Source organism: Enterobacter sp. P82 (assembly GCF_037053385.1).
Classification (GTDB): Bacteria; Pseudomonadota; Gammaproteobacteria; order Enterobacterales; family Enterobacteriaceae; genus Enterobacter.
Window position 1 is genome coordinate 115,344 of sequence record NZ_JBALHX010000003.1, and the last position, 56,186, is coordinate 171,529.

A 56,186-nucleotide genomic window follows, 5' to 3' on the forward strand; every position below is an offset into this window, starting at 1 on the left:
GCATGCTGGCGGGCGGGAATTTCTACCCGTACTCCTGCAAGCCAGAAGACGTGTGGATGGCGCTGGAGAAAGATCGCGAGAACCTGTTCTTTATCGACGTGCAGGCGCGCGGCAGCTATCCGGCCTACTCCGCCCGCGTGTTCCGCGAGAAAGGCGTGGTGATTGTGAAAGATCCTGGCGACGACGAACTGCTGAAAAACACCGTCGATTTTGTCTCGTTCAGCTATTACGCTTCGCGCTGCGCGTCGGCAGATATGAACGCGGGCAACACCAGCGCCGCGAACATCGTTAAATCCCTGCGCAACCCGCATATTCAGGTGAGCGAATGGGGCTGGGGCATCGACCCGCTCGGCCTGCGCATCACCATGAACATGATGTACGACCGCTACCAGAAGCCGCTGTTCCTGGTGGAAAACGGTCTCGGGGCGAAAGACGTTATTGATGAAAACGGCGAGATTAACGACGACTACCGCATCAGCTATCTGCGCGAGCATATCCGCGCGATGGGTGACGCAATTGAGGACGGCGTGCCGCTGATGGGCTACACCACCTGGGGCTGCATCGACCTGGTGGCCGCCTCAACGGGCGAGATGAGCAAGCGCTACGGGTTTGTGTACGTTGACCGCGATGACGTCGGAAACGGCACGCTGGACAGGAAACGCAAGAAATCGTTCTGGTGGTATAAAAAGGTGATTGCGAGTAACGGGGCGGATCTGGAGTAGACTGTTGCCCTCACCCCGACCCTCTCCCACAGGGAGAGGGAGATCGGTTTGGCACAGCTCAGAGCCGGGAAAATCCCCCGTCCCTAACCCACTCCGCAAGCCGTGAATAGACCACTTCCACCGCCGCTTTCACCGGCGGCGTCATCGGGTAATAAAACCCAACAATGTCCGGCTGAATCCCCAAAAACAGCACCTCGCCCACGTCGTCTTTAATCTGATCGACCAGGTAGTTCAGCGGCATATTGTGGGTGGTCATCATAAACATCTCGGCGATGTCATCCGGGTCAATCAGGCGGATCTCGCCGGGGTTGAGCCCCATATCCGTGGCATCAACGATCAGCAGCCTGTCCGGGTGCAGCTCACGAATAGCAACCACGTCGTTTTCCGGCGCGCTGCCACCGTCGATGACCACCCAGTTACCCTGAGAATTTGCCGCGCACATTTCTGCCAACAAGGGGCCTGCGCCGTCATCGCCCATCATGCTGTTGCCAACACACAGTAAAACGTCAGTCACGTAATCTCCTCACCATCAGGTAGATGGCGCTCTCCTGATGAATATCGTGCAGCATGCTAAGCAGCGTTTTGCTCCACGCCTGCTGCTCAGGGGTTTGCCTGTTCAGCGCCGCGTCAAACGCATTCGCCAGCATCGCAATGTGGTTGGCGTCGATGACGATCTCTCCGTACTTCGGCACGCCTTCCATCTTGCGCCGCGCCGTGCTGTCCGCCTCCAGCGTGGCGATCCACGCCAGATACTCGGGCCACGGGCAGCTTAACGCCGTTTCCAGGCAGTCAATCACCCCGAGGTGATGCCCAATCGCCAGGCTGTAATAGACCACCTGCTGCGCCGCATCCGGCGTGGCATCGTTCTCATCAATAAACTTACGGCTCAGCTGACTGAACACCACCGTTTCACTCATCGGATACGCGCCTCTTCCACGATGTTGTTCAGGTTTGCCACAATCTCATTCAAACGCGGATCGTTCTCCGCCTCCAGCCAGCGTGCCACCTGATGCTCACCCTGGCTCAGCAGACGCAGGTAATCGTCGGCAATCTGGCGACCATAGCGATAGCCCGCCAGTTTGCGTGCCGTGCGGTCGACCTTCACCCGCAGTGGCTGCACCATGTCCGGGTGCAGGATGGTCGCAGGCTGGTTATCAAGCTCCCCAGGTTCACGAGCATGAATTTTCTGCTCCAGCAGGCCAAGCGCCATGGCAAAACCGTACAGCGTTGCGGCAGGTGTCGGTGGGCAGCCAGGAATGTAAACATCCACCGGTACGATTTTGTCAGTGCCACCCCAGACGCAATACAGATCGTGGAAAATGCCGCCGCTGTTGCCACAGGCTCCATACGAGATACAGATTTTCGGGTCAGGCGCAGATTGCCAGGCGCGCAGCGCAGGCGAGCGCATGGCGCGGGTGACGGCGCCGGTAAACAGCAAAATGTCGGCATGGCGCGGAGACGGTACAACTTTGATGCCGAAACGCTCGGCGTCAAACAACGGCGACAGGGTGGCGAAGATCTCAATCTCGCAGCCGTTGCAGCCGCCGCAGTCCACGCGGTAGACATAGGCCGAGCGTTTGATTTTTTTCAGCAGCGACGCCTTCATGCTGGCGATGGATTCATCCACCGTCATCGGCACCGGAATGCCGTTATCGTCGCGCGGGCCCAGTAGGTTTTCCATCAGCTGGCCTCTCTCATATGGCGGGTAATATCAATGCGGTCGGACGGTAGCAGGCATTTCTGGCGCTTACACTCCGGGCAGGTTTCAAAGCTTTCACGATGATGTTCTGCGCGAGCGTCTCCGTTGTGCTGCAACAGCGCGATGGCATAGTCGATCTCTTTTTGCACGGCGAATGGACGCTTGCAGACGCGACAGTTACACAGTTCAAAGCGCGACTGCTGGAGGAAATCTTCTTTCTTCCATACCGCCAGCTCATATTCCTGTGACAAGCGGATTGCGACAGTCGGGCAGACCTCTTCGCAGCGGCCACAGAAGATGCAGCGCCCGAGGTTAAACTGCCAGGCCAGTTCACCGGTTTTGAGGTCCGTTTCCACCGTCAGGGCATTCGACGGACAGGCGTTTACACAGGCCGCGCAGCCGATGCACTGCTGCGGATTGTGCTCCGGCTTACCGCGAAAGTTTTTATTCACCGGCATCGGCTCCAGTGGATAACTGCTGGTTACCGCGCCGGTTTTGATGACTTTTTTAATAAAGGTAAACATGACGAGTCCTTATTTCAGCGGCGAGTTCTTACGCTCAATGCTGTAGCGCTCAAGTTCTTTGTACGGCACCACCTGGCTTTTCTTCTTGCGCACATCCACCACCGTCATACGGTCGGTACAGGAGTAGCACGGATCAAGGCTGCCGATGATCAGCGGCGCGTCGGAAACCGTGTTTCCACGCAGCATATAGCGCAGGGTTGGCCAGTTGGCGTAGGTCGCCGCACGGCAGCGCCAGCGGTAGAGCTTCTGGTTGTCGCCGGTCATGCTCCAGTGGATGTCATCCCCACGTGGCGCTTCGGCGAACCCCAGCGCGAAGCGGTTTGGAATGTAGGTGAAACCTTCAACCATCAGCGGGCCGCCCGGCAGGTTATCCAGACCGAAGTCGATCATGTTCAGGGCGGTGAACACCTCATTGATGCGCACTTTGAGGCGAGAAATCACGTCGCAGCCCTGCTCGCTGTGCACGGTCATCGGCAACAGACCATAACCAACGAACGGGTGATCGGCGCGGGTATCGCGGGCGTGGCCACTGGCGCGCACCATCGGACCCACGTTGCTGAAATCGCGGGCAATTTCCGGGTCAAGACGACCAATCCCGACGGTACGCTGTTCGATGTTTGGCGTGCTGAGCAGCATATCCACCAGCTCCTGCACATCGCGACGCATCTGCTGCGCCAGCTGGCGGGTCTGGATCATGTCGTCTTTCAGCAGGTCACGGCGGATCCCGCCGATCAGGTTCAGACCGTAGGTTTTACGTGCGCCGGTGAGGATCTCCGCCATCTTCATCGACGCTTCACGCACGCGGAAGAACTGCATAAACCCGGAGTCAAAACCGACGAAGTGGCAGGCCAGGCCGAGGTTCAGCAGATGCGAGTGCAGGCGCTCCACCTCCAGCAGGATGGCGCGGATCATCTGCGCGCGCTCTGGCACCACAATTCCCATGCCATTCTCCACCGAGGTGGTGTAGGCGGTGCTGTGGGCAAAGCCGCAGATGCCGCACACGCGGTCAGAGAGGAACGTGACTTCGTTGTAGCCCATGCGGGTCTCCGCCAGCTTCTCCATGCCGCGGTGGACGTAGAACAGGCGGTAGTCGGCGTCGATAATGTTCTCGCCGTCGACAAACAGGCGGAAGTGGCCCGGTTCATCGGAAGTCACGTGCAGCGGACCAATCGGCACCACGTTGTTCTTTTTACTGCCCAGCTCGTTAATAAACTCGTAGGTTTCGCTGTCGGTGGTCGGGGCCGGGCGCTGGCGGTAGTCCATGCTGTCTTTACGCAGCGGATAGAGTTCGTCCGGCCAGTCGTCCGGCAGCACCAGGCGACGTTCATCCGGCAGGCCTACAGGCACCAGTCCGTACATGTCGCGCACTTCGCGCTCGCCCCAGACGGCGGCGGGCACGCGCGGCGTGACGGACGGATACTCCGGTTTGTTTGGGTTCACTTCAACGCGTACGGTGAGCCAGCACTTCTCGAACTGCTCCATCGACATCACGTAATACACCGCGTAATTGCCGCACAGCTGGCGTTCGTCGTTGCCGAACAGCACAGAGAGCCAGCCGCCCTGCTGGTAATAGAGAAACTCCACCACTTCCGGCAAATAGTTCACCTTAACGGTGACGGTGATCTGGTCTTTGGTTTGCCAGGACTCCTCCAGCACGACGCCAGGGAAAGCCTGATGCAACGCGGCGAGATACTGCTGACCTTTCTTTTCTTCAGACATAAAAACTCTCTTTAATCACGCCACCAGCAAGGAGACGAACGCTAAAAATGCGAAACCAAAACCGGCCCAGGTGATGCGCGATGTCGCGACAAAGCGCAGACGCGCCATGCTGTTTTCAAACAGGGCAATCACCAACACGCCGACCAGAAGTTTGAGCGCCGCAACGACCACGGCCAGCACCAGACCACTCACCGAGAAATGCGTCATCTGTCCCCACGGGAAGAAGACACCGACAAACATCTGCAGCACCACCAGCTGTTTGAGGCTGATGCCCCACTTCAGTACCGCAAAGCCATAGCCGCTGTACTCCGTCAGCGGCCCTTCCTGCAGCTCCTGCTCCGCTTCCGCGAGGTCGAACGGTAGTTTGCCCATCTCAATAAAGGTGGCAAACGCGCAGGCACACAGTGCCAGAACCAGCGGAATAGAACGGGCCAACGGCCAGTGATAAACCGTGTTAGTGATAAAACTGATGTGGGTAGAGCCTGCGACCTGCGCCGCCACCCAGAGCCCCAGCAGCAGGATCGGCTCGACGAGCACGCCGAGCATCGCCTCACGACTGGCGCCAAGACCGGTAAACGGACTCCCCGTGTCCAGGCCCGCAATTGCAAAGAAGAAACGGGCGATGGCGAAGAGATAGATAAGCGTGATCAAATCACCCAGTACCGGCAACGGTGAACCCACCGTCACCACCGGCAGCGCGGTGGCGATGGTGAGCATCACGCCCACCATCACAAACGGTGTCTGGCGGAAAACCCAGCCTGCGGCATACGGGGCCACGCTCTGGCGAGTGAGCAATTTGAAGAGATCGCGGTACTCCTGCAACACGCCAGGCCCGCGACGGTTATGCATCCGGGCGCGCGCCACGCGGCTCACCCCGGAAAGCAGCGGCGCAACGGCGAATAACACCAGCGCCTGAAGTAGTGCCAGTAACAAACTCATGTCAGGCTCCTCGTGAAATCACAATCACTACCAGCACCGCCAGCTCGATAACGGCCAGACGGCGGAACAGCGCAGGTACGGCAGCACTCTGCCAGCCAGGGATCCAGGCTACCGGGTTCAGCCAGTGGCGCAGCTTCAGCACGGCGGCAAAGTTCTCTTTCACCGGCATGGCAAAGCCGTGGGCAGTGATCACCATTGATTGCTCATGTTCATAACCGCATGCCCACGCCGCACCGCGCGAACGGGACGCGAGTCGGTCGCGTTTGAAGAACAGCATCAGAATGAATGGCAGCAGCGGCGCGGCAATCAGCAACAGCGCAATCATCGGCTGAGACACAGTGGTGTGCGCCGTGGTGAGCGGCAGCGGTATCGCGCTACCCAGCAACGGCAGCAGCCACGGTGCAGCCACACCGCCGATAAAGCAGCACAGCGCCAGCGCGACAATGCTCGCGCCCATCAACACCGGTGCGCAGCAGGCGTTTTCCGCTTCACGCGTGCGCGGTGCGCCGAGGAAGGTGACGCCGTAAACTTTCGCCATACACATCACCGCCAGCGCCCCGGTCATCGCCAGCCCGACCGCCAGAAGCGGCCCCAGCAGACGGGCGATAAACACATCGCTCTGGCCGAGCGCGAAGAAGGACTGATAGATCACCCACTCCCCGGCAAAGCCGTTGAGCGGCGGCAGCGCCGCCATCGCCATCAGACCGACCAGCATCGCCAGTGAAATCACGGGCATCTTTTTGCCAATGCCGCCAAGCTTTTCGATATCGCGATGGCCAGTGCGGAACCAGACGCTCCCCGCGCCCAGGAACAGCGTGCTTTTAAACAGGCTATGGTTAATCAGGTGATAGAGACCGCCGATAAAACCGGCCGCAATCAGCGCCGGTTGATTGAGCGCTAACCCGGTCACGCCCGCGCCAATACCGAGCAGGATGATGCCGATATTTTCCAGCGTGTGGTACGCCAGCAGGCGCTGGATATTGTGCTCCATCAGCGCGTACAGACCGCCGACGAACGCGGTGATCATCCCGGCGATCAGCAGCACGACGCCCCACCACAGCGGCGGTTGTCCGCCGGTCAGCGTAATCGCCAGAATGCCGAACAGACCCACTTTCATCACCACCACAGAAAACAGCGCGGCAGCAGGTGCGGAGGCATTCGCATGCGCCTGCGGCACCCAGCCGTGCAGCGGGATGATCCCGGCGAGCAGGCCGAAACCGAGCACACCCAGCAGCCAGACGTCATTTCCCAACGGATGACCGTTGAGTGCGGAGAAGTCCAGCGTGCCGAAGCGCTGCCACACCAGCCAGCAGGCCAGCGCCAGCAGCAGCGTCCCGAGGCGGCCCAGCGCAAACCATAGTTTGCCGGAGGCGCTACAGCCCGTCAGGAACACGCCGCAGAGCGCCATGATTTCCGCCATCACCACCAGCGCCCCGAGGTTACTGGCAATAACGGTACAGACCGCCGTTGCCAGCAGCAGGTTGACCAGCAGGCCGTTGGCTTTAGTATTCTGATGGCGGTGCCAGTCAATATTGAACAGACTGATAAACAGACCACACAGGCCAAACGTCACCAGCCAGATGGCATTTAGCGGCGTAATCTCCACGGTGTGGCGAATCAGCGGCATCACGGCCTCTACGGATTGGCCGCCGAGCAGGACGACACCGCCCGCCGCCAGCGTCATCAGGCTACCGACCGCCCCGCCGATTCCGGCAATCCAGCCGCTCAGGGTTTTATGCAAAGAGAAGATCAGCGCCAGTACTGCGGCGGCGGTAAAGTACGCCACGGCGCTGTTTATCATGGTTATGGCGTTCATTTCGCCTCCTCATTAAGCGCCTGCAGAAGCGAAAGATCGCCAAAATCGCTATTGATGGTCAGCTCACGTTTACGCTTGCTGGTACGGGCGATATCGCGGATGTTAACCAGAATCAGCGCTTTGGTCGGGCAGGTGCGTACGCACGCTGGACCTTGCTCATCAAAGCTGCACAGGTCGCATTTCACCGCTACGGCACGAATGCCGGGGACCCAGTCAAGCAGCGTACTAACCTTCGCGGGGGCCGGAGGCGCAGGAGGCGCTTTCGGCGTATTGGCATTGGCCGGAATATGCAGTGGGCGGCTGCCGGAAAATTCAATCGCGCCGAACGGGCAGGCAATGCCGCACAGCTTGCAGCTCACGCACAGGCTTTCGTTCAACTGGACAGCGCCATCAACGCGAGTGATGGCATTCACAGGGCAAACACCCGCACAAGGGGCATCTTCACAGTGATGACAGAGCTGCGGGGCAGACTCTTTTTCATTACGCATGATGTGCAGGCGCGGCATGGACTGCAACCCATGCAGGCGATGCGTTTCCGAACACGCCGCCTCACAGGTTCGACAGCCAATACAGACCGTCGAGTCAGCAATTACAAAACGGTTCACCGGGTTATCCTCTGGTGATAGTCATTTTTGACGAAAAACTGTCTTGTCGACACTTCTCGACACGTAAGAGTCAGGCCACATTCGCTGAGGCATGTGCATCCATTAACTGCGCCAGATTGACCGGAAGATCGTGTTCAACGGCGGCGTATAAACCGTCATAAACTGGCGCGATTTTTTCCAGATAGTGCTCCAGCACCTGCTGGCGATCGCGGTTACTGACGTGACCATCCACCATGCCGTCTGCCATCAACTGTGCCTTCGCAATACACTGTTTTTCACCGTCTTTTGTCTCGAGGTAGTACTCGATGGTGTGGCTGTTGAAGTTATCCGCCAGGGTAACGTTGATGGTGAAATGGCCGAAGAGGACAAAGCGCATATCACCTTGTGCCGCGCAGCTCATTGCGTGGTGAAGACGTGCTTTCGACAGGGTGATGCCCTGTACCAGAGAGTTGCAGTACAGGTGCCACTGGTCCTGTAATTGCTGATGGCGCTGCGCGATGTAATCCGCTTTTTCGCTGATTTCCCAAATAGTCATAAAAGGTATCCGGTTAATGGAGATAGCGGCTGTTAAGCAGATTCCATGCCAGTTTTTATTTTATTGATTTTAAAGAAATTAAAATAAGAGACACCTGTCAACTCCGCGGTGTCGACGTGTCATTTCGACAGCGTTGACATCGTCACCCCTTAACAAAAATCAAGCTGGCATTGTTATTGCATTACCGGGGCAATTCATTGAGGAGGCGTCATGCACGAAATCACCCTCTGCCAGCGGGCTCTGGAACTTATCGAACAGCAGGCAGTGCAAAACCACGCGAAACGCGTCACCGGTGTCTGGCTGAAAGTCGGGGCATTTTCCTGTGTCGAGACCAGCGCCCTGACCTTCTGTTTTGAGCTGGTATGCCGCGGCACGCTGGCGGAAGGCTGCGAACTCCATATTGAAGAGCAGCAGGCAGAGTGCTGGTGTGAACAGTGTCAGCAGTACGTCACCCTGCTTTCATCGAAGGTTCAGCGCTGTCCGCAATGCCAGAGTGCCGGGCTGCGCATCGTGGCGGATGACGGCATGCAGATCCAACGACTCGAAATCGAGAAGGAGTAAATTATGTGTAGCACCTGCGGTTGCGGTGAAGGCAACCTGTATATAGAAGGGGATGAACACCGTCCTCACTCCGCGTTTCGCTCCGCGCCCTTTTCACCCGCCCCGCGCCCTGCATCGGCATTAACCGGTATCACTTTCGCTCCTCAACAATCTGACGCGGGTGATCTGCATTACGGTCACGGCGAAGCGGGGACACATGCGCCGGGCATCAGCCAGCGCCAGATGCTGGAAGTCGAAATCAACGTGCTGGACAAAAATAACCAGATCGCCGCCCGCAACCGCGCACGCTTTGCTACCCGCAAACAGCTGGTGCTGAATCTGGTCTCCAGCCCCGGGTCCGGCAAAACCACGCTGTTGACTGAGACCCTCAAACGCCTGAACGGGCGCGTCTCCTGCGCGGTGATCGAAGGCGATCAGCAGACGGTCAACGACGCCGCCCGTATTCGTGAAACCGGCACGCCTGCCATTCAGGTCAATACAGGCAAAGGCTGCCACCTGGATGCGCAGATGATTGCCGACGCTACCCCGCGTCTGCCACTGGCAGATAACGGCATCCTGTTTATTGAAAACGTCGGCAACCTGGTTTGCCCGGCGAGCTTTGACCTCGGTGAACGGCATAAAGTGGCCGTGCTTTCGGTGACCGAAGGCGAAGACAAGCCGCTGAAATACCCCCACATGTTCGCCGCCGCGTCCATCATGCTGCTGAACAAGGTCGACTTGCTGCCATACCTGAATTTTGATGTGGATAAGTGCCTGGCGTATGCCCGTGAAGTCAACCCGGACATTAACATCCTGCTGGTGTCCGCCACACGCGGCGACGGTATGGAAAGCTGGTTGAACTGGCTGGAGAGCGAACGATGTGCATAGGCGTACCGGGACAAATTCACGCCATTGACGGGAATCAGGCCAGAGTGGATGTGTGTGGATTATTACGCGATGTAGACCTGACGCTGGTCGGCAGTGTTGATGAAACTGGCGCTTCACGCCTCGGCCAGTGGGTGCTGGTGCATGTGGGCTTTGCCATGAGTGTGATTAACGAAGCGGAAGCGCGCGACACGCTCGATGCGCTGCAAAATATGTTTGATGTGGAGCCTGACGTGGGTGCTCTGCTGTACGGTGAGGAGCGATAGCTGATGCGTTACGTTGATGAATACCGCGCGCCAGAACAAGTGATGCAACTTATCGAACACCTGAAAACGCGAGCAACCCTGCTGGACTACAGCGCAGCAAAACCGCTGCGCATTATGGAAGTGTGCGGTGGGCATACCCATGCCATCTTCAAATTTGGTCTCGACCAGCTTCTGCCAGAGAACATCGAGTTTATTCACGGCCCTGGCTGTCCGGTGTGTGTTCTGCCGATGGGACGTATCGACAGCTGTATCGAAATCGCCAGCCAGCCCGACGTCATTTTTTGCACCTTTGGCGACGCAATGCGTGTGCCAGGGAAAAATGGCTCACTATTGCAGGCTAAAGCGCGTGGAGCGGACATCCGGATCGTCTACTCGCCGATGGATGCCCTGACGCTGGCAGCGGATAATCCCACCCGTAAAATCGTGTTTTTCGGTCTGGGTTTTGAAACCACCATGCCGGCCACGGCAATCACGCTACAGCAGGCCAGAGCCCGCAACATCAAGAACTTTTTCTTTTTCTGCCAGCACATTACGCTCATCCCCACGCTGCGTAGCCTGCTGGAAGAACCGGGTAACGGCATTGACGCTTTTCTGGCACCAGGCCATGTCAGCATGGTCATCGGTACAGATGCCTACGGTTTTATTGCTGAACAGTACAATCGTCCATTAGTGGTGGCTGGTTTCGAACCTCTTGATCTACTGCAAGGCGTGACCATGCTGGTTGAGCAGAAAATAGCAGCCCTGAGTACGGTGGAAAATCAGTACCGCCGCGTCGTACCTGACGCAGGCAATACACGCGCTCAGCAAGCCATTGCGGAGGTGTTTAGCGTCGAAGGCGACAGTGAATGGCGCGGCCTGGGACTGATTGCCGAATCCGGCGTGCGTCTGACGCCTGCGTATCAATCATTCGATGCTGAAGCGCATTTCCATCCGCAACCACAACAGGTTTGCGACGATCCCCGGTCTCGCTGCGGCGAGGTCCTCACGGGCAAATGCAAACCTCATCAATGCCCGTTATTTGGCAACACCTGTAACCCGCAAACGGCGTTTGGCGCGCTGATGGTCTCCTCAGAAGGAGCGTGTGCCGCGTGGTATCAGTATCGCAATCAGGAGTGTGAAGCATGAGCACGGTTGAAATGGCGCATGGCAGCGGTGGACAGGCAATGCAGCAGCTGATTAGCCGGCTGTTTATGGAGGCTTTTAACAACCCCTGGCTCGCTGAGCAGGAAGACCAGGCGCGTATTGATCTGGCAACCCTCACCGCGCAAGGCGACAGGCTGGCGTTCTCCACCGACAGCTATGTGATTGACCCGCTGTTCTTCCCGGGCGGCGATATCGGCAAGCTCGCCATCTGCGGCACGGCAAACGACGTCGCTGTCAGCGGTGCCGTTCCACGCTACCTCTCCTGCGGATTTATCCTTGAAGAAGGTTTAGCGCTGGAGACGCTCACGACAGTGGTTAACAGTATGGCGAAGACCGCGCGGGAGGCGGGGATTGCCATCGTCACAGGTGATACCAAAGTGGTGCAGCGCGGCGCAGCCGACAAGCTGTTCATCAACACCGCCGGCATGGGGGCTATCCCTGCCGATATTCTCTGGGGGGCACAACAGCTTAACGTCGGCGACGTGCTTCTCGTGACAGGAACGCTGGGCTGTCATGGAGCGACTATCCTTAACCTGCGCGAAGGTTTAGGGCTGGATGGTGAACTGCGCAGCGACTGCGCGGTGCTCACCCCACTTATTCAGACACTGCGTACCATTCCGGGCGTAAAAGCCCTTCGTGACGCCACCCGTGGCGGCGTGAATGCCGTGGTACATGAGTTCGCGGCAAGCTGCGGGTGGGGTATTGAACTAAGCGAGCGTAGTCTGCCCGTTAAGCCTGCCGTTCGCGGCCTGTGTGAATTATTGGGCCTTGATCCACTCAATTTTGCCAACGAAGGCAAGCTGGTGATCGGCGTTGAACGCCACGTCGCTGACGTGGTACTGGACATGCTGCGTGCGCATCCTTTAGGGAAAGAGGCCGCCATTATTGGTGAAGTGGTTGAGCGCAAAGGGGTGCGCCTGACCGGGATTTTCGGCGTGAAACGTACGCTGGATCTGCCGCACGCTGAACCATTACCCCGTATTTGCTAGGCCGCGCCAAAAGCGGTCAGCGCTGAATTTCTTTTATTTGCCAGTTTCTATTGGAAAGCAATATGCCGTATACACCGATGAGCGATCTTGGACAGCAGGGCCTGTTTGATATCACGCGCACACTTTTACAGCAGCCCGATCTCGGTGCGCTGAGCGATGCCCTGACGCGCATGGTCAGGCAATCTGCACTGGCAGACAGCGCCGCCATTGTGCTCTGGCATAGCGGAACGCATCGCGCGAGCTACTACTCCACGCGTGGTAATGACAAAACGTTTGAATACGAAGATGAAACCTATCTCGCTCATGGCCCGGTGCGCCGTATTCTCTCCCGGCCTGAAATCCTGCACTGTAATTTTGAGGAGTTCCGGCAGGCCTGGCCGAGGCTGGCGGAAAGTTCTCTCTATCACTCTTTCGGTCATTACTGCATGTTACCGCTGGCCGCGGAAGGTCATATTTTTGGTGGCTGCGAGTTTATCCGCACAACCGACCAGCCCTGGAGCGAGGCGGAATACGAGCGTCTGCACACCTTTACCCAGATTGTGGCCGTCGTCGCGGAGCAGATCCAAAGCCGTGTCACCAATAACGTCGATTACGACCTGCTGAGCCGCGAGCGCGACAACTTCCGCATTCTGGTCGCTATTACCAACGCCGTGCTTTCCCGGCTTGATATGGATGAACTGGTCAGCGAAGTCTCGAAAGAGATCCACCACTATTTCAAAATTGATGCCATCAGCATTGCGCTGCGGGGGTATCGTAAGGGCAAGCTGAATATCTACTCCACACATTACCTCGATGAAGCCAACCCGGCACACGAGCAAAGCGAAGTGGATGAAGCGGGTACGCTGTCTGAGCGAGTCTTCAAAAGCAAAGAGATCCTGCTGCTTAACCTTGATGAGCAGGATCCGGTAGCTCCCTATGAGCGGATGCTGTTTAACACCTGGGGCAACAAAATTCAGACCCTGTGCCTGCTGCCGCTGATGTCTGGCAATACCATGCTCGGCGTGCTGAAGCTGGCGCAATGTGAGGAAGGGGTGTTTACCACGGCCAACCTGAAGCTGCTGCGCCAGATCGCCGAGCGAATCTCCATCGCGCTGGATAATGCCCTCGCCTATCAGGAGATCCACCGTCTGAAAGAGCGGCTGGTGGATGAAAACCTGGCCCTGACCGAACAGCTCAACAACGTTGACAGCGAGTTTGGTGAAATCATCGGGCGCAGCGACGCGATGTACAGCGTGCTCAAGCAGGTGGAGATGGTGGCTCAAAGCGACAGTACAGTTCTGATCCTGGGCGAAACTGGCACGGGTAAAGAGTTGATTGCCCGCGCCATCCACAACCTGAGCAACCGCAATGGTCGCCGGATGGTGAAAATGAACTGCGCGGCTATGCCTGCCGGTCTGCTGGAAAGCGATCTGTTCGGCCACGAACGCGGGGCGTTTACCGGTGCCAGTAGCCAGCGCCTGGGTCGTTTTGAGCTGGCGGACAAGAGCTCGCTGTTCCTCGACGAAGTTGGCGATATGCCGCTGGAACTACAGCCTAAACTACTGCGGGTATTACAGGAGCAAGAGTTTGAGCGTCTTGGCAGTAACAAGCTGATCCAGACCGATGTACGGCTCATTGCCGCCACCAACCGTGACCTGAAAAAAATGGTCGCTAACCGCGAGTTTCGCAGCGATCTCTACTATCGCCTGAACGTCTTCCCGATCTTTCTGCCGCCCCTGCGCGAGCGCCCGGAAGATATCCCCCTGCTGGTCAAAGCCTTTACTGCCAAGATTGCGCGCCGAATGGGTCGCAATATCGATAGTATTCCTGCCGAAACGTTACGCACACTCTCTTCTATGGAGTGGCCCGGCAACGTGCGTGAGCTGGAAAACGTTATTGAACGCGCGGTGTTACTGACGCGAGGTAGCGTGCTGCAACTGTCCCTGCCTGAGGTTACCCTGCCTGACGTGACCGTTCCCGCCGCCGAGATAGCGAAAGAGGGAGAAGATGAATTCCAGCTCATTATGCGCGTGCTGAAAGAGACCAACGGTGTGGTAGCCGGGCCGAAAGGTGCGGCCCAGCGTTTAGGGTTAAAACGGACCACCCTGCTGTCGCGTATGAAGCGGCTGGGAATTGATAAAGAGAGTCTGGTTTAAGCTGTCATTCCGGCGGTGTTTTCCTGACACCGCCTTTTATTACCCTGCGCAATTGTCCCTCATTGACACAAAATCGTTTCCTCTGTATAAAATTCCGCCTTAATAATGAGTTTCATTTGCATCAAAAAATAATGTTAATGATGGGTAGCATTTCATGAAAAAGATCTTCTGCGCGTTAGGCCTGGCGGTTGCGTCGGTCAGTTCTGCTCTGGCAACCACGTATCCTCTGACAATTGAAAACTGTGGCTATAAAGAGACGTTCACCAAAGCACCGGAACGCGTCGTGGCCCTGGGTCAGAACACCGTCGAAATTTTGCTTCTGCTGGGTCTGGAAGATAAGGTGAAGGCCAGCGCCTTCTGGCCGACCAAAGTGCTACCGCAGCTGGCGGAACAGAACGCGAAAATCAAAACCCTGACAGTTGAAATCCCTACCCTTGAATCCGTGCTTGCGCAAAATCCTGACTTTGTCCCAGCCCAGACGCCGCTGCTGCTGGGGCCGGAAAGTAAGGTCGCAAAACGCGAAGACCTGATGACCCTCGGCGTGAACAGCTATGTGTCACCGGGCATGTGCGCGACCAAAAAAGCCACCGGCGATATGTATGGCAGCCGTCAGAAGCTGTGGGATATGACGTATCTCTATCAAGAGATTGAGGATTTCGCCAAAATCTTTAACGTTGAAGATCGCGGCCAGGCGGTGATTGCCGATTTCAAAAAACGCGAGGCCGAGCTGCGTAAGGAATTCGGCAAGAATAAAAAAGACCTTTCGTTTGTCTTCTGGTTCTCCAGCTCATCCCCTTCTGCAGATGCTTACGTCGGTGGTAAAAATAGCCCCTCCGGGTTTATCGCCAGCCTGATGGGTGGTCATAACGCTATTACGTCCGAGACCGAATGGCCAACCGTAGGTTGGGAAAGCATTATTGCCGCAAATCCGGATGTCATTGTGGTGTCCAGCCTGGACCGCAACCGCTGGGCGCTGGATAACGCGGAAGAAAAAATCAAATTCCTGAAGAACGATCCGGCGGTCAGCCAGCTGGATGCGGTGAAAAAAGGTCATATCGTAGTGATGGACGGCCAGGCGATGAACCCGACGATTCGCACGATTTACGGGGCTGAGCAGGTCGGCGAACAGCTCAGAAAGCTGGGGCTGAACTGATGACCGTCGCTGTTCTTCAGGCCCGACAGGGCCTGGTTCTGACAACGTCATGTTTGCTCGCGTTTGTACTGTTATTTCTGGTCATCGCGCTTGGCGTCAGCGTCGGCGAGCTGTCCATCCCACTGCAAAATGTCTTTTATGCTATCAGCAATAAAATGGGGCTTACCCAGGTTCCGCTCAATCGCATCTATGAGAGTGTTATCTGGGACTTTCGCCTGAGCCGCGCGCTGGTGGCAGCCTGCTGTGGCGCGGGGCTGGCCATCTGCGGCGCAGTATTACAGAGCCTGCTGAAGAACGCGTTGGCGGAACCTTACGTGCTGGGCGTATCTGCAGGTGCGTCTACCGGCGCGGTTTCCGTCGTGGTATTGGGTATCGGCACCGGTGCGGTGTCGCTCTCTGCGGGCGCGTTTGCCGGGGCGTTTGCCGCCTTTGCCTTCGTCGCCTTCCTGACGAACGGTGCGCGTGGCGGTAATGAACGGACCATTCTGGCAGGCGTAGCCGCCTCTCAGTTGTTCAACGCCATTACCGCCTACACCATCAGCACCTCCGCCAGTGCCCAGCAAGCGCGTGATGTCATGTTCTGGCTGTTGGGCAGCTTCAGCGGCGTTCGCTGGCCTGAATTCCAGCTTGTGCTGGTGGTGGTACTGATTGGGTTAGCCGTTTGCCTCTACTATTCCCGGGCGCTGGATGCCTTTACCTTCGGTGATGATGCCGCCGCGTCCCTGGGCATTGCCGTCCCCTGGGTGCGCCTGGCACTCTTTACCACTACCGCGCTGATTACTGCCACAATCGTCAGCATGGCGGGCTCCATCGGCTTTGTAGGGCTGGTGGTACCACATGTGATGCGTTTCCTGTTTGGGCCGCTGCACCGCACATTGCTGATTGCCAGCGCGCTGGCAGGGGCGATCCTGATGGTGCTGGCAGATATCGCCTCACGCATGCTGATTGCCCCGCAAAGCCTGCCCGTAGGCGTGGTGACCGCGCTGGTGGGTGTACCTTTCTTTGCCGTGATTATCTACCGCTCAAGGAATAAGTGATGAGCATCTGCGCTAAAAATATTACCTGGAAGGTAGGCAAAAAAGTCATCGTTAATGACGTCTCTCTGAAGGTCTCCCGGGGTGAAACCGTCGGGCTGCTAGGACCAAATGGCTGCGGTAAATCCTCGCTTTTGCGTATCCTTGCGGGCCTTCGTCGCCCGGACATCGGCAGCGTAACCCTGGACGGGGAAGATATTTCCCGGATAGCCAAAAAGCAACTCGCCCGCCGGGTCGCTTTCGTTGAGCAACACGGGATGACCGATGCGAATATGCGCGTACGTGACGTGGTAAAGCTCGGTCGTATTCCGCACCACTCCCCTTTTTCAAACTGGAGCACGCACGATGACGAGACCGTCACCGCAGCCCTGCAACGCGTGGACATGCAGGATAAAAGCGACCAGGGCTGGCTGAGCCTGTCTGGCGGTGAACGCCAGCGGGTGCACATTGCCCGTGCGCTGGCCCAGACTCCCACTGAAATCCTGCTGGATGAACCGACCAACCACCTGGACATTCACCATCAGATGCAGTTAATGCATTTGATCAGTGAGCTGCCTGTCACCAGTATTGTCGCTATCCACGATCTCAATCATGCTTCGATGTTCTGTGATTCACTGATTGTGATGCAAAAAGGGCAAATTGTGGCCACGGGAACACCGCAGGAGATCTTATCCGAAGAGCTGCTCTGGGACGTCTTCCGGGTAAAAACCAAAATTGAGATCTCGCCGTTCCATGGCAAAAAGCACATTCACTTTATCGTTTAGGGGCAAGTGAACAACGATGTCCCTTCGCCCTGCCACCACACTCTGGCCGCCCGTTTTACTGGGTAGCCAGTTTGTTTTTAACATTGGTTTTTATGCCGTTGTCCCCTTCCTGGCGATATTCCTGCGCGACGATATGCTGCTCTCCGGCGGGCTGATCGGGCTGATCCTGGGGCTACGCACGTTCTCCCAGCAGGGGATGTTTATCGTCGGGGGGGCGCTCTCGGATCGCTTTGGCGCGAAAATCGTCATCCTGAGCGGGTGCGTTATCCGCGTCGCGGGTTATCTGCTGCTGGCCTTCGGGCAATCTCTGTGGCCCATTATTCTCGGCGCATGTCTGACCGGCATCGGCGGAGCATTATTTTCCCCCTCCATTGAGGCTCTGCTGGCGAAAGCGGGCACCCACAGCGAGGCGAAAGGAAAACGTAGCCGGGCGGAATGGTTTGCTCTCTTTGCTGTCTGTGGTGAGCTCGGTGCAGTGCTGGGCCCGGTTGCGGGAGCTCTGCTGACGGGGCTTGGCTTCCGCCAGGTGGCACTGGCGGGTGCGGGAGTCTTTATCATTGCGCTAGTGGTGCTCTACTTCTGCCTTCCAGCTTCACATCACCGTTCACAGACGCTAAACATACAGCCCTGGTGGACAACGTTCCGCCAGCCGCGCTTTGTCGCCTTTATCATTGCCTACAGCTCGTGGCTGTTAAGCTATAACCAGCTTTATCTGGCGCTGCCAGTGGAGATCCAGCGTTCTGGCGGTAACGAGAAAGATCTCGGCCCACTTTTTATGCTGGCCTCCATTCTGATCATTACATTACAGCTACCGCTGGCGCATTTTGCCCGACGCGCGGGCGCGGTGAGAATTCTGCCGGTGGGATTTGTGCTGCTTTCTGCCGCCTTTGCGAGCGTGGCGATGTTTGCCCCGATGACGCCGCCGGAAGGCTGGCTTCGCTTACTGCCCTCAGTCTGTTTTGTGACGCTGTTGACGCTGGGACAGATGCTGCTGGTACCATCGGCTAAAGATCTGATCCCTCGGTTTGCGGAGGAATCAACGCTTGGCGCGCACTACGGCGCACTCGCCACCGCCGGAGGCATTGCGGTACTGGCAGGAAACTTGTTGTTTGGCAGCCTGCTGGATCGCGCGCTGGTGCCCTCAACGCAGGCAATGTATCCATGGCTGCTGCTGGCAATCTTCCCACTCTGTAGCGCATTAGCCCTTCACGTGATTTGCCGCCCACTGAGAAGCTAAACCAGTCACTTTTTCGGGCGATACTTCACCGGTAGCTCCGGTACGGGACGACGGTCATCCATCAGATGACGGATGGTCAGAATAGGGTGACGCCATAACATACGCGGGCCAGCCCAGCGCATGACCTGCTTCATCTCTTCACGTCTGGCAGGCTGATAGCAGTGCACCGGACACTGTTTGCAGGCGGGTTTTTCTTCACCAAACACGCACTTATCCAGGCGTTTATCGGCATAAGCCTTAAGCGCCTGATAATAATTCTCTTCCTGAGAAGCCTGTGGACACTGCTTTTCATACAACGCGATCATTTTCGCGATTGTCTCTTTTTCTCGTGATATGCGTTTACCAGACATAACGACTTACCCAGCAATAAAGTGCATTAATAATACACCTTTAAACGCCAAATTTCAGTTGTTGCATTCCGTTTTCTGAAGCCTGATTCCAGTATTAAGCCTCCACCTCAAAAAAATCACTGGTATTTTATACAGGCATCAGAAATGACTATTGTCCGTACTGCCAGGGGGCCCTATGCAAGAGATCGTGATAACCAAACCCTACCGCCATTTGAAAGTGGGGTATTTCAGAAAGCGTCATGAAGACCGTAAAACCAAGATACCAAAGCGTTACAGCGTGCATGCGGCGCTGAGCTTAAAAGGTGACTGGCTTGAACAAGCAGGGTTTACCACCAATTCCCAGGTCAGAGTGGGCGTAGAGCATGGAAAAATTGTCATTGAGTTAATGCCGGAAGGCGCCTCGTAAAGCCACGACATTTTTCTGCGCCGTACCTTTTTTTCATGCGACAATAGAAGGAACAAACGGCCACTGAGCCGATCAAAACGGTTTATTTTCAAAGAAATGGACATCATAACTCCATGAGCACAATCGACAATTTCGACGCACATACGCCGATGATGCAGCAGTATCTGAAGCTGAAGGCACAGCATCCGGAAATTCTGCTGTTTTACCGCATGGGCGATTTTTACGAGCTGTTTTATGACGATGCTAAGCGTGCATCGCAGTTGCTCGACATCTCGCTGACCAAACGTGGTGCCTCGGCAGGTGAGCCAATCCCAATGGCAGGTATCCCGCATCACGCGGTAGAAAACTACCTGGCGAAACTGGTGAATCAGGGCGAGTCCGTCGCCATCTGCGAACAGATCGGCGACCCGGCGACCTCGAAAGGTCCGGTTGAGCGCAAAGTCGTGCGCATCGTCACGCCAGGTACCATCAGTGATGAAGCCCTGCTGCAGGAGCGTCAGGATAACCTGCTGGCGGCACTCTGGCAGGACAGCAAAGGGTTTGGCTACGCGACGCTCGACATCAGCTCCGGACGTTTTCGTCTGAGTGAACCGGCTGACCGTGAAACGATGGCTGCCGAATTGCAGCGCACCAACCCGGCAGAATTACTCTATGCCGAGGATTTCGCCGAAATGGCGCTTATCGAAGGCCGTCGTGGATTGCGCCGCCGTCCGCTTTGGGAGTTCGAAATTGATACCGCGCGTCAGCAACTGAATCTCCAGTTTGGCACCCGCGATCTGATTGGCTTTGGCGTGGAAAACGCCCCGCGCGGACTGTGCGCAGCAGGTTGTCTTCTGCAGTACGTGAAAGACACCCAGCGCACCGCCCTGCCGCATATCCGCTCTATCACGATGGAGCGCCAGCAGGACAGCATCATCATGGATGCCGCTACGCGCCGTAACCTGGAGATCACCCAAAACCTGGCGGGTGGCGTCGAAAATACGCTCGCCTCGGTCCTCGACAGTACCGTGACGCCGATGGGCAGCCGTATGCTTAAACGTTGGCTGCATATGCCGATTCGCGATACCGATACGTTGGTTTGCCGTCAGCAGACGATTGCTGCGTTGCAGGATCGTTATACCGAGCTGCAGCCGGTTCTGCGCCAAGTAGGCGATCTGGAACGTATCCTGGCCCGTCTGGCTCTGCGGACAGCGCGCCCGCGCGATCTTGCCCGGATGCGTCATGCTTTTCAGCAACTGCCGGAACTGCGTGCGCAGTTAAGCGACGTAGACAGCGCCCCTGTTCAAAAACTCCGTGAAACCATGGGCGAATTTACCGAGCTTCGCGAGCTGCTGGAGCGAGCCATTATTGATGCGCCTCCGGTTCTGGTGCGTGATGGCGGCGTGATTGCTCCTGGCTACAACGAAGAGCTGGACGAATGGCGTGCGCTGGCCGACGGCGCAACGGACTACCTTGATAAGCTGGAAATCCGCGAGCGCGAACGCCTTGGGCTCGACACCCTGAAAGTGGGCTATAACGCGGTACACGGTTACTATATTCAGATCAGCCGCGGGCAGAGCCACCTGGCACCGATTCACTACGTGCGTCGCCAGACATTGAAAAATGCAGAACGCTACATTATTCCTGAGCTGAAAGAGTACGAGGACAAAGTTCTCACCTCGAAAGGTAAAGCGCTGGCTCTGGAAAAACAGCTGTATGACGAGCTGTTTGACATGCTGATGCCACACCTGGCCGACCTGCAGTTAAGCGCCAGTTCGCTGGCGGAACTGGACGTGCTGGTGAATCTGGCGGAACGCGCTGAAACGTTGAACTATACCTGCCCGACCTTTACCGACAAACCCGGCATTCGCATTACCGAAGGTCGTCACCCGGTGGTAGAGCAGGTGCTGAACGAACCGTTCATCGCTAACCCCCTGAACCTGTCACCGCAGAGAAGGATGCTGATCATTACCGGTCCGAACATGGGCGGTAAAAGTACCTATATGCGCCAGACAGCGCTGATCGCGCTTCTCGCCTACATCGGCAGCTACGTCCCGGCTCAAAACGTGGAGATTGGCCCCATCGACCGCATCTTTACCCGCGTGGGCGCAGCGGACGATCTGGCTAGCGGCCGCTCAACCTTCATGGTCGAGATGACCGAAACGGCTAACATTCTGCATAACGCGACGGAACACAGCCTGGTGCTGATGGACGAAGTCGGACGCGGAACATCAACCTATGATGGTCTGTCACTGGCATGGGCCTGTGCTGAAAGCCTGGCGAATAAGATCAAGGCAATGACCCTGTTCGCAACCCACTATTTCGAACTGACACAGTTGCCGGAGAAAATGGAAGGGGTTGCTAACGTCCACCTTGATGCGCTGGAACACGGCGACACTATCGCCTTTATGCACACGGTGCAGGATGGCGCGGCGAGCAAGAGCTATGGCCTGGCCGTCGCAGCGCTGGCGGGTGTTCCTAAAGAGGTGATTAAACGCGCGCGTCAGAAACTGCGTGAGCTGGAAAGCCTCTCACCGAATGCGGCTGCAACGCAGATTGATGGCACACAGATGTCGTTGTTAGCACCCGCGGAAGAGACGTCGCCAGCAGTAGAAGCCCTGGAAAACCTCGATCCGGATTCCCTGACGCCGCGTCAGGCGCTGGAGTGGATTTATCGGCTGAAGAGTTTAGTGTAATTTTTTGCCGGGTGGCGGCTTCGCCTTACCCGGCCTACACAACCCGTAAGCCCGGTAAGCGCAGCGCCACCGGGCTTTTTTTTACAGCAAAGGCGGAATGGTCGGCACCTGTGGTGCCTCGTCAATATCCTTCTGCGTCATACGAAATGCTTCCGGATAGTGATCCCGGCTGGTACGGCGCAGCGGTTCAGTATCACGCCAGGTATACAGGCAATGCTGGCACTGATACACAGTCCAGACCCCTTTCACGGGAGATGTCGCCATTACTTCAATGTGTTCATCGGCACAACGTGGACAAATCATCTTTTCCTCCTTATTGACGTGCAGCCAGCATCGCGGTCAGTTTTTCCGCCCAGGCTTTAGTTTCAGGTAAATCCTGTACCGGCTGGCTGTAGTGGCCACGGGTGTCCGGTGCAACTGGCGTCGTAGCATCAATAATCAGCTTGTCGGTAATACCCGCCGGGCTCGAACCTGGGTCAAGTTCAAGCACTGACATGTTCGGCAACTGCACCAGATCACCTGCCGGGTTCACTTTCGATGACAGCGCCCACATCACCTGTGGCAGGTTGAACGGATCGACATCCTCATCCACCATAATGACCATTTTCACGTAGCCCAGACCGTGCGGCGTGGTCATAGCACGTAAACCAACCGCACGAGCAAAACCGCCGTAGCGTTTTTTAGTAGAGATAATCGCCAACAGACCGTGGGTGTACATCGCGTTAACCGCCTGCACTTCCGGGAATTCCGCTTTTAGCTGCTGGTAGAGCGGCACGCAGGTGGCTGGCCCCATCAGATAGTCAATCTCGGTCCACGGCATGCCGAGGTAGAGGGATTCGAAAATCGGTTTGGTGCGGTACGAAACTTTATCAATACGTACGACCGTCATATTACGTCCCCCCGAATAGTGGCCAGTAAACTCACCAAACGGCCCTTCAATTTCACGTTTGCGGCCTTCGATCACCCCTTCGAGGATCACTTCTGACCCCCACGGCACGTCGAAACCGGTCAGTGGTGCGGTAGCAATGGGATACGGGCTTTCACGCAACGCGCCAGCCATCTCATACTCAGACTGATCGTATTTAAGCGGTGTAGCGCCCATGAGCGTGATGATTGGATCGTTGCCAAGCGTTATCGCAATCGGCAGATCTTCCCCGCGCTCTTCCGCTTTGTGCAGATGCAGGGCAATGTCGTGCATCGGTACCGGCTGCAGGCCGAGCTTGCGCTTGCCCTTCACTTCCATGCGGTAAATACCGACGTTTTGCTTGCCAAAATGATCGGGGTCCTGCGGATCGCGCGAGACAACGCACGCTTTATCAAGATAAAAACCACCGTCACCATCATTCAGGCGAAACAGCGGCAGGATGTCGAACAGGTTAATGTTTTCCCCATCTACCGTGTTTTGTGCCCATGCCGGATTAGCACGGCGCTCTGGTGCAATTGGGAATTTATCCCAGCGGCGGATAAACTCGTCGATCTGTTTTTTGACCGGGGTGTTCGCAGGCAGCCCCATCGAAATGGCGTGATTCTGCCAGGAGCCAATCGTATTCATCACGACACGGGCATCGGTAAACCCGCGAATGTTGTCGAACCACAGCGCGGGGGCACCGTCGCCAATGCGTCCTGTTGCGTTGGCTGCCGCCGCCAGATCGGGCTCGGCGTTTACCTCTTCCTCAATTTTCAACAGTTGCCCTTGCTCATCGAGCGCCTGCAGGAAGCTTCTCAAATCATCAAATGCCATCTTTATTCTCCTGTGAAAAATGTTTCGCCTCCTGCAACCCGTTCCAGCGGCGTGCCTTTTTATGCTCCAGACCAAACTGGTCAAGCACGCGGGTCACAATATGCTGGGTAATGTCATCGGCGGTTTGCGGGTGGTTGTAATACGCAGGCATGGGCGGCACCATCGCCACGCCCATGCGGGAAAGCGCAAGCATATTCTCCAGATGAACGGTGCTGAGCGGCGTTTCACGGGGAACCAGCACCAGCTTACGCCCCTCTTTCAGCACCACATCCGCCGCGCGTCCCACCAGCCCTTCGGCGTAGCCTGCGCGGATCCCCGCCAGCGTTTTCATGCTGCAGGGAATGACGATCATGCCGTCGGTGCGAAATGAGCCGGATGAGATGGTGGCGGCCTGGTCAGCCGGACTGTGGACAACGTCAGCCAGAGCAGCAACGTCCTGCGCGGTGTAAGGCGTTTCCAGCTCAATGGTGGTTTTTGCCCACTTCGACATAACCAGGTGGGTCTCCACCTCCGGAATCTCCCGCAAGGCCTGGAGTAGCGCCACGCCCAGCGGAGCGCCCGTTGCCCCCGTCATTCCCACGATCAATCTCATTCAGCACCTCAACTGTTTTGTTCGTACACGAACATTAAAACTAAGCTACTCCCGAACCATTTTCCTGACAAGATCGTTCGCACACGATCACACGAATCGCTAAAAAATGCCGCGTTAAAATCCGGAGCAATAGCGGCTATCATAGTGGGAGATTTTTCCGTCGGAGTGTTCATGGAACTAAGACAAGAGGCGTTCCACCTGTTACGTCAGCTTTTTCAACAGCATACCGCGCAGTGGCAGCACGCCTTGCCGGAACTGACCAAGCCGCAGTATGCGGTCATGCGCTCAATTGCCGAGAATCCTGGCATTGAACAGGTGGCATTGACCGAAGTCGCGGTTAGCACAAAAGCGACGCTGGCAGAAATGCTAAGCCGCATGGAGGCTCGCGGGCTGGTCAAACGTGAACTCGATCCTGCGGATAAGCGCCGCCGGTTTGTCTTCCTGACGCCAGAAGGAGAAGCCCTGCTTGCAGTCTGTAAACCGGTTGGTAATGAGGTGGATGAGGCGTTTTTAGGACGTCTAAACAAGGCCGAGCGGGAGCAGTTCTCTGCACTCATCAAAAAGATGATGCACGATTAATTCACGCTGGTGCGCATAAAATCGATAAAGGTACGCACTTTCGCGGATACATGCCGGGCATCAGGATAAACCGCGTAGATGCCCTGCCTCGCAAAGGTGTATCCCGGTAAAACCGACACCAGATTTCGCGCATCCAGTGCCTCACGCACCAGCCATTCCGGTAGTAACGCCACACCACTTCCTGCAAGTGCAAAGGCCATTAGCGCCTGCGCACTGTCCGCAAACAAACGCGGTGCTTTTTTAATCTCCAGCGTCTCTGATGCACCGCTGGCATCTTTTACCTGCCAGTGCAATGGCGAGGCCAGACGCTCGTGAACGAGCCAGTCAGCTTGTGCCAAATGTTCCAGCGATTCAATTGGATTTTTCGCCAGCCACCCGGGCGTCGCGACGGGCAGGATGGAGAAGTGCGAGATCGCAGCTGCGTGATAGCGTGAATCGGCGAGCGTTCCCAGCCGGATGGCGACATCAAAGCGCTCTGAAATTAGGTCGGCATGCAGCGACGACGAAACATGTCTTACGCGAAGATCAGGATGCTGCTGGCTAAACCTGGCCAGCAAAGGAACCACGACCCTTGAACCATACTCCGGTGTGGTCGTGATCCGCAATTCCCCCGTGAGCCCCCCATGATTCGCGCGTACATCGTCCTGCAATTGCTCTGCATCCTTCAGAAGCGCGACGCTGCGTTGATGAAAAAGCGCACCGGCCTCGGTTAAGGTCAGACGTCGGGTGGAACGCAGCAACAGGGTGACGCCCAGCTCAGCTTCGAGCTGGCGGACATTGAAGCTGACCACGGCTTTTGTCAGCCCCATCGCGTCGGCCGCCGCAGTGAAACTGCCGGTATCCGCTACCGCTACAAACATTGCCGTCCGCTGTAAATTAATCATCGTCACTCTTTTTTACTGTCAAAATGTATTTGACAGTATATCTCGCTTTGTCGCATTTATCCGTACCTCCCGGGCCGCTACGATACGCCACCTCACGGGAGGAACAGTCATGACGTATCGCACTAAAGTCGCCGTAGTTTATCTGCTGGGCTTTTTTCTTGATTTGATCAACATGTTTATTGCCAGTGTCGCCTTTCCGGCAATAGCACACACGTTTAACGCTACGCCTTCAGCGCTTGCCTGGGTCAGTAACGGGTATATTGCCGGGTTGACGCTGGTGATCCCTTTTAGCACCGAGCTGACACGCCGCATCGGGCCAAAGCGCGTCATCCTGATGTCGCTTTTACTGTTCAGCGCAACCTCAGTTGCAGCAGGCTTGTCTTCCTCACTGGAAAGCCTGATTGCCTGGCGAGTACTGCAGGGAATGGGAGGTGGCTTATTGATCCCTGTAGGACAGGCACTGACCTGGCAACAGTTTAAGCCCCACGAGCGTGCCAGACTTTCTTCAGCGGTCATGCTGGTGGCGTTGCTTGCTCCCGCTTGCTCACCTGCTATCGGGGGAGTTCTGGTGCAGATGTTAAGCTGGCGGTGGATATTTTTTGCCACCCTTCCCGTTGCGGTGGTGACGTTTATTTTGGCTTGTCTATGGCTGAAACACGAAATGCCATCGATGAAAGCGACCAGGCTGTTAAATCTGCCTTTGCTGATGAACCCACTTCTGCGTTTTTCCATGCTGGTCTATTTATGTGTACCTGGCATGTTTATTGGGGTGAACGTAACGGGTATGTTTTATCTTCAGAACGAAGCAAACATGACGCCTGCCGAAACGGGAATGCTCATGCTGCCATGGTCTCTGGCATCATTCATGGCGATCACAGCGACGGGCCGCTACTTTAACCGCGTCGGTCCCCGGCCACTGATTGTCACGGGTTGCCTGCTGCAGGCGCTGGGCATTTTGCTGTTGCTCAACGTCAACTCAGCCACAACAGCGCTTTTACCCACTGTTGCGTTTGTATTGATGGGAGCAGGAGGCAGTCTTTGCAGCAGCACGGCTCAGAGTAGTGCTTTTTTGACGACGCGCCGGGAAGAGATGCCGGATGCCAGCGCCCTGTGGAATCTTAACCGCCAGCTGAGCTTTTTTGCCGGAGCCCTGCTATTGGCACAGATGCTGAACCTGGCCCAGGTATATCTGACACCTCTCGCCGCGTGGCACGGGATGTTTATTTTTGCCGCAGGCATCACCTTATTGCCTGTACTGTATGCTTTTCGTCTTAACAATAAGCAGGTGCTAACACAACTGCGACAGGAGAATTCATGACGCTTTTCGAACAAGAGATTATCGACCTCCACATTGCGCTCGAAAGCTGGTTAGGCAATGGCGAAGGTGATGTCGACGCGCTACTCGCCCGTTTCCGGCCTGATTTTCTGATGATCCCGCCAGGGGGTACCCATATTGACTATGACGGTCTTGTCAGTTTTCTGGAAAAACAGCGCGGGAGTCGTCCCGGGCTGAAGATCGTCATTGATGACTTAACAACGCGACAGGCGTGGAGCCACGGTGCGGTGCTTCACTACCGGGAAACACAAACTCGCCCCGATCACCCGGTCAACGTGCGCTGGTCAACCGCCCTGCTTAATCTGGAAGGTGAGTTGATCACATGGCGTTTGCTGCACGAAACGGCACAGCCGTAGAAAAAAAGAAAAAGGCCCGTCTCACGACGGGCCTTTTTTGACGAAAGGTTGCTTATTCGCGGAACAGCGCTTCGATATTCAGACCTTGCCCCTGCAGGATTTCACGCAGGCGGCGCAGACCTTCAACCTGAATCTGACGAACACGTTCACGAGTCAGGCCAATTTCGCGGCCGACGTCTTCCAGTGTTGCAGCTTCATACCCCAGTAAACCGAAACGACGCGCCAGCACTTCACGCTGTTTGGCGTTCAGTTCGAACAGCCATTTGACGATGCTCTGTTTCATGTCATCGTCCTGCGTGGTGTCTTCCGGGCCGTTGTCTTTTTCATCGGCCAGGATGTCCAGCAGCGCTTTTTCGGAGTCGCCACCCAGCGGGGTGTCAACCGAGGTAATGCGCTCGTTGAGACGCAGCATACGGCTTACGTCATCAACCGGTTTGTCGAGTTGTTCGGCAATTTCTTCTGCACTTGGCTCGTGGTCCAGTTTATGGGACAACTCGCGCGCGGTGCGCAGATAAACGTTCAACTCTTTGACGATGTGAATCGGCAGGCGGATCGTACGGGTCTGGTTCATAATAGCCCGTTCGATGGTCTGACGAATCCACCAGGTCGCGTAGGTTGAGAAACGGAACCCGCGTTCCGGGTCAAACTTCTCAACTGCGCGGATGAGGCCTAAGTTGCCCTCTTCAATCAGATCCAGCAGAGCCAGACCACGATTACCGTAACGACGGGCAATTTTCACGACCAGGCGCAAGTTACTTTCAATCATGCGACGGCGCGAGGCAACATCACCACGCAAAGCACGACGTGCGAAATAGACTTCTTCTTCGGCCGTTAGCAGTGGGGAGTAACCAATCTCCCCAAGGTAAAGCTGAGTCGCGTCCAGTACACGCTGTGTGGCACCCTGCGATAACAGCTCTTCTTCAGCCAAATCGTTATCACTGGGTTCCTCTTCTACTAAGGCTTTTTCGTCAAAAGCCTCTACTCCGTTCTCATCAAATTCCGCGTCTTCATTTAAATCATGAACTTTCAGCGTATTCTGACTCATAAGGTGGCTCCTACCCGTGATCCCTGAACGAGACACCCTGGCTGGCATGCCCCGTCAAATTATCGCTGCGGCAAGTACTGCAGCGGGTTTACGGATTTCCCCTTGTAACGAATTTCAAAATGCAAGCGTGTAGAACTGGTTCCGGTGCTACCCATAGTAGCGATTTTTTGCCCCGCCTTAACTTCTTGTTGTTCCCGGACCAGCATTGTGTCGTTATGGGCGTAGGCACTCAGGTAATCATCGTTATGTTTGATGATAATAAGATTACCGTAACCACGCAGAGCGTTACCGGCATATACAACACGTCCATCTGCGGTCGCGATGATAGCCTGTCCCTTACTCCCTGCGATATCGATCCCTTTATTTCCACCTTCGGAGGAAGAGAAGTTTTCGATAACCTTACCGTCAGTTGGCCAGCGCCATGTAGAAATAGGCGAACTGGACGTCATACTGCTGGCAGTCGGTTCAGTAGAGCTAACCACAGGTGCCGTCACCGGTGCTGTGACAGCAGTCGCAGTCCCTTTATTATTCGGCAACATTTTGTTAGCAGTCTGATCACCTGAATCTTCAGAATACGTAATTACAGGTTGTGAAGCAACCACCGTGGTGGATTTTTGCGCAGGTTTAACGCTGTTATTTTGTGCCGTCACATCGGCCGCAGAAACGGTGTTGCCAGGCGTGAGTGGTGTGCCTGTAGCGTTGCCAACCTGAAGCGTTTGACCCACTTCCAGCCCATAAGGTGCCTGAACGTTGTTACGTTGGGCGAGATCACGGAAATCGTTCCCGGTGATCCACGCAATGTAGAACAGCGTATCGCCGCGCTTCACGGTATAGGTGCTGCCACCGGTATAACTGCCTTTCGGAATGTTCCCATACTGACGGTTATAGACAATGCGTCCATTTTGGGTCTGAACAGGCTGTTCCACTGGCTGAATCTGAGTCGGCTGCGTCATCGGACGCTGAACGGGCTGAATTGCCGGAGTTTGTTGTGCCGAAGTCGTACCCATTTTAGGCGGAGGTGTAATCAACATTCCGCTGGACGTGTTACCCGACCCGCTGTTTCCGCCGACGGAACTGACGGGCGCAGGTGCATTGTTAGAACTTGTACAGCCTGCCAGCCAGAGCGAAACCAGTGATAATGCCGCAACACGGCTGATGGTGAATTTAGGGCTTCCCGCGCTCATTTATCCCCCAGGAATGTGTTAACTACCAGTGACTTAAAATTTACCGTGATGACACGAATCTTTCGCGCCACACCATACGCTGAATTTGCCTTAATAACCCTGGATAATTCCGAGTCTCAGGCTAACTCCCCCTTTACCAGAGGCACAAAGCGCACGGCTTCCACGGTGTCGATAATAAACTCGCCGCCACGACGACGAACACGCTTCAAAAGCTGCTGCTCGTCCCCGACAGGCAAAACAAGAATGCCCCCCTCATCCAGCTGCGACAACAGGGCTGCAGGAATTTCAGGCGGGGCCGCCGTCACGATGATAGCGTCGAACGGGGCCCGAGCCTTCCAACCCTGCCATCCATCACCGTGTCGTGTCGAAACATTATGTAAATCAAGTTGTTTCAGGCGACGACGCGCCTGCCACTGCAAACCCTTAATACGCTCAACGGAGCACACATGATGAACCAGATGCGCCAGGATGGCGGTCTGATACCCCGAGCCGGTGCCAATTTCCAGCACACGGGAATCGGGTGTCAGCTCCAGAAGCTCCGTCATGCGCGCCACCATGTAGGGCTGCGAAATCGTCTGGCCCTGCCCGATAGGCAGCGCCACGTTTTCCCACGCTTTGTGTTCAAACGCCTCGTCTACAAATTTCTCACGCGGAACCTGAGCGAGCGCCTCAAGCACGTGCTCGTCGCGGATCCCCTGCGCGCGTAGTTGTTCCAGAAGAGTTTGTACACGTTTGTTTACCATTGCGCGTTCACTCCTGCGCGATCCAGCCAGCCCGACACCACATCATGCGCGCTATACGCGGTTAAATCTACGTGCAACGGGGTAACCGAAACATAGCCTTCATCCACGGCGGCAAAGTCGGTATCTGGACCCGCATCGCACTTATCACCGGGAGGACCGATCCAGTAAAGCGTATTACCGCGAGGATCCTGCTGCGGGATCACCTGATCGGCCGGATGTCGGCTTCCACATCGCGTGACACGTATGCCTTTAATTTCATTCAGAGGGAGGTCCGGCACGTTGATATTGAGGATGCGCCCGGTGCGCAGTGGCTCACGGCTGAGCGCGCGCAGGATCGAGCAGGTCACCACGGCTGCGGTGTCGTAATGTGTGTGACCGTTTAACGAGACCGCCAGGGCAGGGAACCCCAGATGTCGTCCTTCCATTGCGGCTGCCACGGTACCGGAGTAAATCACGTCATCGCCGAGATTTGGCCCGGCGTTAATACCGGAGACGACGATATCCGGGCGCGGGCGCATTAGCGCGTTCACGCCCAGAAATACGCAGTCTGTCGGCGTGCCCATCTGCACAGCAATATCGCCATTTTCAAAGGTAAAAGTGCGAAGCGATGACTCCAGCGTCAATGAGTTAGACGCTCCACTGCGGTTACGATCGGGGGCCACAACCTGCACATCCGCAAATTCGCGAAGGTGTTTCGCCAGGGTCTGAATGCCCGGCGCGTGGATCCCGTCATCGTTACTCAGCAATATTCGCATAATCACCCGAGGTGTTGATAAGTTCCCTGACCACACTGGTGGCAAAGCTACCTGCCGGCAGCCAGAAGCGTAACTCGACGGTTACGTCATCCCACCAGTTCCAGCTTAACTGCTGCGGATAGAGCAGCATCGCACGGCGTGCTGCTTCGACTTTTTCCCGCACCAGCAATGATTGTAATTCTTGTGCATTCGCCACGGCAGACTGCTCCGCAGCCTGCGCATCGCCCTGCGTTCCCCACTCGCCCGTACCGGGCAACGCGGCGGTAATCATCAGCGTTTTGGCATCCACGCGCGACTGAACATCGGCCATTTCTTCGGCCGTTGCCACAAACCAGCTTCCGCGTCCCGCTAATTGTAGCGCATCGCCAACAACAACTTGATTCGCGTCCGGTTTTTTCAGCCTTTCGCTCACAATCTGATTAAACAACGCACTACGCGCCGCAGACAACCAAAAACTGCGTTTATTCCTGTCACGGACGGGCGCATCACTTTGTGCCCAGCGCAACGCGCCTTGCAGGTTGCTGCCGCCAATACCAAAGCGCTGGGCGCCAAAGTAGTTCGGTACGCCATGGGCGTTGATAGCAGCCAAACGCTTCTCGACGTCGTCACGGTTTGTGATTTCGCGTAGCACCAGCGTAAAGTCGTTACCTTTCAATGCACCCAGACGCAATTTGCGTTTATGCCGGGCGTACTCCAGTACCTTACAACCTTCAAGCTCAAATTTGCTTAAATCAGGCATCGTATTGCCGGGAACGCGTGCGCAGAGCCACTGTTCAGTGACGGCGTGTTTATCTTTCTGCCCGGCAAAGCTCACTTCACGAGCATGAATTTTGAGGAATTTTGCCAGCGCATCGGCCACAAAGCGGGTATTGCAGCCATTTTTCAGAATGCGCACGAGGATATGCTCACCTTCGCCATCGGGGGCGAACCCCAGATCCTCGACCACGAGAAAGTCTTCAGGGCTGGCTTTCAGCACTCCGTTCCCCTGCGGTTTACCGTGCAGGTATGTCAGGTTATCGAAGTCTGTCATGCGTTCGCCTTCACCAGCAGCGCCACGGCTTCACAGGCAATCCCTTCGCCACGGCCGGTAAAACCCAGTTTCTCCGTGGTGGTTGCTTTGACATTCACGTCATCCATATGGCAACCCAGATCTTCAGCAATAAACACGCGCATCTGAGGAATGTGCGGCAACATTTTTGGTGCCTGAGCGATGATCGTCACATCGACGTTGCCCAGGGTGTAACCTTTGGCCTGAATTCGACGCCAGGCTTCACGCAGCAACGCACGGCTATCCGCACCTTTGAAGGCCGGATCCGTGTCAGGAAAGAGCTTACCGATATCACCCAGCGCAGCAGCACCGAGCAATGCATCGGTTAAAGCATGTAATGCCACGTCGCCATCAGAATGCGCCAGCAGCCCTTTTTCATAAGGAATACGTACGCCGCCAATGATAATTGGGCCTTCTCCGCCAAAGGCGTGTACATCAAAACCGTGTCCAATTCGCATTATGCCTTCTCCTGATGGGTCGAACGGGTAAGATAAAATTCCGCGAGCTGTAAATCTTCAGGGCGCGTCACTTTTATATTATCAGCGCGTCCTTCAACAAGCTCAGGGTGAAAACCGCAATACTCCAGCGCTGAGGCTTCGTCCGTGATGGTCGCACCTTCTTTAAGCGCACGCGTTAAGCAGTCATGGAGTAATTCGCGGGGGAAAAACTGTGGCGTCAGCGCGTGCCATAAATCGACGCGATCAACGGTGTGAGCGATAGCCTGTTTACCCGTCTCAGCGCGTTTCATGGTGTCACGCACCGGTGCGGCCAAAATGCCGCCTGTGTGGCTGGTTTCACTCAACGCCAGCAGGCGCGCGAGATCGTCCTGATGCAGGCATGGACGCGCGGCATCATGCACCAGCACCCACCGGGCATCCCCGGCAGCCCGAATGCCCGCCAGCACAGAATCGGCGCGCTCGGCACCGCCATCGACAACGGTAATCTGCGGATGATTTGCCAGTGGTAACTGCGCGAAGCGCGCATCGCCCGGGCTGATAGCGATGATCACCCGCGTTACCCGTGGATGCGCCAGCAGCGTGGCCACAGCATGCTCGAGGATCGTTTTATCGCCAATTGAGAGGTATTGCTTGGGACATTCTGTCTGCATGCGCCGGCCAAAACCTGCGGCCGGCACCACGGCGCATACGTCCGAAAAAGTTACTGCCATGTCGTAATCCTGGGCCTGATTATCGATTGTTTTGTGCTGAGCCCTGATTGCGTTTAGACGCATCCGGAACCAGACGATAAAAAGTTTCGCCCGGCTTAGTCATACTGAGTTCATTGCGTGCGCGTTCCTCAATCGCCTCTTGCCCGCCATTGAGGTCATCAATTTCAGCAAAGAGTTGATCGTTTCGCGCCTTAAGTTTGGCGTTTGTTGCCTGCTGAGCCGCAACGTCATCGCTCACCCGGCTATAGTCGTGCAGCCCGTTTTTACCGAACCACAGCGAGTATTGCAGCCAGATCAGCAAAGCCAGCAACAGCAGCGTTAGTTTACCCATCCTGCCCCCTGAAAAACGGCATCATCATCCCAAAACGCCCCAGGGCACTACGCCGGGGGTACAGAGATGCCGCAACATCGCGGGCAAATGTACCACATTTTTTCCGCAGAATCGCCCTGCACAATATCGTCACACAGTTGGTTACGGTTTGAATTATGGCTGAAGTTAGCCCATGAGCCACAAAAATAACAGTCCAAACATCAGGACCACCGTCACAATCGTGACCGCGGCACTGTAAAGGAGTTTGCCATTGAGTAGCGAATGCAGCGCAATGCCGACGACAACCGCCACGGGCATCAGCGCCAGGAAGAATGGCCAGGTATAGAGGAAGAAGAACAGCGTATTACCGCCGTAAATGAGAAACGGAATACCCAGCGCCAGCAACCACGAGACGAAGCCGACGATGGCCCCAGGAAATGACCAGGTCGTCTCGTCGTCGGTTGCTATCGGCTCCGACCCGGCGGTAATAATGTAGTTTTCACTGTTGCGCATAGCTAATCCTGTGACCATGACTCATCGCTCGGGTGAAAAACGTCCGAACGATACCGTCTCAGGATCTGATAATATCGTCCCGTCTGAGGAGGTCTAATAATTGGCTTACTAAATTTGTTACCAATTGTTGGCCTTCCAGGTGAATTTCAGGCGATTCAGGCGCTTCGTATACCGAGTCTATTCCGGTGAAATTTCGCAGTTCACCCGCACGCGCTTTTTTATACAGCCCTTTCGGATCGCGTGCTTCGCAAATCTCCAGCGGAGTATCGACAAACACTTCGATAAAGCGATTGTGGCCAACGCGTTCACGCACCATCTGGCGCTCTGCCCGGTGCGGAGAGATAAACGCAGTAAGAACCACCAGCCCGGCATCCGCCATCAGGCTCGCCACTTCCCCTACCCGACGGATATTCTCTTTACGATCTTCATCGCTGAAGCCTAAATCGCTGCACAGACCGTGACGCACGTTGTCGCCATCCAGCAGGTACGTGCTTACGCCCTGCTGATACAGCGCCTCTTCCAGCGCGCCCGCTACTGTGGATTTACCGGAGCCCGACAGACCGGTAAACCACAGCACAACCCCACGGTGACCGTGGAGTTGCTCACGCTGAGCGACAGTGACCGGATGAGGATGCCAGACGACGTTCTCATCATGGGCGGCCATTACTTGCCTCCCAGCAGATCGCGCGCACCCCAGTGCGGGAAGTGTTTACGCACCAGCGCGTTCAGTTCAAGTTCGAAGGCGCTGAACTCAGACGCCACGGCGGCCTGTTCGTTAGGCTCGCGCACCATCCCGGCACCCACGGTGACGTTAGTCAGACGGTCGATAAAGATCAGCCCACCCGTGACCGGGTTTTGCTGATACGGATCCAGCACCAGTGGCTCGTCGAAGGTCAGATCGACCAGGCCGATGCCGTTCAGCGGCAACTCAGCGACCTCACGCTGGGTCAGGTTGTTGATATCGACCTGGAACTGAATACCGTCCACGCGAGCACGGGTTTTCTTGCCCGCAATTTTAATGTCGTAGCTCTGTCCAGCCGTCAGCGGCTGTTCGGCCATCCACACCACATCCACGGACGCGCCCTGTACCGCCGTCAGCGTTTCGTGCGCATCCACCAGCAGGTCACCGCGGCTGATATCAATCTCATCTTTCAGCACCAGCGTCACCGCTTCACCGGCTCCCGCCTCCGGCAAGTCACCGTCAAAAGTGACAATACGGGCAATAGACGATTCCACGCCAGATGGCAGCACTTTGACGCGCTGACCCACTTTCACAAAACCAGATGCGATAGTGCCGGAGAAACCGCGGAAATCGAGATTCGGACGATTCACGTACTGCACCGGGAAGCGCATCGGTTGGGTATCAACCACGCGCTGAATTTCGACAGTTTCCAGTACTTCCAGTAGCGTCGGGCCGCTGTACCACGGCATGTTCGTGCTCTGGGACGCGACGTTGTCGCCTTCCAGCGCCGAGAGCGGCACAAAGCGAATGTCCAGGTTACCTGGCAGTTGTTCGGCAAAGGTCAGGTAGCTCTGGCGGATCTCATCGAATTTTTCTTCGCTGAAATTCAACAGATCCATTTTATTGATCGCCACGACCAGGTGCTTGATCCCCAGCAGCGTGGAAATAAAGCTGTGGCGACGGGTTTGATCGAGCACGCCTTTACGGGCGTCGATCAACAGGATCGCCAGATCGCAGGTGGAGGCGCCTGTCGCCATGTTACGGGTGTACTGCTCGTGCCCCGGGGTGTCGGCGATAATAAATTTGCGCTTCTCGGTGGAGAAATAACGATAAGCCACATCAATGGTGATGCCCTGCTCGCGCTCCGCCTGCAGGCCATCCACCAGCAGCGCCAGATCGAGTTTTTCACCCTGGGTGCCGTGACGTTTGCTGTCGTTATGCAGGGAAGAGAGCTGATCTTCATAAATCTGACGCGTGTCATGCAGCAGGCGGCCAATCAGAGTACTTTTCCCGTCATCCACACTGCCGCAGGTCAGGAAGCGCAGCAGGCTTTTGTGTTGTTGCGCGTGCAGATAAGCTTCTACGCCGCCTTCTTTGGCAATTTGTTGAGCAATGGTCGTGTTCATGGCGGCTCCTTAGAAATAACCCTGACGTTTCTTCAGCTCCATGGAGCCTGCCTGGTCGCGGTCAATCACGCGCCCCTGTCGCTCACTGGTGGTCGACACCAGCATCTCTTCGATGATCTCCGGCAGCGTCTGCGCACTGGATTCCACCGCACCGGTCAATGGCCAGCAACCGAGGGTACGGAAACGCACCATCTGTTTTTTGATCACTTCACCGGGCTGCAAGTCGATGCGATCGTCGTCGATCATCATCAGCATCCCGTCGCGCTCCAGTACCGGACGCTCAGCAGCCAGATACAGCGGAACGATCTCGATATTTTCCAGATAGATGTACTGCCAGATATCCAGCTCGGTCCAGTTGGAGAGCGGGAAGACGCGAATGCTTTCGCCTTTGTTGATCTGGCCGTTGTAGTTGTGCCACAGCTCCGGGCGCTGGTTTTTTGGGTCCCAGCGGTGGAAGCGGTCACGGAAAGAGTAGATACGCTCTTTCGCACGGGATTTTTCCTCATCACGACGCGCACCACCGAAGGCCGCATCAAAACCGTATTTATTCAGCGCCTGCTTCAGTCCTTCGGTTTTCATGATGTCAGTGTGTTTGGCGCTGCCGTGCACGAACGGGTTAATGCCCATCGCTACGCCTTCCGGGTTTTTATGCACCAGTAGCTCGCAGCCGTAGGCTTTGGCGGTACGGTCGCGGAATTCGTACATTTCGCGGAATTTCCAGCCGGTATCCACATGCAGCAACGGGAACGGCAGCGTACCCGGATAAAACGCTTTACGCGCCAGATGCAGCATGACGCTGGAATCTTTACCGATGGAGTACATCATCACCGGGTTAGAAAACTCGGCGGCCACTTCGCGGATAATATGGATACTTTCCGCTTCGAGCTGCCGCAGGTGAGTAAGACGTTTTTGGTCCATAACCGTTCCTTAAGACAAATTTATAACAGAAGAACCAAAGCCTTCTGTGTCGGTTGTGTGCTGAAACCAGGCGAGTGTGCTGTGCAGCTGCACCACTTCCCCCACCACGATCAGGGCGGGCATAGGGGCGTCTTTCGCCAGGGTTGCAAGATGTTCCAGCGTGCCCGTCACAACGTGCTGATCGATGCGCGTGCCGCGAGAAATGACGGCAACGGGCGTTGTCGCCTCGCGACCGTGCTGAATGAGTTGTTCGCTGATGTCCGCCGCCTTCATCGTGCCCATATAGATAGCCAACGTCTGTCGGCTTTGAGCGAGGTGAGACCAATCGAACGGCGTGCTGTCCGCCTTGTAATGCCCCGTCACAAAGGTGACGCTCTGGGCGTAATCGCGGTGGGTCAGCGGGATACCGGCATAAGCCGTTACCGCAGAAGCCGCCGTGATGCCGGGAACCACCTGGAACGGCACCCCCGCTTCGGCTGCTGCCTGCAATTCTTCGCCGCCACGACCGAATATGAACGGGTCGCCCCCTTTCAGGCGAACCACGGTTTTGCCCGCTTTGGCGGCCGCAACCAACATTTGGTTGGTGTCGTGCTGCGGAACAGAGTGCTCCCCTGCTCGTTTTCCAACGCAGATTTGTTCTGCATCGCGGCGAATCAGTTCGCGCACGCCGTCGGTCACCAGATGGTCATAGAACACCACGTCCGCATCCTGGAGTACCTGTAAACCACGCAGGGTCAGCAGCCCCGCATCACCCGGTCCGGCCCCTACCAGAATGATCTCCCCGCTCGTACTGCCAGGGTTATCCAGTTCGTCTTCGAGGATTTTCTGTGCCGCCCTCTCATTACCAGCCTGCATCAGGCTGGCAAAGCGGCCGCGAAACACGCGTTCCCAGAAGCGACGACGTTCCGTCACGCTGGTCAGTCGGGTTTTCAGATGATTGCGCCAGTAGCTCGCTTTCTCCGCCATCCGGCCGAGGCTGGTCGGCAACAGCGCTTCGATTTTTTCCCGCAATACACGCGCCAGTACCGGTGCGGTACCGCCGGAGGAGATAGCGACCAGCAGCGGCGAGCGATCAACAATCGACGGGAAGATAAAGGAACATAAAGGCTGATCGTCCACCACGTTCACCAGACGATAACGCGCCTGGGCTGCGTCAGAGATCCGCTGGTTAAGTTCGCGATCTTCGGTCGCCGCAATCACCAGCACCACGCTGTCGATTTGTGCTTCGTCGAAATCCGCCTCTGCAACGACCTGCACCAGCGCCCCTGCGCGCTGCAGAAATACGATTTTGCGATCGGCAATCTCACCCGTGCCAACAACCAGCACCGGCTTATCTTTAATCGCGGCAAATAAGGGCAGATAGTCCACAGCAGCAACTCACTAACAACGAGGAATAAAGGGACTATAGGGGGCGGCTTAGACCGAATGAAATTACGAATTGGAATGAGTAGTTACTCAATGGAATAACGCCATGAAAAAGCAAATATCAAAAAGTGCTTAACACGCGAAATTTCGGGCATTTAAGAGCAATTCAAATTGTGTATGGACGATCACAGTTTCATACTAGGCGGGTTAAAATTTTGCTCTGTTTTTTAAGGACTCACTATGTTTTCCGCAACGCGCCACCGTATCGCTGCCCTGGCGCTCGGCGTTTGCTTCATCCTTCCGGCTCAGGCAAAAAATCAACCGTATGGTGAAATCGCGAATACGCAGGCGCGACATATTGCCACCGTATTTCCTGGCCGCATGACGGGTTCCCCCGCGGAAATGCTCTCCGCCGACTATATACGTCAGCAGTTTGCCGAAATGGGTTACCAGAGCGATATCCGCACGTTTCACAGCCGCTATATCTATACCTCACGCAATAAAACCAAAAACTGGCATAACGTGACGGGCAGTACGGTTATTGCGGCTCACGAAGGTAGCGCGGATGAGCAGATCATTATTATGGCGCACCTCGATACCTACGCCCCAATGAGCGACACCGATACCGATAACAATCTCGGGGGTCTGACGCTACAGGGTATGGATGATAACGCCGCGGGTCTGGGCGTGATGCTCGAACTGGCAGAACGAATGAAGGATATACCGACTAAATACGGGATTCGTTTCATTGCCACCAGTGGTGAAGAAGAGGGCAAACTCGGCGCTGAGAATCTCCTGAAGCGCATGAGCGCCAAAGAGAAGAAAAATACCCTGCTGGTGATCAATCTCGATAACCTGATCGTCGGCGATAAGCTCTATTTCAACAGCGGACAAAGTACGCCGGGTACCGTGCGAAAATTGACGCGTGACCGGGCACTGGCGATTGCCCGCAGCCATGGGGTCTATGCCACCAGTAACCCAGGCGGCAATCCTGCTTATCCACGAGGGACGGGCTGCTGTAACGATGGTGAGGTGTTCGATAAAGCGGGTATTCCGGTGCTGTATGTGGAAGCAACAAACTGGGCACTGGGGAAGAAAGATGGCTATCAGCAGCGGGCCAAATCGAAAGCCTTCCCGGACGGGATTAGCTGGCATAACGTGATGCTGGATAATCAGCAACACATTGATAGCGCACTACCGCAGCGGATTGAACACCGCAGCCGGGATGTGGTGAAAGTGATGCTCCCGCTGGTGAAGGAGCTGGCGAAAACGAATAAGGCTTAGTGCGGCCTGATGCCCTCACCTCACCCTCTCCCGTTGGGAGAGGGTGGAGATGGGATCACCCTTCGTGCAACCCGCACTCGCGCTTGAGGCCAAAGAATCGCGTCTCTTCTTCTGCCATTCCCGGTTCCCATTTACGCGTGGTGTGGGTATCCCCCACTGACAGGTAACCCTGATCCCACAGCGGATGGTATTTCAACCCGTGCTTTTGCAGGTACTGATACACCGTCCGGTTATCCCAGTCGATGATCGGCAGCACTTTGAACACCCCACGCTGAACCGCCAGCACGGGTAGCGTGGCGCGACTGCCGGACTGCTCGCGGCGTAGTCCTGCAAACCAGGTCTGTGCATTAAGCTCTTTCAGCGCCCGGTTCATCGGCTCAACTTTGTTGATCTCATTGTATTTCTCAATGCCCTCAACGCCCTGCTCCCAGAGTTTACCGTAGCGCGCCTCCTGCCAGGCCGCGCTTTCCGTCGCGCGGTAAACTTTCAGGTTCAGCTTGAGCTTGTCCGTCAGCTCGTCAATAAACTGGTAGGTTTCCGGGAACAGGTAGCCGGTATCGGTGAGGATCACCGGAATGTCCGGACGAATTTGATTCACCAGATGCAAACTGACCGCCGCCTGAATACCAAAGCTCGACGAAAGCACATAGTCACCCGGCAGGTTTTCCAGCGCCCATACCACACGCCCTTCGGCGTCCAGCTTTTCCAGGTGGGCGTTGGTTTCTGCGAGCGCCAGAATGCGTTCGACTTTTGGCAGATCGTTCAGGGCGTTTAGATCGAGTACGGACATAATCACCTCGCGTTGTTACTCCCAGAAATCCCGGGCCGGGTCGAGCACCGGGCGAATGATGCCCGCACGCACCGTAAAGTCGCCGAAGCCTTCACCCGCTTCACGCTCTTTCGCCCAGCGCCCAACCAGTTCGTCGACCGAATCGAGGATCTCCGATTCAGTAATGTTTTCACGGTACATCCGTGGGATACGCGTACCGATGCGGTTGCCGCCAAGATGCAGGTTGTAACGGCCTGGCGCTTTACCCACCAGTCCCATCTCTGCCAGCATTGCGCGGCCACAGCCGTTCGGGCAGCCGGTAATACGCATAACAATATGCTCGTCCGGAATACCGTGTTTTTCCAGAATCGCTTCTACTTTGTCAGTGAATGACGGCAGGAAACGCTCCGCTTCGGCCATTGCCAGCGGACAGGTCGGGAATGACACGCAGGCCATCGAGTTTTCGCGCTGCGGTTTCACCGCATTCATCAACCCATGATCGCGCGCCAGTTTCTCGATCTTCGCCTTCTGGTTTTCAGGCACACCAGCAATGATCAGGTTCTGGTTGGCGGTAATGCGGAACTCACCCTTGTGGACCTTCGCAATTTCCAGCAAACCGGTTTTCAGTGGACGCCCCGGATAATCCAGAATACGACCATTTTCAATAAACAGCGTCAGGTGCCATTTATTGTCGATGCCTTTTACCCAGCCGATACGATCGCCGCGACCGGTGAATTCGTAAGGGCGGATCGGCTCAAATTTGATGCCGGCGCGACGTTCCACTTCTTCTTTAAACGTCTCAACGCCCACGCGCTCCAGGGTGTATTTGGTTTTCGCGTTTTTACGGTCGGTACGGTTACCCCAGTCGCGCTGGGTGGTTACCACCGCTTCTGCCACCGCCAGCGTATGCTCGAGCGGCAGGAAGCCAAACTCACTCGCGGTACGGGCATAGGTTTTCTTGTTACCGTGTTCGATGGACAGACCGCCGCCCACCAGCAGGTTAAAGCCCACCAGCTTGCCGTTTTCGGCAATTGCCACGAAGTTCATGTCATTGGCGTGCAGATCGATATCGTTCTGCGGCGGGATCACTACCGTGGTTTTGAACTTACGCGGCAGATAGGTCTGTCCAAGGATCGGTTCTTCGTCGGTGGTGGCGACTTTTTCCTGATCGAGCCAGATCTCCGCATAAGCGCGCGTGCGCGGCAGCAGATGCTCAGAGATCTTCTTCGCCCACTCATAGGCTTCGGCGTGCAGCTCGGACTCATACGGGTTCGAGGTGCAAAGCACGTTACGGTTCATGTCGTTGGCGGTCGCCAGCGCGTCCAGCCCAACCGAGTGCAACATCTGGTGTACCGGCTTCACGTTCTTCTTCAGAATGCCGTGGAACTGGAAGGTCTGACGGTTAGTCAGACGGATGCTGCCATAAATCGTATTTTCGCCGGCAAACTTGTCGATCGCCTGCCACTGTTTAGTGGTGATGACCCCACCCGGCAGGCGGCAGCGCAGCAGCATCGCGTGACGCGGCTCCAGCTTCTGCTCAGCACGCTCGGCGCGGATATCGCGATCGTCCTGCTGGTACATACCGTGAAAACGGATCAGCAGGAAGTTGTCGCCTTTGAAACCGCCGGTGAGACCGTCATTCAGATCTTCAGCAATGGTGCCGCGCAGGTAGTTGCTTTCCAGCTTCATGCGCTCGGCGTCTGTCAGTTTACCTTCGACCACCAGTGGCCCTGGATGTTTTTCGCTCATTAGTAGACATCTCGCTGATAACGGCGCTCAACGCGCAGCTCACTTAAATATTCATCTGCCGTTTCGGCATCCATACCACCGAATTCGGCAATCACTTCCAGCAACGCCTGCTCAACGTCTTTCGCCATGCGATTAGCGTCGCCGCAGACATAAATGTGGGCACCGTCATTGATCCAGCGCCACAGCTCTGCGCCCTGTTCGCGCAGTTTGTCTTGTACATATACTTTTTCTTTCTGGTCACGAGACCAGGCCAGATCGATGCGGGTCAGTACGCCTTCTTTAACATAGCGCTGCCACTCAACCTGGTAGAGGAAATCTTCCGTAAAGTGCGGGTTGCCGAAGAACAGCCAGTTTTTACCCGGTGCTTCATCTGCCGCGCGCTGCTGCATGAAGGCGCGGAACGGTGCAATGCCGGTGCCTGGGCCAATCATGATGACCGGCGTTTCCGGGTTAACAGGTAGACGGAAGTTGTCATTGTGCTCAATAAAGACGCGCACTTCGCCCTCTTCTTCCACGCGGTCAGCCAGGAACCCTGACGCCCCACCCGTACGAGCACGACCTTCGATGTCATAACGCACCACACCCACGGTGATGTGTACTTCGCTCTCCACTTCTGCCTGCGAAGAAGCGATGGAGTACAGACGCGGGGTCAGAGGACGCAGCAAGCCGATCAGCGCGTCGGCATCCAGCTGTGCCGGAGAGAAACGCACCATATCAACAATTGGCGTTGTTGCCGCGTAATGCTGCAGCTTCGCCTTATCACCCACGAATGGCAGCAGCGATTCGCTGCGGGTTAAGGTGGCGTAATTTTCTACAATATTCGGGGTATTCACCGTCAGTTCGAAATGCCACTGCAGCGCTTCAGAGAGCGACTGCGTTTTGCCTTCGACAGTCACGGGCTCATCACCTTTCAGCCACAGCAGTTCGACCAGCTCTTTTACCAGCGCCGGATCATTCTGATACCAGATCCCCAACGCATCGCCCGGCTGATAACGCAGGCCAGAGTCACCAAGATCGATTTCGATATGGCGCACATCTTTTTCAGAATCACGGCCGGTAATTTTCTGGTTAACCGACAGGTTCGCGGCCAGCGGGGCCTCTTTAGTATAAGGGCTGGTATGGATGTCGTTGACGGCACCCGTCGCAGTATATGCGGCCTGTGCCTGCGTCTCTTTCGGGACGCGCGCTTTCAGCACCTCAACGATGCGGGCACGCCATTCGGCGGCGGCGGTCTGGTATTCCACGTCGGCGTCAACGCGGTCCAGCAGACGTTCTGCGCCCAGTTCAGCCAGCTTGCTGTCGAAATCTTTACCGGACTGGCAGAAGAATTCATAGGAGGTATCGCCCAGACCAAACACGGCAAAGGCCGTGCCATCCAGTTTTGGCGCTTTTTTCGAGAACAGGAACTTATGCAACGCCACCGCTTCTTCAGCAGGTTCACCTTCCCCCTGCGTCGAGGCGACAACCACCAGCAGTTTTTCTGACGCGATCTGTTTAAATTTATAATCCCCGGCGTTGACCAGGTTCACATTCAGTCTGGCAGCCAGCAGGTCGTCACGCAGCGCTTCTGCCACACGTCGTGCGTTGCCCGTCTGTGAGGCGGAAATCAACGTAATGGCCGGAATTTCTACGGCCGTTGCCGGAGCGGCAGCCACAGCGCCCGGTTGCTGATTGAGCATTCCCCAGAAATAACCGGAGACCCAGGCAAGCTGAGTGGGAGAAAAATCAGAGGTGGCAGCCTGAAGGCGCGCCAGTTGCTCCGGGTTCAGGGGAAGCAAATTTGAAGGTGGGGCCTGTGTTGTCATGCGTCGTTATGTTCCAGTAGCCAAGCGGACTTTAAGCGAATAAATCCAAACTGAAGATAAGGTTAACGGTGAGGATACTAACAATTAAAGAAGGGATGGAAATAATAAATAACCAAATGGACTAACCTGTTTTAGTTATCATGCTTAACGGTAAAACAGATTAATTAACTGATTGAAATACCACAACAAAGATCACAAAAAATGACCACTATCTGCGGTCCAGGCTTCAGAGCCGTTTTAGTTAATGCGAAAAATTGTGCTTTCCGGTACTATGCGGCGGTTTTTTCCGCATTACTGAGAGCGATCATGTCCACCACACTGTTTAAAGATTTCACCTTCGAAGCCGCCCACCACCTTCCGCATGTTCCTGAAGGACATAAATGTGGCCGTCTGCACGGGCACTCGTTTATGGTGCGTCTTGAGATCACCGGTGAAGTCGATCCGCATACCGGTTGGATCATGGACTTCGCTGAGCTGAAGGCGGCGTTTAAGCCAACTTACGATCGTCTGGATCACTATTACCTGAATGATATTCCGGGCCTTGAAAACCCGACCAGCGAAGTGCTGGCAAAATGGATCTGGGATCAGATGAAACCGCTGGTACCGCTGCTGAGCGCAGTGATGATCAAAGAGACCTGCACCGCCGGCTGCGTCTATCGCGGCGAGTAAAAAAAAGCCCGGTTAAACCGGGCTTTTTTTTAGGCAATATTCAGGTACTTGTGCGTCTGCATCGACAGACGCCAGTTACGCGCAATACAGGTTTCAATGCACAGGCGCGTTGCATCCTCTTTCTGGCTAATAGGCTGCAGGGCAATGACCCGCTGCTTTTCATCCGAGAGGGTTGCCAGCAGTTCATCCAGTGCTTCAATATCGCGCACACGTCCTACCGGGTGTTTAATCTCATCAGCACGTTCCAGCGCCTGAGACAGGACATCGTATCCGCCGCGCATATTCACTTTCGGTGATACCGTCACCCACGTGGTGTGGGAACAACGCACTTCATGGGTACCGCTGGTTTCAATCTGGCAGCTGTAACCGTTCTTTTCGAGCAGCTCGGTTAGCGGCGTCAGATCGTGGATGCAGGGTTCACCACCGGTGATCACCACATGGTGCGCCGTCCAGCCCTGACGACCAATAATGGCCAGCAGATCTTCTGAACTGCCCGCGCCCCACTTATCGCTCTCTTTGGTTTTCGCCAGAATGCTAAACAGCGACACTTCCCGATCTGCGAGCTTATCCCACGTATGTTTGGTATCACACCAGGCACAGCCAACCGGGCATCCCTGTAAACGAATAAAGATAGCGGGAACACCGGTAAAGTAACCCTCGCCTTGCAGGGTCTGGAACATCTCGTTAATCGGGTACTGCATAGTCATCTCAGTAAAGGGGATAAACGATAATTATCGCAGATCCCCGCCAGATGGTCATGCTCGATCGGTGCTTTGCGCGCCAATCGCCGTCATAAACCGTTCAGTGATCTGCTGTGGACGGGTGATTGCCCCACCAACAACGACCATATGCGCTCCCAGCGCCAGACATCTGGCCGCGCGCTCAGGGGTATCGACGTTGCCTTCGGCAACCACCGGAACCGTAACGGCAGCCAGTACATCCTTCAGGAATGCGCAATCATTGTCGGGTAAAGCATGACCCGCGCTTTCCGCCGTATAACCATAAAGCGTGGTTCCGACACAATCAAAGCCCAGTTCCTGCGCGGTTACGGCCTCTGCTACGCTGGAAATATCCGCCATCAGCACTATCCCGGGGTAACGTTTACGGATGTGGCTGACCAGCGTTTCCAGTGATTCACCGCCAGGGCGCTCGCGCGCAGTCGCATCAAGGGCAATGATTTCCGGAGAGATGCTCATCAGCTCATCCACTTCTTTCATCGTCGCAGTGATAAACACCGCGCTACCAGGGTAATCCCGCTTGATGATGCCGATAACGGGTAAAGAAACCTCCTGTTTAATGGCCGCAATATCCACCACGCTGTTGGCGCGGATGGCAGCAGCCCCGCCCTGAAACGCTGCCCGCGCCATCCGTGACATAATAAACGGGCTATGCAGAGGTTCATTTTCCAGCGCCTGACAAGAGACGACCAGTTTTCCTTTCAGGTTATCCAGTACAGTTTTCATTACGATAAGATCTCTTCAACTTCGTTTTTGATAATCGTGACATGCGGGCCATAAATGACCTGAACACCGTTACCGCGCACAATGACGCCGCGTGCACCGGTCGCTTTCAATGCTGCTTCATTCACTTTGCTGCCGTCTTTCACCGTGACACGAAGGCGCGTGGCGCAGCAGTCCACCTCGTCCAGATTCTCTTTTCCACCCAGCCCGGCGATTACCGCTGCAGCGCGCTCGCTTTGAGGCAGACTGACCTCATCCGCCACCGCCTCTTTTTCACGACCCGGCGTGGCAAAATCAAAGCGGTTAATCAGGTAGCGGAAGGTGAAGTAGTAAAGGAAGAACCACGGCACGCCGACCAGCGGAACGAACATCCAGTGGGTTTTGGCCTCACCCTGAAGAATCCCAAACAGCACGAAGTCGATAAAACCGCCGGAGAAGGTTTGCCCGATGGTGATATGCAGCATGTGTGCGAGCATGAACGCCAGCCCGTCAAACAGCGCATGAATGACGTAAAGCACCGGCGCAATAAACAGGAAGGAGAACTCGATAGGCTCGGTAATCCCGGTCAGGAACGAGGTTAATGCCGCAGAGAGCAGCAGCCCGGCGACGCGTTTTTTGTTCTCGGGTTTTGCCGTGTGGTACATCGCGAGACATGCACCGAGCAGGCCAAACATCATCGTAATGAAGCGCCCGGACATAAAGCGCGACGTCCCTTCGTAAAACTGACGCGTCGTAGGATCGGCCAGTTGCGCGAAGAAGATCCGCTGTGTGCCTTCGACCAGGTGACCGTTGACGATCTCACTCCCGCCGAGCGCGGTAGTCCAGAAAGGAAGATAGAAGATGTGATGTAAACCGAATGGGCCGAGCATACGCAAAATAAATCCATAGAGCATTGTGCCCAGATAACCCGTCGCATCCACCAGCCCACCCAGACCAAAGATCAGTTTCTGGAAATGCGGCCAGACGACGGTCATGACGGCCCCGACGAGTATTGCTGCCAGCGAGCTGATAATGGGAACAAAACGTGAACCGCCAAAGAAGCCCAGAAATTGCGGAAGCGCAATTTTATTAAACCGGTGATGGAGTGCACAGGTCACAAGGCCGATCACCACGCCGCCAAACACACCGGTTTCCAGCGTCTGAATCCCCAGCGTCATACCCTGTCCCACAGCACCAGGATTATCATGTGCCAGTTTCCCGGTGAGGATCAGCAGCGCGTTAATGGTGGCATTCATCACCAGAAAAGCGAGCAACGCCGCCAGCCCTGCCGTGCCCTTATCGCTTTTTGCCAGCCCTACAGCAACCCCAACCGCGAACAGCACCGAGAGGTTCGCAAACACAATTGAACCCGCACTGCTCATGATAGTGAAGATGGCCTGAAGCCAGCTCACATCCAAAAACGGATATGCCGCGAGGGTATTTGGATTCGATAACGCGCCACCTATCCCCAGCAGCAGACCCGCCGCAGGCAATACGGCGATAGGTAACATAAAGGATTTGCCAAAGCGCTGCGCTTTTTCAAACCATCCCCCGGAAGAAGCCCCACTGAACATTTGCATCATTTTTTCATCCTCTCATTCAATGATGAAAATTTTTACCATAAAAATATCAATACATGAAAATTACCATCAAAAACCAGGAGGATGATCATACTTTTTCAAAATGACTGGCATCTTTCCCCTGCTTTCCGCCACACTAGTCGCAGAGAAACGCATTAAGGATCTAGCATGTCAGACCATGAAAACCTGCTGCTGAAGCTACGCCAGGAGGCTTCCGGGTACAGCCCAACGCAACAAAAACTTGGCGAGTTTGTCCTCAACGATCCTGCCCGGGTGCTCTACCTGACGATCACTGAACTGGCGCGCGAAAGTCGCACCAGCGAGGCCAGCGTCACGCGTCTTTGCCGCACGCTGGGCTGCAAGGGATATAACGAATTTAAAATGGCACTTGCGCTGGATATTCAGCAGGGCCAGCCCGCGCGACAGACCGGAGATGAAATTGATAACGTTGTCGATGAGTCAGTACAGGCTTTGCAGGATACCGCCAGACTCCTTGACCGGGCGTTGCTTGAAAAGGCGGCGCTAGCGCTGCACCAGGCGCAATCGGTGCAGATTTATGGTGTTGCGGCCAGCGCGATCCTCGGTGAATACCTGCATTACAAGCTGTTGCGGCTAGGCAAACCCGCACAGCTGTTTAGTGATATGCACCGCGCAGCCATGAATGCGACGACCCTTTCGAAGGAGACCCTGGTCGTGGCCATCTCCAGTTCGGGTTCGACGCGGGATTTACTCCACGTGGTGAAACTTGCACGCAAGCGCGGCGTCAAGGTGTTAGCCCTCAGCAATACCCCCCGTAGCCCGCTGGCTTCCCTGAGCGATATTCAGCTGGTTGCAGCCAAGCCCGAAGGGCCGCTTAGCGCTGGCGCACTCAATGCTAAAGTTGGCGTCATGCTGCTGGTCGAGCTGCTGACCACCTCCATGATTGCGCTGGATGGCCATTATGGCGACGTTAGCCAGCAAACGGCCAGCGCTACGCTCCCTCTGTTACTCTAAAAATAGTTCGCAGGCTAAATAAAACGGCCTGCGGTTTTTGGTATTCAGTTTCACTTAAATCATTTACCGGACAAATGAATGGTGTAACAAAGTATTTTGCTTATTACATTTTGAATAACTATTAATAGTAAGATTGAGCTTATAAAAGAGCTTTAAAATCATTAAGTTAAAATATTCTTTTTTATAAATTGAATTTTTTACCTTTCCACAATGTCCAATACCTCCACCTGATTTCCTTTTCTTAAAATAAGCTTAAGAAGCCTTCATTTTCGGCGTTTTATTATTTAAATGCCGTTTACTTTTGTGCGCCTACAATCCGCCTCATTAATCATAATGAGACGGTATTAATGAAGATGTTATTGATTACAGGCGTGACAGGATTTCTGGGCGGTGCAGTACTTGAAAAAATACTGACCAACGACAACCCCGTAAAACTCCTTTTACTCGCGCGTGCCAGCGATCAGCAAAGTGGGCTGGAACGTGTGCAAGAGAACATGCGCAAATTCAATGTGCCAGAGAATAAGCTGGCCTCTCTGAGCGTGGATAATATCCTCATCGGCGACCTCAGCCATCCGGAAGCATTTCTGGACGATCCGCGCCTGGACCAGGTCACGCACGTCGTTAACTGTGCGGCTGTTGCGTCGTTTGGTAATAATCCGCTGATCTGGAAGGTCAATGTCGAGGGTACGCTCACACTGGCGCGTCGCATGGAACGAGTGACGGCCTTACAGCGTTTCCTGCACGTGGGCACGGCAATGTCATGCACGCCGGAACAGGATTCGCTGGTCGCCGAAAGTGCTGAATTCAGAGAAAATGCTGAACACCTGGTGGAATACACGTTTTCGAAGTCAACTATCGAGCAACTGATGCGCCAGGAGTGCCCGAACCTGCCACTGCTTATCGCTCGCCCGTCCATTGTCGTCGGCCATACCCGTCACGGCTGCACACCGTCGAGCAGCATTTTCTGGGTCTTTAGCATGGGTCTGATGCTGCAGAAGTTTATGTGCTCAATGGAAGACAGAATCGATGTTGTTCCGGTGGATTATTGCGCCGATGCGTTGTTAATGCTGCTCACCAGCAACGCTCGTCCGGGAGAAGTGGTACATATTTCTGCAGGGGAAGAGAACAGCGTTCGCTTTGCGGATATCGATCAGGCAATGGCGCAGGCGCTGGAGAAAGCCCCCGTCGGTGATCGGTATGCTCAGGTCAGCTACGAAACGCTGGTCAAAATGCGCCGCGAACTGAAACATATTTTTGGCCCGTGCAATGAACGTCTGATGCTGAGAGCAATGCGCTTATACGGTGCCTTTGCCACGCTTAATGTGCGTTTCAGCAACGACAAGCTGCTCAGCATGGGCATGTCCAAACCGCCGCGTTTTACGGATTATATCGCCCGCTGCGTACAGACGACTCAGGGGCTGACAATTCCGGAACAGATGGCTGTCGATTTTAAATAACCAAAAAAAATGCCAGTCATTCGACTGGCATTTTCATTCTAAGGCTTAAAGGCTATTACTGGCCTTTGATCTCTTTACGACCGTTGTATGGTGCTTTTTCGCCCAGAGCTTCTTCGATACGAATCAGCTGGTTGTATTTAGCAACACGGTCAGAACGGCTCATAGAACCGGTTTTGATCTGGCCTGCAGCGGTACCAACAGCCAGGTCAGCGATGGTAGCGTCTTCAGTTTCGCCAGAACGGTGAGAGATAACAGCGGTGTAGCCAGCGTCTTTCGCCATTTTGATCGCAGCCAGAGTTTCGGTCAGAGAACCGATCTGGTTGAATTTGATCAGGATGGAGTTAACGATGCCTTTCTCGATGCCTTCTTTCAGGATCTTGGTGTTGGTTACGAACAGATCGTCACCAACCAGCTGGATTTTGTCGCCCAGTACTTTGGTCTGGTATGCGAAACCAGCCCAGTCAGATTCGTCCAGACCGTCTTCGATAGAAACGATTGGGTACTGTTTGGTCAGGTCTTCCAGGAAGTGAGTGAACTCTTCAGAGGTGAACGCTTTGTTGCCTTCACCAGCCAGAACGTATTTACCGTCTTTGTAGAATTCAGATGCTGCACAGTCCATCGCCAGGGTGATGTCTTTGCCCAGCTCGTAGCCAGCAGCTTTAACTGCTTCTGCGATTACAGCCAGTGCTTCTGCGTTAGAACCCAGGTTTGGCGCGTAGCCACCTTCGTCACCAACAGCAGTGTTCATACCTTTAGCTTTCAGAACTTTAGCCAGGTTGTGGAACACTTCAGAACCCATGCGTACCGCTTCTTTCAGGGATTTCGCGCCAACTGGCTGAATCATGAATTCCTGAATATCAACGTTGTTGTCCGCGTGCTCACCACCGTTGATGATGTTCATCATTGGTACTGGCATGGAGTATTTGCCTGGGGTGCCGTTCAGTTCAGCAATGTGTTCGAACAGTGGCATACCTTTCGCTGCAGCTGCTGCTTTGGCGTTCGCCAGGGAAACAGCCAGGATTGCGTTCGCACCGAAGTTAGATTTGTTTTCAGTACCGTCCAGATCGATCATGATCTTGTCGATGCCAGCCTGGTCTTTGGCGTCTTTGCCAAGGATTGCCTGAGCAATAGGACCGTTTACAGCGCCAACCGCTTTCAGTACGCCTTTGCCCATGAAACGGGATTTGTCGCCATCGCGCAGTTCCAGCGCTTCGCGGGAACCAGTAGAAGCACCTGATGGAGCCGCTGCCATACCGACGAAACCACCTTCCAGATGAACTTCGGCTTCAACGGTCGGGTTACCACGGGAGTCGATGATTTCACGACCGATGACTTTAACGATTTTGGACATTAGATTTTCCTCAGTACAAGTTAAACTAAAACTCCAGACAAACAACGCGTACCAGGGGTACGCGTTGCCGTTCTAACTTTTTTTACTTCGCCTGACGCTTCTGGTAGTCGCTGGCGGCCTTCACGAAGCCTGCAAACAGCGGATGCCCGTCACGTGGCGTTGAAGTAAATTCCGGGTGGAACTGGCAGGCGACAAACCACGGATGGTTTGGCACTTCAATGATCTCGACTAACTGATCATCCCCGGAGCGGCCCGCAACACGCAGACCCGCGGCTTCAATTTGTTTCAACAACATGTTGTTGACTTCATAGCGGTGACGATGGCGTTCGGTGATGGTTGACTCGCCGTACAGCTTGCGAACCACGCTATCGTCGGACAGCTGGCAGGCCTGTGCGCCAAGACGCATGGTGCCACCCAGATCGCTCTTCTCGGTACGGACTTCGACGTTACCGTCTTCGTCACGCCATTCAGTGATAAGCGCCACTACAGGGTACTTACAGTCTGGCACAAATTCCGTAGAGTTCGCGTTTTCCATTCCCGCTACGTTGCGCGCAAATTCGATCAGCGCAACCTGCATACCCAGACAGATGCCGAGGTATGGAATATTGTTCTCACGCGCATAGCGCGCGGTGGCGATCTTGCCTTCTACACCACGGTAACCGAAGCCACCAGGGATCAGAATAGCATCCAGATCTTTCAGGATTTCAACGCCACGCGTTTCAACATCCTGCGAATCAATCAGCTTGATATTCACGGAGACACGGTTCTTCAGACCACCGTGTTTCAGCGCTTCGATCACTGACTTATAGGCATCCGGCAGTTCGATATACTTGCCGACCATACCGATAGTCACTTCACCAGCCGGATTCGCTTCTTCATAAATAACCTGTTCCCATTCAGACAGGTTAGCTTCCGGACAGTTCAAGCTGAATCGTTTACAAATATAATCGTCCAGGCCCTGTGATTTCAACAGGCCCGGGATTTTATAAATGGAATCGACATCTTTCATTGAAATAACGGCTTTTTCAGGCACGTTACAGAACAATGCAATTTTCGCACGTTCGTTCGCCGGGATAGCACGATCAGAACGGCAAACCAGGATGTCAGGCTGAATACCAATGGAGAGCAGCTCTTTCACCGAGTGCTGAGTCGGTTTGGTTTTCACTTCACCTGCGGCTGCCATGTAAGGCACCAGCGTCAGGTGCATGAACAGCGCGTGTTCACGACCAATATCCACCGCCAGCTGACGAATCGCTTCCAGGAATGGTAAGGATTCGATATCCCCTACAGTACCACCGATTTCAACCAGCACCACATCATGCCCTTCGCCACCGGCAAGAACACGTTCTTTAATTGCGTTCGTGATGTGTGGGATAACCTGCACGGTCGCGCCCAGGTAGTCACCACGGCGCTCTTTACGCAGAACGTCGGAATAGATGCGGCCAGTCGTGAAGTTGTTACGACGGGTCATTTTGGTGCGGATGAAACGCTCGTAGTGGCCAAGATCCAGATCGGTTTCAGCGCCGTCTTCAGTAACGAACACTTCCCCGTGTTGGGTTGGGCTCATGGTGCCCGGATCGACGTTGATGTACGGATCCAGTTTCATCATGGTCACATTGAGGCCACGGGCTTCAAGAATGGCTGCGAGGGAGGCTGCGGCAATGCCTTTACCCAGAGAGGATACGACCCCGCCGGTCACAAAAATATAGTTCGTTGTCATGCTGAACCTGAGAAGTTAGGGTGAAACGATGGAATAACCAGGACGGGAAAGTAGTATACCCGAACACGGCGAGCGCCACAAACTTTCATTCTCCGTCTCCATTCCAGGCCATGACAAACATAAGGAGTGAGAAAATAGCCCGTTTTGGGTAAATGTTTTTGACGCAAATCAAGCGCTTGTCATTTAAAAAATCACACAAATTGCGCTTGATCGCAAAAATCCGTTAGAGATCAGTTTCCTGGCGTTTTACTTCCTGCCAGACTTCTTCCATCACATCGAGGTCTACACCGGTCATTTCCAGGCCACGCGAGGCCACAATCCGTTCGACTTCGCGAAAACGACGCTCGAACTTAATGTTGGCTTTTTGCAGCGCGGTTTCCGCTTTTACACCCAGGTGGCGTGAAAGGTTGACAGTCGCAAACAGCAGATCGCCCATCTCCTCTTCCAGCTTTGCTTCATCCACCACTGCCTGCTGCGCTTCGTGCATCACTTCGTCGATCTCTTCATGCACTTTGTCCAGGACCGGGCCGAGGGACGTCCAGTCAAACCCGACTGCAGAGCAGCGTTTCTGAATTTTATGGGCGCGCATCAGTGCGGGCAGACTCAGAGGAATATCGTCCAGCGCGGAGTGCTGAGATTTCTCTGCGCGTTCGGCGCTTTTGATTTGTTCCCAGCGGACCAGCACTTCCGCACTGTTCCCCGCAGTAGCATCACCAAAAATATGAGGGTGGCGGCGCTCAAGCTTGTCGCTAATAGCGGCACAAATGTCGTCAAAGTTAAAACGCCCCTCTTCCTGCGCCATTTGTGCATAGAACACCACCTGGAAAAGCAGATCGCCCAACTCGCTGCGCAGGTCGTCAAAATCTTCGCGAGAGATGGCGTCCAGCACCTCATAGGTCTCTTCAAGTGTGTACGGGGCGATGGTGGCGAAAGTCTGCTCTTTGTCCCACGGACAGCCGTTTTCAGGGTCCCGAAGACGTTTCATGATGCCGAGCAGGCGGTCGATTTGAGTCATAGTGTTTTCCATTAAAAAAACAAGCCGGGTGGCGGCAAAGCCTTACCCGGCTTACAGAAGAGTGTGTTTAACCGCCGTGCAGACGACGCGCGTCAATCACATCCGGTACCTGGTTCAGTTTGCCAAGCACGCGGCCCAGCACCTGCAGGTTATAGATTTCGATGGTCATATCGATGGTAGCAAGCTGCTCGCGGGTATCGCTGCGGCTGGCGACGCCCAGCACGTTGACCTTCTCGTTGGCGAGAATGGTGGTAATGTCGCGCAGCAGGCCGCTGCGATCGTTGGCAGTGACACGCACCACCAGCGAATAACCCGCGGAATAGCTCTCGCCCCAGACCGCTTCCACGATGCGCTCGGGCGCATGCGATTGTAGCTCGGCAAGCTGGTCGCAGTCGGAGCGGTGAATCGAAATCCCGCGCCCCTGGGTGATAAAGCCGACGATATCGTCGCCAGGGATAGGCTGGCAGCAGCGCGCAATGTGGTGCATAAGATTGCCTACGCCTTCCACTACCACGCGGCCATTGTCTTTGCTGCGCTGTTGCGGGGCATAGGTTTTCTGCTGCAGCTGCTTCAGCGCGGCTGCATCCTGCTCTGCCGCACTCGGCTTATTGAACTGCGCCTGCAGGAAGTTCACCATCTGATTCAGACGGATATCGCCGCCGCCAATGGCCGCTAACAGCTCATCAAGTTCGTTAAAGTTGTAGCGCGGCAGCAGGAACTTCTCCGCCTCTTTCAGGCTGATGCCAATATGCTCCAGCTCGTCATCAAGGATCTGGCGACCAGCAAGGATGTTCTTGTCACGATCCTGTTTACGGAACCAGGCGTGAATTTTGGAACGCCCACGGCTGGTCGTCACGTAACCCAGGTTTGGATTCAGCCAGTCCCGGCTCGGGTTTGGCTGCTTCTGAGTGATAATTTCAATCTGGTCGCCCATCTGCAGCTGGTAGGTGAACGGTACAATGCGCCCGCCGATTTTCGCCCCGATACAGCGGTGCCCCACATCACTGTGGATATGGTAGGCAAAATCGAGCGGTGTAGAGCCCGCAGGCAGATCAACGACATCCCCTTTCGGGGTAAAGACATACACCCGGTCGTCAAAGACCTGGCTGCGCACTTCGTCAAGCATCTCGCCGGAGTCGGCCATCTCTTCCTGCCACGCAATCAACTTACGCAGCCAGGCGATGCGGTCTTCATGGCCGGAACGCGCCCCACCGGAGGTGCCTTCTTTATATTTCCAGTGCGCGGCAACGCCCAGTTCGGCGTCTTCGTGCATCTGTTTGGTGCGGATCTGAATTTCGACCGTTTTGCCGCCAGGGCCGAGCACAACGGTATGAATAGACTGGTAGCCGTTAGGTTTCGGGTTCGCGACGTAGTCATCGAACTCATCCGGCAGGTGGCGGAAGTGCGTGTGCACTATCCCCAGCGCGGCATAGCAGTCCTGCAGACGCTCCGCCACGATACGAACCGCGCGCACGTCAAACAGCTCGTCAAAAGCGAGATGTTTCTTCTGCATTTTGCGCCAGATACTGTAGATGTGCTTTGGTCGACCGTAGACTTCGGCACGCACATTCTCTTCTTTCATTGACTGACGCAA

57 protein-coding genes (2 of these 57 cut by a window edge) are annotated in these 56,186 nt (G+C 55.3%); 20 read left to right on the forward strand and 37 right to left on the reverse strand.

What is annotated here, in order from left to right; translation table 11 throughout:
- Positions 1–722: the 3' portion of a 6-phospho-beta-glucosidase gene (locus tag WB237_RS16040; protein WP_336214523.1), read on the forward strand. 703 nt of this gene lie to the left of the window's left edge; 722 of the gene's 1,425 nt are visible here — the last part of the coding sequence; its start codon lies beyond the left edge, outside the window; the stop codon is at positions 720–722.
- Between the two features lie 58 nt (positions 723–780).
- Here WB237_RS16040 and hycI read toward each other — a convergent pair whose 3' ends face one another.
- The 9 genes from hycI to hycA form a co-directional block, all read right to left on the reverse strand.
- Complete coding sequence (gene hycI / locus WB237_RS16045; RefSeq protein ID WP_336214525.1) at positions 781–1,236, reverse strand: hydrogenase maturation peptidase HycI; 456 nt, start codon at positions 1,234–1,236, stop codon at positions 781–783.
- Complete coding sequence (locus WB237_RS16050; protein WP_336214527.1) at positions 1,229–1,639, reverse strand: formate hydrogenlyase maturation HycH family protein; 411 nt, start codon at positions 1,637–1,639, stop codon at positions 1,229–1,231. Before WB237_RS16050 ends, hycI begins: the two co-directional genes overlap by 8 nt.
- Entirely contained in the window at positions 1,636–2,403 is a 768-nt protein-coding gene (locus WB237_RS16055) for an NADH-quinone oxidoreductase subunit B family protein (protein WP_028016832.1), read from the reverse strand. The genes WB237_RS16050 and WB237_RS16055 overlap by 4 nt, the downstream gene beginning before the upstream one ends.
- Positions 2,403–2,945 (reverse strand): formate hydrogenlyase complex iron-sulfur subunit, encoded by a 543-nt coding sequence (locus tag WB237_RS16060; RefSeq protein WP_049006115.1) that lies wholly within the window; start codon positions 2,943–2,945, stop codon positions 2,403–2,405. The genes WB237_RS16055 and WB237_RS16060 overlap by 1 nt, the downstream gene beginning before the upstream one ends.
- Before the next feature lie 9 nt (positions 2,946–2,954).
- Entirely contained in the window at positions 2,955–4,664 is a 1,710-nt protein-coding gene (hycE, locus tag WB237_RS16065; RefSeq protein ID WP_336214530.1) for a formate hydrogenlyase subunit HycE, read from the reverse strand.
- Positions 4,665–4,679: 15 nt separating this feature from the next.
- Positions 4,680–5,603, reverse strand: coding sequence for a respiratory chain complex I subunit 1 family protein (locus tag WB237_RS16070; RefSeq protein WP_336214532.1), 924 nt, complete (start codon positions 5,601–5,603; stop codon positions 4,680–4,682).
- A gap of 1 nt (position 5,604) precedes the next feature.
- Complete coding sequence (gene hycC, locus WB237_RS16075) at positions 5,605–7,419, reverse strand: formate hydrogenlyase subunit 3 (RefSeq protein ID WP_336214534.1); 1,815 nt, start codon at positions 7,417–7,419, stop codon at positions 5,605–5,607.
- Entirely contained in the window at positions 7,416–8,024 is a 609-nt protein-coding gene (locus tag WB237_RS16080; RefSeq protein WP_028016837.1) for a 4Fe-4S dicluster domain-containing protein, read from the reverse strand. Before WB237_RS16080 ends, hycC begins: the two co-directional genes overlap by 4 nt.
- Before the next feature lie 70 nt (positions 8,025–8,094).
- The gene (hycA, locus tag WB237_RS16085; RefSeq protein WP_129995095.1) at positions 8,095–8,559 is read right to left on the reverse strand and encodes a formate hydrogenlyase regulator HycA; all 465 of its coding nucleotides are present in this window, start codon (positions 8,557–8,559) and stop codon (positions 8,095–8,097) included.
- Positions 8,560–8,769: 210 nt separating this feature from the next.
- Here hycA and hypA point away from each other — a divergent pair, with 210 nt between their 5' ends.
- From hypA to WB237_RS16135, 10 genes are all read left to right on the forward strand, one after another.
- The gene (hypA, locus tag WB237_RS16090; protein ID WP_049006121.1) at positions 8,770–9,120 is read left to right on the forward strand and encodes a hydrogenase maturation nickel metallochaperone HypA; all 351 of its coding nucleotides are present in this window, start codon (positions 8,770–8,772) and stop codon (positions 9,118–9,120) included.
- A 3-nt stretch (positions 9,121–9,123) separates the two neighbouring features.
- Positions 9,124–9,987, forward strand: coding sequence for a hydrogenase nickel incorporation protein HypB (gene hypB / locus WB237_RS16095; protein ID WP_336214539.1), 864 nt, complete (start codon positions 9,124–9,126; stop codon positions 9,985–9,987).
- Positions 9,978–10,250, forward strand: a complete 273-nt coding sequence (locus tag WB237_RS16100) for a HypC/HybG/HupF family hydrogenase formation chaperone (protein ID WP_028016841.1) — start codon at positions 9,978–9,980, stop codon at positions 10,248–10,250. The genes hypB and WB237_RS16100 overlap by 10 nt, the downstream gene beginning before the upstream one ends.
- Positions 10,251–10,253: 3 nt before the next feature.
- Complete coding sequence (hypD, locus tag WB237_RS16105; RefSeq protein ID WP_336214542.1) at positions 10,254–11,375, forward strand: hydrogenase formation protein HypD; 1,122 nt, start codon at positions 10,254–10,256, stop codon at positions 11,373–11,375.
- The gene (hypE, locus tag WB237_RS16110; RefSeq protein ID WP_336214544.1) at positions 11,372–12,382 is read left to right on the forward strand and encodes a hydrogenase expression/formation protein HypE; all 1,011 of its coding nucleotides are present in this window, start codon (positions 11,372–11,374) and stop codon (positions 12,380–12,382) included. The genes hypD and hypE overlap by 4 nt, the downstream gene beginning before the upstream one ends.
- Positions 12,383–12,444: 62 nt before the next feature.
- Positions 12,445–14,517 carry a formate hydrogenlyase transcriptional activator FlhA gene (gene flhA, locus WB237_RS16115; RefSeq protein ID WP_336214546.1) on the forward strand — a complete coding sequence of 691 codons (2,073 nt, stop codon included), beginning with the start codon at positions 12,445–12,447 and terminating at the stop codon, positions 14,515–14,517.
- A 154-nt stretch (positions 14,518–14,671) separates the two neighbouring features.
- Positions 14,672–15,670 carry an ABC transporter substrate-binding protein gene (locus WB237_RS16120; protein WP_028016845.1) on the forward strand — a complete coding sequence of 333 codons (999 nt, stop codon included), beginning with the start codon at positions 14,672–14,674 and terminating at the stop codon, positions 15,668–15,670.
- Positions 15,670–16,707: a FecCD family ABC transporter permease gene (locus tag WB237_RS16125; protein WP_028016846.1), complete on the forward strand. Its 1,038-nt coding sequence runs from the start codon at positions 15,670–15,672 to the stop codon at positions 16,705–16,707. Before WB237_RS16120 ends, WB237_RS16125 begins: the two co-directional genes overlap by 1 nt.
- On the forward strand, positions 16,707–17,468 hold the full coding sequence (locus WB237_RS16130) for an ABC transporter ATP-binding protein (RefSeq protein ID WP_336214550.1): 762 nt from the start codon (positions 16,707–16,709) through the stop codon (positions 17,466–17,468). The genes WB237_RS16125 and WB237_RS16130 overlap by 1 nt, the downstream gene beginning before the upstream one ends.
- Before the next feature lie 16 nt (positions 17,469–17,484).
- Entirely contained in the window at positions 17,485–18,705 is a 1,221-nt protein-coding gene (locus WB237_RS16135; protein ID WP_336214552.1) for an MDR family MFS transporter, read from the forward strand.
- 5 nt (positions 18,706–18,710) lie between these two features.
- Here WB237_RS16135 and WB237_RS16140 read toward each other — a convergent pair whose 3' ends face one another.
- Positions 18,711–19,055 carry a nitrous oxide-stimulated promoter family protein gene (locus tag WB237_RS16140; protein ID WP_336214554.1) on the reverse strand — a complete coding sequence of 115 codons (345 nt, stop codon included), beginning with the start codon at positions 19,053–19,055 and terminating at the stop codon, positions 18,711–18,713.
- Positions 19,056–19,230: 175 nt separating this feature from the next.
- Between WB237_RS16140 and WB237_RS16145 the strand changes: the two genes are divergently transcribed.
- Both WB237_RS16145 and mutS read left to right on the forward strand, forming a co-directional pair.
- Entirely contained in the window at positions 19,231–19,461 is a 231-nt protein-coding gene (locus WB237_RS16145; RefSeq protein WP_114978628.1) for a SymE family type I addiction module toxin, read from the forward strand.
- 113 nt (positions 19,462–19,574) lie between these two features.
- The gene (gene mutS / locus WB237_RS16150) at positions 19,575–22,136 is read left to right on the forward strand and encodes a DNA mismatch repair protein MutS (RefSeq protein ID WP_336214558.1); all 2,562 of its coding nucleotides are present in this window, start codon (positions 19,575–19,577) and stop codon (positions 22,134–22,136) included.
- 81 nt (positions 22,137–22,217) lie between these two features.
- Here mutS and WB237_RS16155 read toward each other — a convergent pair whose 3' ends face one another.
- Genes WB237_RS16155 through WB237_RS16165 form a run of 3 tightly spaced genes read right to left on the reverse strand, consistent with a single transcriptional unit; the run spans position 22,218 to position 24,469 of the window.
- The gene (locus WB237_RS16155; RefSeq protein ID WP_028016852.1) at positions 22,218–22,439 is read right to left on the reverse strand and encodes a non-oxidative hydroxyarylic acid decarboxylases subunit D; all 222 of its coding nucleotides are present in this window, start codon (positions 22,437–22,439) and stop codon (positions 22,218–22,220) included.
- 10 nt (positions 22,440–22,449) lie between these two features.
- Positions 22,450–23,877, reverse strand: a complete 1,428-nt coding sequence (locus WB237_RS16160) for a non-oxidative hydroxyarylic acid decarboxylases subunit C (RefSeq protein WP_336214562.1) — start codon at positions 23,875–23,877, stop codon at positions 22,450–22,452.
- Positions 23,867–24,469 (reverse strand): non-oxidative hydroxyarylic acid decarboxylases subunit B, encoded by a 603-nt coding sequence (locus WB237_RS16165; RefSeq protein ID WP_049007386.1) that lies wholly within the window; start codon positions 24,467–24,469, stop codon positions 23,867–23,869. Before WB237_RS16165 ends, WB237_RS16160 begins: the two co-directional genes overlap by 11 nt.
- Before the next feature lie 171 nt (positions 24,470–24,640).
- Between WB237_RS16165 and WB237_RS16170 the strand changes: the two genes are divergently transcribed.
- On the forward strand, positions 24,641–25,048 hold the full coding sequence (locus WB237_RS16170) for a MarR family winged helix-turn-helix transcriptional regulator (protein ID WP_336214566.1): 408 nt from the start codon (positions 24,641–24,643) through the stop codon (positions 25,046–25,048).
- On the opposite strand, the gene WB237_RS16175 is transcribed toward WB237_RS16170, so the two are convergent.
- Positions 25,045–25,932, reverse strand: a complete 888-nt coding sequence (locus WB237_RS16175) for a LysR family transcriptional regulator (RefSeq protein WP_336214568.1) — start codon at positions 25,930–25,932, stop codon at positions 25,045–25,047. The genes WB237_RS16170 and WB237_RS16175 overlap by 4 nt on opposite strands.
- A 109-nt stretch (positions 25,933–26,041) precedes the next feature.
- On the opposite strand from WB237_RS16175, the gene WB237_RS16180 reads away from it, so the two are divergent.
- Both WB237_RS16180 and WB237_RS16185 read left to right on the forward strand, forming a co-directional pair.
- Positions 26,042–27,250 carry an MFS transporter gene (locus WB237_RS16180; RefSeq protein ID WP_336214570.1) on the forward strand — a complete coding sequence of 403 codons (1,209 nt, stop codon included), beginning with the start codon at positions 26,042–26,044 and terminating at the stop codon, positions 27,248–27,250.
- Positions 27,247–27,624, forward strand: a complete 378-nt coding sequence (locus WB237_RS16185) for a DUF4440 domain-containing protein (protein ID WP_236921096.1) — start codon at positions 27,247–27,249, stop codon at positions 27,622–27,624. Before WB237_RS16180 ends, WB237_RS16185 begins: the two co-directional genes overlap by 4 nt.
- Before the next feature lie 52 nt (positions 27,625–27,676).
- Here WB237_RS16185 and rpoS read toward each other — a convergent pair whose 3' ends face one another.
- From rpoS to cysG, 13 genes are all read right to left on the reverse strand, one after another.
- Complete coding sequence (gene rpoS / locus WB237_RS16190) at positions 27,677–28,669, reverse strand: RNA polymerase sigma factor RpoS (protein WP_008499600.1); 993 nt, start codon at positions 28,667–28,669, stop codon at positions 27,677–27,679.
- 59 nt (positions 28,670–28,728) lie between these two features.
- Complete coding sequence (nlpD, locus tag WB237_RS16195) at positions 28,729–29,853, reverse strand: murein hydrolase activator NlpD (protein ID WP_336214577.1); 1,125 nt, start codon at positions 29,851–29,853, stop codon at positions 28,729–28,731.
- Between the two features lie 116 nt (positions 29,854–29,969).
- Positions 29,970–30,596 (reverse strand): protein-L-isoaspartate(D-aspartate) O-methyltransferase, encoded by a 627-nt coding sequence (locus tag WB237_RS16200; RefSeq protein WP_023333224.1) that lies wholly within the window; start codon positions 30,594–30,596, stop codon positions 29,970–29,972.
- Complete coding sequence (gene surE, locus WB237_RS16205) at positions 30,590–31,351, reverse strand: 5'/3'-nucleotidase SurE (RefSeq protein ID WP_028016860.1); 762 nt, start codon at positions 31,349–31,351, stop codon at positions 30,590–30,592. The genes WB237_RS16200 and surE overlap by 7 nt, the downstream gene beginning before the upstream one ends.
- A complete protein-coding gene (gene truD / locus WB237_RS16210; protein ID WP_336214581.1) occupies positions 31,332–32,381 on the reverse strand; it encodes a tRNA pseudouridine(13) synthase TruD in 1,050 nt (349 codons plus the stop codon). The genes surE and truD overlap by 20 nt, the downstream gene beginning before the upstream one ends.
- The gene (gene ispF / locus WB237_RS16215; protein WP_114978621.1) at positions 32,378–32,857 is read right to left on the reverse strand and encodes a 2-C-methyl-D-erythritol 2,4-cyclodiphosphate synthase; all 480 of its coding nucleotides are present in this window, start codon (positions 32,855–32,857) and stop codon (positions 32,378–32,380) included. The genes truD and ispF overlap by 4 nt, the downstream gene beginning before the upstream one ends.
- The gene (ispD, locus tag WB237_RS16220; RefSeq protein ID WP_336214584.1) at positions 32,857–33,567 is read right to left on the reverse strand and encodes a 2-C-methyl-D-erythritol 4-phosphate cytidylyltransferase; all 711 of its coding nucleotides are present in this window, start codon (positions 33,565–33,567) and stop codon (positions 32,857–32,859) included. Before ispD ends, ispF begins: the two co-directional genes overlap by 1 nt.
- 19 nt (positions 33,568–33,586) lie before the next feature.
- Positions 33,587–33,898: a cell division protein FtsB gene (ftsB, locus tag WB237_RS16225; protein WP_008499609.1), complete on the reverse strand. Its 312-nt coding sequence runs from the start codon at positions 33,896–33,898 to the stop codon at positions 33,587–33,589.
- A 165-nt stretch (positions 33,899–34,063) separates the two neighbouring features.
- On the reverse strand, positions 34,064–34,390 hold the full coding sequence (locus WB237_RS16230) for a DUF3561 family protein (protein ID WP_336214586.1): 327 nt from the start codon (positions 34,388–34,390) through the stop codon (positions 34,064–34,066).
- A gap of 58 nt (positions 34,391–34,448) precedes the next feature.
- Positions 34,449–35,054 carry an adenylyl-sulfate kinase gene (cysC, locus tag WB237_RS16235; RefSeq protein WP_129995081.1) on the reverse strand — a complete coding sequence of 202 codons (606 nt, stop codon included), beginning with the start codon at positions 35,052–35,054 and terminating at the stop codon, positions 34,449–34,451.
- On the reverse strand, positions 35,054–36,478 hold the full coding sequence (gene cysN, locus WB237_RS16240) for a sulfate adenylyltransferase subunit CysN (RefSeq protein WP_336214589.1): 1,425 nt from the start codon (positions 36,476–36,478) through the stop codon (positions 35,054–35,056). The genes cysC and cysN overlap by 1 nt, the downstream gene beginning before the upstream one ends.
- A gap of 9 nt (positions 36,479–36,487) precedes the next feature.
- A complete protein-coding gene (gene cysD, locus WB237_RS16245) occupies positions 36,488–37,396 on the reverse strand; it encodes a sulfate adenylyltransferase subunit CysD (RefSeq protein WP_006811770.1) in 909 nt (302 codons plus the stop codon).
- A gap of 9 nt (positions 37,397–37,405) precedes the next feature.
- Positions 37,406–38,764 carry a siroheme synthase CysG gene (gene cysG / locus WB237_RS16250; protein ID WP_442892514.1) on the reverse strand — a complete coding sequence of 453 codons (1,359 nt, stop codon included), beginning with the start codon at positions 38,762–38,764 and terminating at the stop codon, positions 37,406–37,408.
- A 237-nt stretch (positions 38,765–39,001) separates the two neighbouring features.
- Between cysG and WB237_RS16255 the strand changes: the two genes are divergently transcribed.
- Positions 39,002–40,045 carry an aminopeptidase gene (locus WB237_RS16255; RefSeq protein WP_336214591.1) on the forward strand — a complete coding sequence of 348 codons (1,044 nt, stop codon included), beginning with the start codon at positions 39,002–39,004 and terminating at the stop codon, positions 40,043–40,045.
- Positions 40,046–40,100: 55 nt separating this feature from the next.
- On the opposite strand, the gene cysH is transcribed toward WB237_RS16255, so the two are convergent.
- Genes cysH through cysJ form a run of 3 tightly spaced genes read right to left on the reverse strand, consistent with a single transcriptional unit; the run spans position 40,101 to position 44,368 of the window.
- Positions 40,101–40,835 (reverse strand): phosphoadenosine phosphosulfate reductase, encoded by a 735-nt coding sequence (cysH, locus tag WB237_RS16260; protein ID WP_049007376.1) that lies wholly within the window; start codon positions 40,833–40,835, stop codon positions 40,101–40,103.
- Between the two features lie 15 nt (positions 40,836–40,850).
- Positions 40,851–42,563, reverse strand: coding sequence for an assimilatory sulfite reductase (NADPH) hemoprotein subunit (cysI, locus tag WB237_RS16265; protein ID WP_049007375.1), 1,713 nt, complete (start codon positions 42,561–42,563; stop codon positions 40,851–40,853).
- Positions 42,563–44,368 carry an NADPH-dependent assimilatory sulfite reductase flavoprotein subunit gene (cysJ, locus tag WB237_RS16270; protein ID WP_336214595.1) on the reverse strand — a complete coding sequence of 602 codons (1,806 nt, stop codon included), beginning with the start codon at positions 44,366–44,368 and terminating at the stop codon, positions 42,563–42,565. Before cysJ ends, cysI begins: the two co-directional genes overlap by 1 nt.
- Before the next feature lie 306 nt (positions 44,369–44,674).
- Between cysJ and queD the strand changes: the two genes are divergently transcribed.
- Positions 44,675–45,037: a 6-carboxytetrahydropterin synthase QueD gene (queD, locus tag WB237_RS16275; protein ID WP_010434567.1), complete on the forward strand. Its 363-nt coding sequence runs from the start codon at positions 44,675–44,677 to the stop codon at positions 45,035–45,037.
- Positions 45,038–45,066: 29 nt separating this feature from the next.
- Here the strand turns inward: queD and queE are convergent, their stop codons facing one another.
- From queE to WB237_RS16290, 3 genes are read right to left on the reverse strand one after another with little or no spacing between them, the layout of a single operon-like run.
- Positions 45,067–45,738: a 7-carboxy-7-deazaguanine synthase QueE gene (gene queE / locus WB237_RS16280; protein WP_336214598.1), complete on the reverse strand. Its 672-nt coding sequence runs from the start codon at positions 45,736–45,738 to the stop codon at positions 45,067–45,069.
- A 54-nt stretch (positions 45,739–45,792) separates the two neighbouring features.
- The gene (locus tag WB237_RS16285; protein WP_336214599.1) at positions 45,793–46,500 is read right to left on the reverse strand and encodes an N-acetylmannosamine-6-phosphate 2-epimerase; all 708 of its coding nucleotides are present in this window, start codon (positions 46,498–46,500) and stop codon (positions 45,793–45,795) included.
- The gene (locus tag WB237_RS16290) at positions 46,500–48,059 is read right to left on the reverse strand and encodes a maltose/glucose-specific PTS transporter subunit IIC (protein ID WP_336214600.1); all 1,560 of its coding nucleotides are present in this window, start codon (positions 48,057–48,059) and stop codon (positions 46,500–46,502) included. The genes WB237_RS16285 and WB237_RS16290 overlap by 1 nt, the downstream gene beginning before the upstream one ends.
- A gap of 165 nt (positions 48,060–48,224) precedes the next feature.
- Here WB237_RS16290 and WB237_RS16295 point away from each other — a divergent pair, with 165 nt between their 5' ends.
- Positions 48,225–49,049 carry a MurR/RpiR family transcriptional regulator gene (locus WB237_RS16295; RefSeq protein ID WP_108091047.1) on the forward strand — a complete coding sequence of 275 codons (825 nt, stop codon included), beginning with the start codon at positions 48,225–48,227 and terminating at the stop codon, positions 49,047–49,049.
- A 347-nt stretch (positions 49,050–49,396) separates the two neighbouring features.
- Positions 49,397–50,506: an SDR family oxidoreductase gene (locus WB237_RS16300; RefSeq protein ID WP_336214603.1), complete on the forward strand. Its 1,110-nt coding sequence runs from the start codon at positions 49,397–49,399 to the stop codon at positions 50,504–50,506.
- Between the two features lie 55 nt (positions 50,507–50,561).
- Here the strand turns inward: WB237_RS16300 and eno are convergent, their stop codons facing one another.
- The 4 genes from eno to relA form a co-directional block, all read right to left on the reverse strand.
- The gene (gene eno, locus WB237_RS16305) at positions 50,562–51,857 is read right to left on the reverse strand and encodes a phosphopyruvate hydratase (RefSeq protein WP_028016878.1); all 1,296 of its coding nucleotides are present in this window, start codon (positions 51,855–51,857) and stop codon (positions 50,562–50,564) included.
- Positions 51,858–51,939: 82 nt separating this feature from the next.
- Positions 51,940–53,577, reverse strand: a complete 1,638-nt coding sequence (gene pyrG / locus WB237_RS16310) for a glutamine hydrolyzing CTP synthase (RefSeq protein ID WP_028016879.1) — start codon at positions 53,575–53,577, stop codon at positions 51,940–51,942.
- Between the two features lie 223 nt (positions 53,578–53,800).
- Positions 53,801–54,592, reverse strand: a complete 792-nt coding sequence (gene mazG / locus WB237_RS16315; RefSeq protein WP_336214604.1) for a nucleoside triphosphate pyrophosphohydrolase — start codon at positions 54,590–54,592, stop codon at positions 53,801–53,803.
- 67 nt (positions 54,593–54,659) lie between these two features.
- Positions 54,660–56,186, reverse strand: partial view of a GTP diphosphokinase gene (gene relA, locus WB237_RS16320; RefSeq protein WP_028016881.1) — the 3' portion only. 705 nt of this gene lie beyond the right edge of the window; the window shows 1,527 of its 2,232 coding nt (coding positions 706–2,232); its start codon lies off the right edge, out of view; its stop codon occupies positions 54,660–54,662.

Bases quoted from the DNA above. Each gene is read 5' to 3' on its own strand.
- WB237_RS16050 (WP_336214527.1), bottom strand. From the start codon at position 1,639: ATGAGTGAAACGGTGGTGTTCAGTCAGCTGAGCCGTAAGTTTATTGAT.
- WB237_RS16055 (WP_028016832.1), bottom strand. From the start codon at position 2,403: ATGGAAAACCTACTGGGCCCGCGCGACGATAACGGCATTCCGGTGCCG.
- WB237_RS16060 (WP_049006115.1), bottom strand. From the start codon at position 2,945: ATGTTTACCTTTATTAAAAAAGTCATCAAAACCGGCGCGGTAACCAGC.
- hycE (WP_336214530.1), bottom strand. From the start codon at position 4,664: ATGTCTGAAGAAAAGAAAGGTCAGCAGTATCTCGCCGCGTTGCATCAG.
- WB237_RS16070 (WP_336214532.1), bottom strand. From the start codon at position 5,603: ATGAGTTTGTTACTGGCACTACTTCAGGCGCTGGTGTTATTCGCCGTT.
- hycC (WP_336214534.1), bottom strand. From the start codon at position 7,419: ATGAACGCCATAACCATGATAAACAGCGCCGTGGCGTACTTTACCGCC.
- hycA (WP_129995095.1), bottom strand. From the start codon at position 8,559: ATGACTATTTGGGAAATCAGCGAAAAAGCGGATTACATCGCGCAGCGC.
- hypA (WP_049006121.1), top strand. From the start codon at position 8,770: ATGCACGAAATCACCCTCTGCCAGCGGGCTCTGGAACTTATCGAACAG.
- hypB (WP_336214539.1), top strand. From the start codon at position 9,124: ATGTGTAGCACCTGCGGTTGCGGTGAAGGCAACCTGTATATAGAAGGG.
- WB237_RS16100 (WP_028016841.1), top strand. From the start codon at position 9,978: ATGTGCATAGGCGTACCGGGACAAATTCACGCCATTGACGGGAATCAG.
- hypD (WP_336214542.1), top strand. From the start codon at position 10,254: ATGCGTTACGTTGATGAATACCGCGCGCCAGAACAAGTGATGCAACTT.
- hypE (WP_336214544.1), top strand. From the start codon at position 11,372: ATGAGCACGGTTGAAATGGCGCATGGCAGCGGTGGACAGGCAATGCAG.
- flhA (WP_336214546.1), top strand. From the start codon at position 12,445: ATGCCGTATACACCGATGAGCGATCTTGGACAGCAGGGCCTGTTTGAT.
- WB237_RS16120 (WP_028016845.1), top strand. From the start codon at position 14,672: ATGAAAAAGATCTTCTGCGCGTTAGGCCTGGCGGTTGCGTCGGTCAGT.
- WB237_RS16125 (WP_028016846.1), top strand. From the start codon at position 15,670: ATGACCGTCGCTGTTCTTCAGGCCCGACAGGGCCTGGTTCTGACAACG.
- WB237_RS16130 (WP_336214550.1), top strand. From the start codon at position 16,707: ATGAGCATCTGCGCTAAAAATATTACCTGGAAGGTAGGCAAAAAAGTC.
- WB237_RS16135 (WP_336214552.1), top strand. From the start codon at position 17,485: ATGTCCCTTCGCCCTGCCACCACACTCTGGCCGCCCGTTTTACTGGGT.
- WB237_RS16140 (WP_336214554.1), bottom strand. From the start codon at position 19,055: ATGTCTGGTAAACGCATATCACGAGAAAAAGAGACAATCGCGAAAATG.
- WB237_RS16145 (WP_114978628.1), top strand. From the start codon at position 19,231: ATGCAAGAGATCGTGATAACCAAACCCTACCGCCATTTGAAAGTGGGG.
- mutS (WP_336214558.1), top strand. From the start codon at position 19,575: ATGAGCACAATCGACAATTTCGACGCACATACGCCGATGATGCAGCAG.
- WB237_RS16155 (WP_028016852.1), bottom strand. From the start codon at position 22,439: ATGATTTGTCCACGTTGTGCCGATGAACACATTGAAGTAATGGCGACA.
- WB237_RS16160 (WP_336214562.1), bottom strand. From the start codon at position 23,877: ATGGCATTTGATGATTTGAGAAGCTTCCTGCAGGCGCTCGATGAGCAA.
- WB237_RS16165 (WP_049007386.1), bottom strand. From the start codon at position 24,469: ATGAGATTGATCGTGGGAATGACGGGGGCAACGGGCGCTCCGCTGGGC.
- WB237_RS16170 (WP_336214566.1), top strand. From the start codon at position 24,641: ATGGAACTAAGACAAGAGGCGTTCCACCTGTTACGTCAGCTTTTTCAA.
- WB237_RS16175 (WP_336214568.1), bottom strand. From the start codon at position 25,932: ATGATTAATTTACAGCGGACGGCAATGTTTGTAGCGGTAGCGGATACC.
- WB237_RS16180 (WP_336214570.1), top strand. From the start codon at position 26,042: ATGACGTATCGCACTAAAGTCGCCGTAGTTTATCTGCTGGGCTTTTTT.
- WB237_RS16185 (WP_236921096.1), top strand. From the start codon at position 27,247: ATGACGCTTTTCGAACAAGAGATTATCGACCTCCACATTGCGCTCGAA.
- rpoS (WP_008499600.1), bottom strand. From the start codon at position 28,669: ATGAGTCAGAATACGCTGAAAGTTCATGATTTAAATGAAGACGCGGAA.
- nlpD (WP_336214577.1), bottom strand. From the start codon at position 29,853: ATGAGCGCGGGAAGCCCTAAATTCACCATCAGCCGTGTTGCGGCATTA.
- WB237_RS16200 (WP_023333224.1), bottom strand. From the start codon at position 30,596: ATGGTAAACAAACGTGTACAAACTCTTCTGGAACAACTACGCGCGCAG.
- surE (WP_028016860.1), bottom strand. From the start codon at position 31,351: ATGCGAATATTGCTGAGTAACGATGACGGGATCCACGCGCCGGGCATT.
- truD (WP_336214581.1), bottom strand. From the start codon at position 32,381: ATGACAGACTTCGATAACCTGACATACCTGCACGGTAAACCGCAGGGG.
- ispF (WP_114978621.1), bottom strand. From the start codon at position 32,857: ATGCGAATTGGACACGGTTTTGATGTACACGCCTTTGGCGGAGAAGGC.
- ispD (WP_336214584.1), bottom strand. From the start codon at position 33,567: ATGGCAGTAACTTTTTCGGACGTATGCGCCGTGGTGCCGGCCGCAGGT.
- ftsB (WP_008499609.1), bottom strand. From the start codon at position 33,898: ATGGGTAAACTAACGCTGCTGTTGCTGGCTTTGCTGATCTGGCTGCAA.
- WB237_RS16230 (WP_336214586.1), bottom strand. From the start codon at position 34,390: ATGCGCAACAGTGAAAACTACATTATTACCGCCGGGTCGGAGCCGATA.
- cysC (WP_129995081.1), bottom strand. From the start codon at position 35,054: ATGGCCGCCCATGATGAGAACGTCGTCTGGCATCCTCATCCGGTCACT.
- cysN (WP_336214589.1), bottom strand. From the start codon at position 36,478: ATGAACACGACCATTGCTCAACAAATTGCCAAAGAAGGCGGCGTAGAA.
- cysD (WP_006811770.1), bottom strand. From the start codon at position 37,396: ATGGACCAAAAACGTCTTACTCACCTGCGGCAGCTCGAAGCGGAAAGT.
- WB237_RS16255 (WP_336214591.1), top strand. From the start codon at position 39,002: ATGTTTTCCGCAACGCGCCACCGTATCGCTGCCCTGGCGCTCGGCGTT.
- cysH (WP_049007376.1), bottom strand. From the start codon at position 40,835: ATGTCCGTACTCGATCTAAACGCCCTGAACGATCTGCCAAAAGTCGAA.
- cysI (WP_049007375.1), bottom strand. From the start codon at position 42,563: ATGAGCGAAAAACATCCAGGGCCACTGGTGGTCGAAGGTAAACTGACA.
- cysJ (WP_336214595.1), bottom strand. From the start codon at position 44,368: ATGACAACACAGGCCCCACCTTCAAATTTGCTTCCCCTGAACCCGGAG.
- queD (WP_010434567.1), top strand. From the start codon at position 44,675: ATGTCCACCACACTGTTTAAAGATTTCACCTTCGAAGCCGCCCACCAC.
- queE (WP_336214598.1), bottom strand. From the start codon at position 45,738: ATGCAGTACCCGATTAACGAGATGTTCCAGACCCTGCAAGGCGAGGGT.
- WB237_RS16285 (WP_336214599.1), bottom strand. From the start codon at position 46,500: ATGAAAACTGTACTGGATAACCTGAAAGGAAAACTGGTCGTCTCTTGT.
- WB237_RS16290 (WP_336214600.1), bottom strand. From the start codon at position 48,059: ATGATGCAAATGTTCAGTGGGGCTTCTTCCGGGGGATGGTTTGAAAAA.
- WB237_RS16295 (WP_108091047.1), top strand. From the start codon at position 48,225: ATGTCAGACCATGAAAACCTGCTGCTGAAGCTACGCCAGGAGGCTTCC.
- WB237_RS16300 (WP_336214603.1), top strand. From the start codon at position 49,397: ATGAAGATGTTATTGATTACAGGCGTGACAGGATTTCTGGGCGGTGCA.
- eno (WP_028016878.1), bottom strand. From the start codon at position 51,857: ATGTCCAAAATCGTTAAAGTCATCGGTCGTGAAATCATCGACTCCCGT.
- pyrG (WP_028016879.1), bottom strand. From the start codon at position 53,577: ATGACAACGAACTATATTTTTGTGACCGGCGGGGTCGTATCCTCTCTG.
- mazG (WP_336214604.1), bottom strand. From the start codon at position 54,592: ATGACTCAAATCGACCGCCTGCTCGGCATCATGAAACGTCTTCGGGAC.